General features: G+C 33.7%; 47 protein-coding genes and 4 tRNA genes (2 of these 51 cut by a window edge). 38 read left to right on the forward strand and 13 right to left on the reverse strand.

Going from position 1 to position 57,671, the window contains the following annotated elements; translation table 11 throughout:
- From L0669_RS09965 to L0669_RS09985, 5 genes are all read left to right on the forward strand, one after another.
- On the forward strand, positions 1-349 hold the 3' end of the coding sequence (locus L0669_RS09965) for a hypothetical protein (protein WP_263763157.1). It extends 470 nt beyond the left edge of the window; the window shows 349 of its 819 coding nt (coding positions 471-819); its start codon lies beyond the left edge, outside the window; the stop codon is at positions 347-349.
- A 96-nt stretch (positions 350-445) separates the two neighbouring features.
- Positions 446-1,402 carry a GSCFA domain-containing protein gene (locus L0669_RS09970; protein ID WP_263763159.1) on the forward strand — a complete coding sequence of 319 codons (957 nt, stop codon included), beginning with the start codon at positions 446-448 and terminating at the stop codon, positions 1,400-1,402.
- A gap of 218 nt (positions 1,403-1,620) precedes the next feature.
- Positions 1,621-6,711, forward strand: coding sequence for a translocation/assembly module TamB domain-containing protein (locus tag L0669_RS09975; RefSeq protein ID WP_263763161.1), 5,091 nt, complete (start codon positions 1,621-1,623; stop codon positions 6,709-6,711).
- Entirely contained in the window at positions 6,695-9,013 is a 2,319-nt protein-coding gene (gene tamL, locus L0669_RS09980) for a translocation and assembly module lipoprotein TamL (RefSeq protein WP_263763163.1), read from the forward strand. The genes L0669_RS09975 and tamL overlap by 17 nt, the downstream gene beginning before the upstream one ends.
- Positions 9,014-9,225: 212 nt before the next feature.
- Positions 9,226-9,855 (forward strand): DUF4230 domain-containing protein, encoded by a 630-nt coding sequence (locus tag L0669_RS09985; RefSeq protein ID WP_263763165.1) that lies wholly within the window; start codon positions 9,226-9,228, stop codon positions 9,853-9,855.
- Between the two features lie 420 nt (positions 9,856-10,275).
- Here the strand turns inward: L0669_RS09985 and L0669_RS09990 are convergent, their stop codons facing one another.
- Both L0669_RS09990 and L0669_RS09995 read right to left on the reverse strand, forming a co-directional pair.
- Positions 10,276-12,033, reverse strand: coding sequence for an aromatic amino acid hydroxylase (locus L0669_RS09990; RefSeq protein ID WP_263763167.1), 1,758 nt, complete (start codon positions 12,031-12,033; stop codon positions 10,276-10,278).
- Positions 12,034-12,373: 340 nt separating this feature from the next.
- Positions 12,374-12,757, reverse strand: coding sequence for a group III truncated hemoglobin (locus tag L0669_RS09995; RefSeq protein ID WP_263763169.1), 384 nt, complete (start codon positions 12,755-12,757; stop codon positions 12,374-12,376).
- Between the two features lie 386 nt (positions 12,758-13,143).
- On the opposite strand from L0669_RS09995, the gene L0669_RS10000 reads away from it, so the two are divergent.
- Positions 13,144-15,294 (forward strand): RICIN domain-containing protein, encoded by a 2,151-nt coding sequence (locus tag L0669_RS10000; RefSeq protein ID WP_263763171.1) that lies wholly within the window; start codon positions 13,144-13,146, stop codon positions 15,292-15,294.
- Positions 15,295-15,376: 82 nt separating this feature from the next.
- Here L0669_RS10000 and ilvA read toward each other — a convergent pair whose 3' ends face one another.
- From ilvA to L0669_RS10020, 4 genes are all read right to left on the reverse strand, one after another.
- Positions 15,377-16,621 carry a threonine ammonia-lyase IlvA gene (ilvA, locus tag L0669_RS10005; protein WP_263763173.1) on the reverse strand — a complete coding sequence of 415 codons (1,245 nt, stop codon included), beginning with the start codon at positions 16,619-16,621 and terminating at the stop codon, positions 15,377-15,379.
- 404 nt (positions 16,622-17,025) lie between these two features.
- On the reverse strand, positions 17,026-17,565 hold the full coding sequence (locus L0669_RS10010; protein ID WP_263763175.1) for a DUF4136 domain-containing protein: 540 nt from the start codon (positions 17,563-17,565) through the stop codon (positions 17,026-17,028).
- 104 nt (positions 17,566-17,669) lie between these two features.
- Complete coding sequence (locus tag L0669_RS10015; protein WP_263763177.1) at positions 17,670-19,646, reverse strand: urocanate hydratase; 1,977 nt, start codon at positions 19,644-19,646, stop codon at positions 17,670-17,672.
- Positions 19,647-20,162: 516 nt separating this feature from the next.
- A complete protein-coding gene (locus L0669_RS10020) occupies positions 20,163-20,345 on the reverse strand; it encodes a C1orf53 family protein (protein WP_083694411.1) in 183 nt (60 codons plus the stop codon).
- A 113-nt stretch (positions 20,346-20,458) separates the two neighbouring features.
- Between L0669_RS10020 and L0669_RS10025 the strand changes: the two genes are divergently transcribed.
- The 5 genes from L0669_RS10025 to L0669_RS10045 all read left to right on the forward strand — a co-directional run bounded on the left by L0669_RS10025 (position 20,459) and on the right by L0669_RS10045 (position 26,640).
- Positions 20,459-20,794, forward strand: a complete 336-nt coding sequence (locus L0669_RS10025) for a hypothetical protein (RefSeq protein WP_263763179.1) — start codon at positions 20,459-20,461, stop codon at positions 20,792-20,794.
- A gap of 8 nt (positions 20,795-20,802) precedes the next feature.
- A complete protein-coding gene (locus tag L0669_RS10030) occupies positions 20,803-21,699 on the forward strand; it encodes a 1-aminocyclopropane-1-carboxylate deaminase/D-cysteine desulfhydrase (RefSeq protein ID WP_263763181.1) in 897 nt (298 codons plus the stop codon).
- The gene (locus L0669_RS10035) at positions 21,692-22,588 is read left to right on the forward strand and encodes a glucosaminidase domain-containing protein (RefSeq protein WP_173970186.1); all 897 of its coding nucleotides are present in this window, start codon (positions 21,692-21,694) and stop codon (positions 22,586-22,588) included. Before L0669_RS10030 ends, L0669_RS10035 begins: the two co-directional genes overlap by 8 nt.
- 113 nt (positions 22,589-22,701) lie before the next feature.
- Entirely contained in the window at positions 22,702-23,988 is a 1,287-nt protein-coding gene (gene hemL / locus L0669_RS10040; RefSeq protein WP_263763183.1) for a glutamate-1-semialdehyde 2,1-aminomutase, read from the forward strand.
- A 177-nt stretch (positions 23,989-24,165) separates the two neighbouring features.
- Complete coding sequence (locus tag L0669_RS10045; RefSeq protein ID WP_263763185.1) at positions 24,166-26,640, forward strand: zinc-dependent metalloprotease; 2,475 nt, start codon at positions 24,166-24,168, stop codon at positions 26,638-26,640.
- Between the two features lie 58 nt (positions 26,641-26,698).
- Here the strand turns inward: L0669_RS10045 and L0669_RS10050 are convergent, their stop codons facing one another.
- Together L0669_RS10050 and L0669_RS10055 are read right to left on the reverse strand one after the other, a co-directional pair.
- Positions 26,699-27,439, reverse strand: coding sequence for a hypothetical protein (locus L0669_RS10050; RefSeq protein ID WP_263763187.1), 741 nt, complete (start codon positions 27,437-27,439; stop codon positions 26,699-26,701).
- A 165-nt stretch (positions 27,440-27,604) separates the two neighbouring features.
- Complete coding sequence (locus L0669_RS10055; protein ID WP_263763189.1) at positions 27,605-28,045, reverse strand: SPFH domain-containing protein; 441 nt, start codon at positions 28,043-28,045, stop codon at positions 27,605-27,607.
- A 227-nt stretch (positions 28,046-28,272) separates the two neighbouring features.
- Here L0669_RS10055 and L0669_RS10060 point away from each other — a divergent pair, with 227 nt between their 5' ends.
- The 4 genes from L0669_RS10060 (at position 28,273) to L0669_RS10075 (ending at position 31,361) form a co-directional block, all read left to right on the forward strand.
- Positions 28,273-29,196, forward strand: coding sequence for a DUF4274 domain-containing protein (locus tag L0669_RS10060; RefSeq protein WP_263763191.1), 924 nt, complete (start codon positions 28,273-28,275; stop codon positions 29,194-29,196).
- Between the two features lie 6 nt (positions 29,197-29,202).
- Complete coding sequence (locus tag L0669_RS10065) at positions 29,203-29,619, forward strand: hypothetical protein (RefSeq protein WP_263763193.1); 417 nt, start codon at positions 29,203-29,205, stop codon at positions 29,617-29,619.
- A gap of 85 nt (positions 29,620-29,704) precedes the next feature.
- Positions 29,705-30,730 (forward strand): 2-hydroxyacid dehydrogenase, encoded by a 1,026-nt coding sequence (locus tag L0669_RS10070; RefSeq protein ID WP_263763195.1) that lies wholly within the window; start codon positions 29,705-29,707, stop codon positions 30,728-30,730.
- 28 nt (positions 30,731-30,758) lie between these two features.
- On the forward strand, positions 30,759-31,361 hold the full coding sequence (locus tag L0669_RS10075; protein ID WP_263763196.1) for a hypothetical protein: 603 nt from the start codon (positions 30,759-30,761) through the stop codon (positions 31,359-31,361).
- Positions 31,362-31,761: 400 nt separating this feature from the next.
- Here the strand turns inward: L0669_RS10075 and L0669_RS10080 are convergent, their stop codons facing one another.
- The 3 genes from L0669_RS10080 to lysS form a co-directional block, all read right to left on the reverse strand.
- Entirely contained in the window at positions 31,762-34,557 is a 2,796-nt protein-coding gene (locus L0669_RS10080) for a VIT domain-containing protein (protein ID WP_263763197.1), read from the reverse strand.
- Between the two features lie 85 nt (positions 34,558-34,642).
- Positions 34,643-35,785 carry a S1 family peptidase gene (locus tag L0669_RS10085; RefSeq protein ID WP_263763198.1) on the reverse strand — a complete coding sequence of 381 codons (1,143 nt, stop codon included), beginning with the start codon at positions 35,783-35,785 and terminating at the stop codon, positions 34,643-34,645.
- A gap of 393 nt (positions 35,786-36,178) precedes the next feature.
- The gene (lysS, locus tag L0669_RS10090) at positions 36,179-37,882 is read right to left on the reverse strand and encodes a lysine--tRNA ligase (RefSeq protein WP_263763199.1); all 1,704 of its coding nucleotides are present in this window, start codon (positions 37,880-37,882) and stop codon (positions 36,179-36,181) included.
- Positions 37,883-38,266: 384 nt separating this feature from the next.
- Between lysS and L0669_RS10095 the strand changes: the two genes are divergently transcribed.
- The 6 genes from L0669_RS10095 to L0669_RS10120 all read left to right on the forward strand — a co-directional run bounded on the left by L0669_RS10095 (position 38,267) and on the right by L0669_RS10120 (position 43,147).
- On the forward strand, positions 38,267-38,995 hold the full coding sequence (locus tag L0669_RS10095; RefSeq protein ID WP_263763200.1) for a hypothetical protein: 729 nt from the start codon (positions 38,267-38,269) through the stop codon (positions 38,993-38,995).
- A 97-nt stretch (positions 38,996-39,092) separates the two neighbouring features.
- Positions 39,093-39,836 carry a hypothetical protein gene (locus L0669_RS10100; protein WP_173969928.1) on the forward strand — a complete coding sequence of 248 codons (744 nt, stop codon included), beginning with the start codon at positions 39,093-39,095 and terminating at the stop codon, positions 39,834-39,836.
- Between the two features lie 5 nt (positions 39,837-39,841).
- Positions 39,842-40,543 carry a lipoyl(octanoyl) transferase LipB gene (gene lipB, locus L0669_RS10105; RefSeq protein ID WP_263763201.1) on the forward strand — a complete coding sequence of 234 codons (702 nt, stop codon included), beginning with the start codon at positions 39,842-39,844 and terminating at the stop codon, positions 40,541-40,543.
- An 81-nt stretch (positions 40,544-40,624) separates the two neighbouring features.
- Positions 40,625-41,443 (forward strand): AraC family transcriptional regulator, encoded by an 819-nt coding sequence (locus tag L0669_RS10110; protein WP_263763203.1) that lies wholly within the window; start codon positions 40,625-40,627, stop codon positions 41,441-41,443.
- A gap of 80 nt (positions 41,444-41,523) precedes the next feature.
- Positions 41,524-42,123, forward strand: a complete 600-nt coding sequence (locus L0669_RS10115) for an NAD(P)H-dependent oxidoreductase (protein ID WP_263763205.1) — start codon at positions 41,524-41,526, stop codon at positions 42,121-42,123.
- 172 nt (positions 42,124-42,295) lie between these two features.
- Positions 42,296-43,147, forward strand: a complete 852-nt coding sequence (locus L0669_RS10120) for a nuclear transport factor 2 family protein (protein WP_173969924.1) — start codon at positions 42,296-42,298, stop codon at positions 43,145-43,147.
- A 60-nt stretch (positions 43,148-43,207) separates the two neighbouring features.
- Here the strand turns inward: L0669_RS10120 and L0669_RS10125 are convergent, their stop codons facing one another.
- Complete coding sequence (locus tag L0669_RS10125) at positions 43,208-43,870, reverse strand: ribonuclease HII (RefSeq protein ID WP_173969923.1); 663 nt, start codon at positions 43,868-43,870, stop codon at positions 43,208-43,210.
- Between the two features lie 173 nt (positions 43,871-44,043).
- Here L0669_RS10125 and L0669_RS10130 point away from each other — a divergent pair, with 173 nt between their 5' ends.
- The 5 genes from L0669_RS10130 to L0669_RS10150 all read left to right on the forward strand — a co-directional run bounded on the left by L0669_RS10130 (position 44,044) and on the right by L0669_RS10150 (position 49,710).
- Positions 44,044-46,011: a putative porin gene (locus L0669_RS10130; RefSeq protein ID WP_263763207.1), complete on the forward strand. Its 1,968-nt coding sequence runs from the start codon at positions 44,044-44,046 to the stop codon at positions 46,009-46,011.
- A gap of 45 nt (positions 46,012-46,056) precedes the next feature.
- Positions 46,057-47,418, forward strand: a complete 1,362-nt coding sequence (locus L0669_RS10135) for a pyridoxal-phosphate dependent enzyme (protein ID WP_173969921.1) — start codon at positions 46,057-46,059, stop codon at positions 47,416-47,418.
- A gap of 82 nt (positions 47,419-47,500) precedes the next feature.
- A complete protein-coding gene (locus L0669_RS10140; RefSeq protein ID WP_263763209.1) occupies positions 47,501-47,983 on the forward strand; it encodes a 3'-5' exonuclease in 483 nt (160 codons plus the stop codon).
- Positions 47,984-48,060: 77 nt separating this feature from the next.
- Positions 48,061-49,338, forward strand: a complete 1,278-nt coding sequence (locus tag L0669_RS10145) for a DUF2851 family protein (protein ID WP_263763211.1) — start codon at positions 48,061-48,063, stop codon at positions 49,336-49,338.
- A 144-nt stretch (positions 49,339-49,482) separates the two neighbouring features.
- Positions 49,483-49,710, forward strand: a complete 228-nt coding sequence (locus tag L0669_RS10150; protein ID WP_007810860.1) for a PspC family transcriptional regulator — start codon at positions 49,483-49,485, stop codon at positions 49,708-49,710.
- A 71-nt stretch (positions 49,711-49,781) separates the two neighbouring features.
- Here the strand turns inward: L0669_RS10150 and L0669_RS10155 are convergent, their stop codons facing one another.
- Positions 49,782-51,233 (reverse strand): amino acid permease, encoded by a 1,452-nt coding sequence (locus L0669_RS10155; protein WP_173969919.1) that lies wholly within the window; start codon positions 51,231-51,233, stop codon positions 49,782-49,784.
- Between the two features lie 274 nt (positions 51,234-51,507).
- Here L0669_RS10155 and L0669_RS10160 point away from each other — a divergent pair, with 274 nt between their 5' ends.
- The 12 genes from L0669_RS10160 to nusG all read left to right on the forward strand — a co-directional run.
- Complete coding sequence (locus tag L0669_RS10160; protein WP_263763213.1) at positions 51,508-52,410, forward strand: ComEA family DNA-binding protein; 903 nt, start codon at positions 51,508-51,510, stop codon at positions 52,408-52,410.
- Between the two features lie 17 nt (positions 52,411-52,427).
- Positions 52,428-53,567, forward strand: coding sequence for an acyl-CoA dehydrogenase family protein (locus tag L0669_RS10165; protein WP_263763215.1), 1,140 nt, complete (start codon positions 52,428-52,430; stop codon positions 53,565-53,567).
- A 318-nt stretch (positions 53,568-53,885) separates the two neighbouring features.
- Positions 53,886-54,080: a 30S ribosomal protein S21 gene (gene rpsU, locus L0669_RS10170; RefSeq protein WP_026985791.1), complete on the forward strand. Its 195-nt coding sequence runs from the start codon at positions 53,886-53,888 to the stop codon at positions 54,078-54,080.
- A gap of 139 nt (positions 54,081-54,219) precedes the next feature.
- Entirely contained in the window at positions 54,220-55,113 is an 894-nt protein-coding gene (locus L0669_RS10175) for a tyrosine-type recombinase/integrase (RefSeq protein WP_263763216.1), read from the forward strand.
- 34 nt (positions 55,114-55,147) lie between these two features.
- Positions 55,148-55,450 (forward strand): ribosome hibernation-promoting factor, HPF/YfiA family, encoded by a 303-nt coding sequence (hpf, locus tag L0669_RS10180; RefSeq protein WP_056245753.1) that lies wholly within the window; start codon positions 55,148-55,150, stop codon positions 55,448-55,450.
- 91 nt (positions 55,451-55,541) lie between these two features.
- Positions 55,542-55,615, forward strand: a tRNA-Thr gene (locus L0669_RS10185).
- Positions 55,616-55,669: 54 nt separating this feature from the next.
- Positions 55,670-55,750: transfer RNA gene (locus tag L0669_RS10190), tRNA-Tyr, on the forward strand.
- 83 nt (positions 55,751-55,833) lie between these two features.
- Positions 55,834-55,905: transfer RNA gene (locus tag L0669_RS10195), tRNA-Thr, on the forward strand.
- 55 nt (positions 55,906-55,960) lie between these two features.
- Complete coding sequence (gene tuf / locus L0669_RS10200; protein WP_017496723.1) at positions 55,961-57,148, forward strand: elongation factor Tu; 1,188 nt, start codon at positions 55,961-55,963, stop codon at positions 57,146-57,148.
- 59 nt (positions 57,149-57,207) lie between these two features.
- Positions 57,208-57,278 (forward strand) — tRNA-Trp (locus tag L0669_RS10205).
- Positions 57,279-57,296: 18 nt separating this feature from the next.
- The gene (gene secE / locus L0669_RS10210; RefSeq protein ID WP_041517377.1) at positions 57,297-57,494 is read left to right on the forward strand and encodes a preprotein translocase subunit SecE; all 198 of its coding nucleotides are present in this window, start codon (positions 57,297-57,299) and stop codon (positions 57,492-57,494) included.
- Positions 57,495-57,504: 10 nt separating this feature from the next.
- On the forward strand, positions 57,505-57,671 hold the beginning of the coding sequence (nusG, locus tag L0669_RS10215) for a transcription termination/antitermination protein NusG (RefSeq protein ID WP_029273444.1). 385 nt of this gene lie beyond the right edge of the window; only the first 167 of its 552 coding nucleotides appear in the window; its start codon is at positions 57,505-57,507; its stop codon lies off the right edge, out of view.

The raw sequence follows: 57,671 nt of genomic DNA on the forward strand, positions 1-57,671 counted from the left end.
AAGCAACTATGTTGAAGTACTTACTTTTGCCAACGGTAATTTAGTTAAAAGTGTAGAAACAAACACAGAATTTAATACTTCTTTTACTGCTGTTTATGAGTATGATACTAAAAATAATCCTTTAAAAAACATTTTAGGTTTCAGCTTATTAAAAGATCATAGCGAAGGCGAGGGATCATTAAGTTCAGTAAATAACGTTGTAAAGTATACTGCTTCATATAGTGTTAATAATGAATCAAGTGTTTACAAAAGAGAATTGACTTATAATGAAAAAGGTTATCCTGTAAAAAATACAGCTTATAAAAATGACGGAATTACAATTGCAAGAACTAATGAGTATACTTATTAGTTTTAAAATTTAAAAAATCTACCAAAACCAAATACTTCTGTATTTGGTTTTTTTATTGGTGAAAATTGGTGAAATTCGTATTTAAAATAAAAAGCCATGCAATTCAGAACCCAAATACCAATTTCTAAATCGAATAATCCGATCGATTATAATTCGAAAGTAATTTCTCTTGGTTCTTGTTTTGCCGAAAATATGGCAGAGAAATTCGATTATTTTAAATTTCAGAATGTTACCAATCCGTTTGGGATTATTTTTAATCCTGTTTCGATCGAGAAAATAATTAACCGAATAGTTAGGGAGGAATTTTATACAGAGAAAGATGTTTTCTTTTATAACGAACGCTGGCACAGTTACGAAGTGCATTCTGATTTAAGCAATTCAGATCGACAGGAATTACTGGAAACTTTGAATAAAGCCATTTCAGAAACCAATAAAAAATTAAAAGAAGCCACACATATTATCATTACTTACGGAACTTCCTGGATTTACCGAAATTTAGAAAGTGATGATATCGTGGCCAATTGCCATAAAGTACCTCAAAAACAATTCTCTAAAGAATTATTACCGATTGAAGTAATCCAGAAAAGCATTCAAAATACCATTGAGTTAATTCAGGTTTTAAATCCGGACATCAATTTTATTTTTACCGTTTCTCCCGTACGCCATATCAAAGATGGTTTTGCAGAAAATCAACTGAGTAAATCGCATTTGTTTGCGGCGGTTCATTTCAATCTAAAATCTAATATCAACAATCTAAAATTAGAATATTTCCCTTCATATGAAATCATGATGGACGAACTTCGCGATTATCGTTTTTATGCCGAAGATATGCTGCATCCCAATCAGGTGGCAATTGATTATATCTGGCACAAATTCAGTGAAAACTATATTTCAGAAGAAAGTATTTCAACCCTGCAGGAAGTTTCAGAAATTCAAAAAAGTCTGCGTCATAGAAGCTTTAATCCTGAATCAGACCAACATCAGAAATTCTTAGCTAAACTTCAGCAAAAAATAAGTGCGATACAAGAAAAATGGACACACATTAAATTTTAGTTATATTGTTTAATACAGAGTTCAGTAATTGAAAAACTGAGTGTCTTTGTGCCTTCACAGTAAATTAAAAGTAAGAAAATAATTATTTGTCAGTAAAATTCTAGAATAATTGCGCGTAATTATGTAAATTGTTAAAGTTTAAAATTCCCAATTTTGTAAACTGTATAAATACAGCTTTATAATAACGCAACTTTAATCTAATCGTGTTTTATTGACTTATGAATAAGAAACCCATTCATTTTCTTAAAAAAACACTACGTATACTACTATGGTGCGTGGTTTCTATCATTGCACTTTTATTGCTTTTAATTGTTTTAATTCAGGTTCCGTCTATTCAGAATTTTGCCAAGGACAAAGCCATTACTTACCTGCAGGGGAAAATAAAAACCAAAGTTTCATTAGATCATATTTCGATCAAATTTCCTAAAGATGTAGTGCTGGAAGGTTTCTATTTTGAAGATCAAAAAAAAGATACTTTGTTGGCAGGTAAACGTTTAGAAGTCGATGTAGACTTGTTTAAATTAGTAAGCAGTGAATTAGAAATCAACTCCGTTTCGCTGGAAAATGTTACGGCAAATATTTCCAGAAATAAAAACGGCGCATTCAATTTTGATTATATCATAAAAGCTTTTGAATCAAAAGAACCAAAAGTTAAAGATCCAAATGCGAAACCATTTACAATTTCAGTTGTAAAAGTAAATCTGGATAATGTCAAATTCAACTTCAAAGATGATTTTTCTAAGAATGACATCAAAGTAAACCTTACGCATTTCGATACCAAATTCAAAGAATTCGATTTGGATAAAATGAAATTCGACATTCCAAATATCAATCTAAACGGATTGAAATTAGTTTTAGATCAGGATGTTGTCGAAAAAATTGCCGAAGTATCTGTAAAAACCGTTGACACCATTTCGAAAAGAAACGATTTCAACTTGAACTTAGGCAAAATCAGTTTGTCTAAAATTGATATTGCTTATGATAATAAAGATTCCAAACTTGATTCAGGAATTAAATTAGGCAATCTTAATTTATCGGTAAACAAAATAGATCTGAACAATCAGTTGTTGGATTTCGATTCTTTCGAACTAAAAAATCTAAGCGGAAATTTACGATTAGGCGCAAAAGACAAAGAAATTAAAACCCCTAATTTAGATTCAACCGCAATTAAACAAGCCGGTTGGAAAGTAAAATTAAACGATGTCGATATACAAGATGTCGCTTTCAAATTTGATGATATGCAATCGAAACCCGTTTTAAAAGGAATTGATTACAGTCATCTTGATTTGAATAAATTCAATTTTAAAGCAGAGCAACTATATTACGGAAATGATACGATTTCTGGAAACATAAAAACATTAACCGCAAACGAAAAAAGCGGATTAGAGATTCAGTCTCTAAAAACTAATTTCTTTTACGGACCAAAAAATGCCTATCTGAACGATTTGTATTTAAAAACACCGCAAACTTTATTGCAAAACAAAGTAAAAGTAAGCTACAATTCGATCGCAACAATTTCTAAAGAATTAGGAAACCTTTCTTTAGATGCAAATCTAAATCAGTCAAAAATTGGCTTTAAAGACATTTTGCTTTTTGTTCCGGATTTGCAAAAAACGAATCCATTTAAAAGCAACCCAAATGCGATTTTGTATGTGAATACGCGCTTGAGCGGAAAAATAAAAGACCTGAACATTCCGCAATTCGAAATGAGCGGAATAGGAACTACAAAAGTTTCCCTTTCGGGGAAAATAACTGGTTTGCCGGATGCTCAAAAAGCTTATTATGATCTTGATATTAAGAAAGTTTCAAGTACATCAAAAGATATATATTCGTTTGTGCCAACAGAAACAATCCCAAAGAATATTCAGTTGCCTTCTCAATTAAACTTACAAGGAAAATTTAAAGGTTCTGTTCAGAATTTCAAAACCAATCTGGCTTTAAACAGTAGTTTCGGAAATGCCAAAGTTGATGGTTTATTTGATCAGCGCGTTAAGAAAAAAGAGAAATACGATGCAACCGTTTATTTGCTTGATTTTGATTTAGGTCGATTAATCAAAAACGATTCAATCGGAAAAATTACGCTTAAAGCGAAAGTAAAAGGAAATGGTTTAGACCCAAAAACAGCTCGCGCTCAATTTGACGGATTGGTTCAGAAAGCCGTTTTTAATCGATATACTTATAAAGATTTAGCCTTAAAAGGAAATATCGCAAACGGTTCATTCGATGTCAAATCAGGAATGAACGATCCAAATTTAAATTTTGATTTGGTGGCAAGCGGAAATACACAAGAAAAGTATCCATCCATAAAATTAAAATTAAACCTGGATATTGCCGATCTAGAAAAACTGAATCTTCATGCCGGACCAATGAAATTACGCGGAAATATCGATGCAGATGTTGCCAATAGTAATCCTGATTTTTTAAACGGAAAAGTATTTCTTTCGAACATTCAGATTTTGCAAGCGGCAGAACCAATCGTTTTAGATTCGGTAAGAGTTATCGCTTTCGCGGATAATAACCGAAATAATATCAAAATTTCGTCTCAGTTTTTAAAAGCAGAAGTTGACGGAAAATACAAACTAACAACCTTAACTGCAGCGATTAAAAAATCATTATCAAAATATATCGATCTGAAAAATCCGAAAGTAAATGGAGAATCAGACGAACAACGTTTGGCTTTTACATTAAAGATCGACAATGATCCGATACTTTTTAAATTGGTTCCAAAATTAACCGGTTTAGAGCCTATTAATATTACCGGAAAATACAATAACGTTGCAGATTCTTTGGAAATAAAAGGAACAATTCCGCGAATCGTTTATGCTGAGAATACTATTTCTGACGGAAAAATTAATATTGAAGGCAAAGAAAATGCTTTAGAATATAGTGTTTCTGTGGCAACGATTGAAAGCGGTTCTTTAAAAATTCCGTTTACGAGTCTATCCGGAAAAGTCGAGAATAATCTTTTGACGTATGCACTTGAAGTGAAAGATGTAAAAGACAAACAGCAATATTTTATTGCCGGAGAATTTAAAACAGAAGATTCTAAAAACATCTTTAAAATTGATGCAGAAAACTTTGTGCTGAATTATGATAAATGGGATATTGATCCTGAAAATGCAATCGAATTTGGAGGAAAAAGATTGTACATCAATAAATTTTATTTGGCCAATTCCGGAAACGAATTAAAAATTCAGTCACAAGGAGATCAGGATAATGCGCCATTACGAGTTGATTTTGTCAACTTCAAAATCGAGACGATTATGAACATCGTTAAAAAAGACCAGCTTTTGATGCAAGGTTTGATTAACGGAAATGCGGTTGCCGAAAATGTAATGACGAAACCTACTTTTACCTCTGATTTAAAAATAGAGCAATTTGCTTTTCAGGGACAAGCGGTAGGAGATATAGAAATAAAAGTTGATAATAAAACCGATAATTTACTGAATGCAAATGTAGCATTGACGGGAGAAGGAAACGAAGTAAATCTGACCGGAAATTATAAAATTGATGATGGAAATCTTGATTTCAATTTAGATTTGAGTAAGTTGTACATCAAAAGTATTCAGGGATTTACAATGGGCAACGTAACGGATGGAACGGGGTATTTATCTGGAAATTTCAAAATTGTAGGCAATGCGTCAAGTCCAAAAGTTTCAGGCGAATTAAATTTTAATGATACAGGATTTAGAATCACGCAACTGAATTCATTTTTCAAGACAGATCAGGAAAAAATCACTTTTAATAATGATGTAATCACTTTTGATAAGTTTACGCTTCATGACGAAAATGACAACGAATTATCTGTAGATGGAACCATTCAATCTCCGGATTTCAAAGCCTATAATTTTGGTTTAGTAATTACAGCTGATGATTTTAGAGCCATTCATTCTAAAGAAGTCGATAATGATTTGTTTTATGGCGATATGTTCCTGGATACAAAACTAAATATCAAAGGAAATCTGGATAGTCCGGTTGTCGACGGAACTATTAAAATAAATAAAGAAACCAAATTTACGGTTGTATTACCACAGTCAGATCCTTCGATTGCAGATCGTGAGGGTATTGTAGAGTTTGTCGACGAAGATAATATGTATTTGAAACAAACTGTTGATTTGCAAAATAAACTCGATCAGTCTGAAGTAAAAGGAATGGATGTAAATGTGGCCATTTCGATTGATAAAGAAGCTGAGTTGACATTGATTATTGACAAAGGAAACGGTGATTATCTAAAACTAAAAGGTGAAGCCGAATTGGTTGGAGGAATCGATAAATCAGGAAAAACAACTTTAACAGGTAAATACGAGTTCTCTGATGGTGCTTATGAAATGAACTTTAACGGAATCAAAAGAAAATTCGATATCCAGAAAGGAAGTTTTATTACCTGGAATGGCGAACCAACAATGGCAAATTTAAATATTACGGCAATTTATAAAGTAAATGCTGCGCCAATTGATTTATTGGGGAATCAGCTTCCAAGCGACAATTCAGCCGTACGAAATACATACAAACAAAAACTTCCGTTTCAGACTTTATTGAAAATGAACGGAGAATTAATGAAACCGGATATTTCTTTCGGAATTGTGCTTCCGGATGGTAATTACGATGTTTCTTCGGATGTTGTGACTTTAACGCAAACGAAACTGAAACAATTAGAACAAGATCCGGCAGAATTAAACAAACAGGTTTTTGCCCTTTTATTATTAAACCGATTTGTAGGCGAGAATCCGTTTGCTAGTGAAAGCGGCGGTACAAATGCAGAATCTATCGCCAGACAAAGTGTGAGTAAAATTCTTTCGCAGCAATTAAACAATCTTGCCGGAGAATTAATCACCGGATTTGAAGTTAATTTTGATTTAGAATCGACAGAGGATTACACTTCCGGAACCATGCAAAACAGAACCGATTTGAATGTTGCTGTTTCTAAAAAACTGCTTGATGACAGATTGAAAGTAACCGTAGGAAGCAGCTTTGGCGTTGAAGGAGCAGAACGCGCCAACGAAGAAAGTACCAATATTGCCGGAGACGTAGCGCTGGATTATCAGCTTACAAAAGACGGCCGTTATATGGTTCGTGCCTACAGAAAAAATCAATATCAGGTAGCAGTTGAAGGTCAGGTGGTAGAAACGGGTGTTGCTTTTATCATTACCATGAGTTACAACAAATTCAGAGAGCTTTTTCATCGTTCAGAACAGGAAAAGGAAATGATAAGAGAAGAAAAAATCCGTAAAGAAAAAAGAAAGCAAAAAGAGAAAGAAGAAAAAGAATTAAAAGAGAATCAAATTGAAGGCAATGAACAAAAAACATAAGTATATAGAAAATTGGTATATAAAGTATTTTGTACTGTTTTGCCTGTTTTTTGTTTTAGGCTGCAGTAATACGAAGTACTTGCCGGAAGGCGATTTGCTTTACACAGGAGGTTCTGTAACAGTGAAAGATTCTTTGATTAAGAAAAAAGAAAGAAAAGCACTCGAAACAGAATTAGAAGGTTTATTACGTCCAAAACCCAACAAACAAATTTTAGGATTACGCCCTAAATTATGGATTTACAATTTGGCCGGCGAACCTAAAAAACAAAAAGGAACCCGATATTGGCTTCGCAATAAAGTAGGTGAACCGCCTGTACTTTTTAGTAAAGTCGATTTAGATTATAATGCTTCTGTACTGCGCAATTTTACCGAAAACCGAGGTTACTTTAAAACCCGTGTCAGCGCTGATTCTACTGTTCGAAATAAACGAGTTACAGCAGAATATACCGTTATACCCAAAAAACAATACATCATTAAAAGCGTGACTTTTCCTGATGATTCATTGGCCATGTCCAGAATCATTGGAAGATCAAGCCGAAGAAGTTTATTGAAAGTGGGAAAACCGTATGATCTGGATATTATAAAAGCCGAAAGAGAACGAATTGACGCAAGGCTTAAAGAGAAAGGCTATTTTTACTTTAATCCGGATTATCTTTTGGCTCAGGTAGACAGTAGTAAAGGCGATCATGAAGTAAAAATCAGGTTGGTAATAAAACCCGATACACCGCCAAAAGCGCTTACAGCCTATAAGATTAACAAAATTTTTGTTTATCCTAATTATTCTCTTTCAAATGATAGTGCCGTTTACAGGCAAAAAAATATAACGCAATACAAAGATTTCACGATTATAGATACAACAGAGACATTTAAACCAAGAGTTTACGATCGAACGATCTATTTTAAGAAAGGAGATTTGTATAACAGAAAAGACCATAACTTAACCTTAAATCGTTTCGTAAATCTGGGGACTTTTAGTTTTGTAAAAAATGAATTTAAACCGTCGGATAGTATTCCAAAGACTTTAGATTCGTATTACTATCTTACGCTTTTACCTAAAAAGTTTATTCGTGTTGAAGTTTTAGGGAAAACAAATTCAGCCAGTTATACCGGAACAGAATTGAACTTAAATTGGAATAATCGAAACTTACTAAAAGGCGCAGAATTATTTACTGTGTCAATTTTTGGCGGTGCCGATTTCCAGCTTGGCGGAGTAAATAAAGGAAAGAACATTTATAAACTAGGAGCAGAAACAAGTTTAACCTGGCCGAGATTTGTAACGCCGTTTAATATTGAAGGAAATAGCGAATATGTGCCAAGAACAAAAGTAGCTTTGCGATACGAGTATCAAAAAAGAACACAGTTGTATGCGCTTAATTCCTTTAATACCTCTTTTGGATATTTGTGGAAAGAAAACATCAGGAAAGAACATCAGCTAAACGTGATAGATGTAACCTACGTAAGTCCTAATCATGTTACGCCGGAATATTTAGCAGACATTAAAGATGATCCTGCGCTGGGAAAAGTAATTGAAAAACAATTGATTTTTGGTCCAACGTATAGCTATACTTATACAAATACGATGCAAAAACGCCGAAAAAATACTTTCTATTTTAATGGTGAATTAGATTTGGCGGGAAATATTACAGGATTGGTTACAGGTGCAAGTTATAAGAAAGACGATGTAAAAACGATATTCGATGTTCCGTTTAGTCAATATGTGAAAATCAGATCTGATTTCAGGCATTATTTAAAACTCGGTAAAGAAAGTGAATTGGCCAGCAGATTAATTGTAGGAGCAGGATTGGCTTATGGAAATTCAAGAACACTGCCTACATCAAAACAATTTGTAGTGGGAGGAACCAATAGTATCCGAGCTTTTAGAGCCAGAACTCTGGGGCCCGGAAGTTATGTCATTCCGCTAACTGTAAACAACAATTATACACCAGATCAATCAGCAGATTTAAAACTGGAATTTAATACAGAATATAGAGCAAAATTATTTAGTATTGTAAGAGGAGCCGTGTTTGTAGATGCCGGAAATATTTGGCTTTTACATGCCGATCCCGATAAACCCGGAGCCGAAATCTCAAAAGATTTTATGAAAGAAATTGCCATAGGCGCCGGAGCAGGTTTACGTTTCGATTTGTCATTTTTAGTTTTAAGAACCGATTTTGCTTTCCCGCTTAGAAATCCATCTCTTCCGGATGGTCAACGCTGGGTAATCGATGATATTAATTTCGGAAGCGGATCATGGCGAAAAGACAACCTGATATTAAATATCGCGATTGGATATCCGTTTTAAAAAGTTTTTTTGCCACGAATTTCACGAATTTCACCAATTTTTTAAAATGTCTGAATTTTATTTTTCGAATTTTTAATTCGTGAAATTGTTAAAAAGCACAAAGTAGAGATTAGTGTAATTCGTGAAATTCGTGGCAGAAAAAAAATAATTCGTAGCGAAAAAACTTTTAACCTCTTGAAAAAAGAAGTAAATTGGTCTAATAAAATAATAGAATGCAAAATTTAATAAAGAGAATAATAGTTTTAGCTGCGCTTGTACTTGTGATAGTTCTGGCTTTCAAATATTGCGAGTTTAAGAAAGAAAGCGAATCAGATATTCAATATAATACCAATTTAATTCAGCAACAAATCCTTAACGTTGGGAAATTGGTGGTAACCGAAGGACATTTCTCCGAAGTCATTACGTATAAAAACCAACAGAAATACCTAATGGATATGGTTTCTTTTGAAAAGAAAGCCCTTGTTGTTGTAAATGCAAATGTTACCGTTGCCTACGATTTGCATAAAATGAAATACGACATCGACGAAAAAAACAAAACCATCACCATTCTAAATATCCCAAAAGAAGAAATCACAATCAATCCCGATATCCAGTTTTACGATGTAGAACAAAGCAAACTGAATCCGTTTACAGGAGAAGATTATAATAAAATCAACAAATCGGTAAAAGCTAATCTGGCCAAGAAAATCGAAAAATCGACCCTAAAAACCAACGCACAAAATCGTTTAATTAGCGAATTATCGAAGATTTTAATTCTAACCAATTCAATGGGCTGGAAATTACAATACGAAGGAAAAACAATCGAATCTGATAAAGATTTTAATGAGGATTTGAAATTGTGATTTGAGGTTCAAAGGTTCATAGCGGCAAAGGTTCAAAGGTTTTTTGCCACAGATTAAAAGGATTAAAAAGATTTTATAATTTGGATTTGAAAAATAATCTGATAAAGATTCCCATAATCTTGTCATTTCGACGAAGGAGAAATCTTCGCAAGTAACTCCGCAACGAGAATCTAATCTTTGTAGAGCTTCTCGCGAAGATTTCTCCTTTGTCGAAAGACAAAAAATGAGAGAAAAAATTTTGCGTCTCCGCTCCCGATAGCTATCGGGATTGCGAGATTAAAAAATCTGCATATATCAGCTTCAATCAGTAAAATCTGCGTGAAATATTTTATTAACATTAGAAAAATCTCAACATCTTCACAAGATTAAAATAAAACCCGTGTTCCCCAGTTTAAATCCGTAAAATCCGTGGGCAATACTTTAAACGGCTTTTTTATCAAAAATCAAATCCAAACCACCGGCAATTAAATGCGCAACTTCAGGACGTTTTATTTTCAATTGATCAAGATAAACCAAAACCTCCTGCAAAAGTTGTTCTTCATTCGAATCCTTTAAAAGCTCTGCAATTTCAACAGAAAGCAGCCAATCATTAGCATGATTTTTTTGTAGTTTTTCAAATACAGATTTTAGTTCAGCTTTAGAATCTTTATTTTCTCTAATCATACGAACCGTCTGATAAAGAACTTCAAGATCATCACGTTCGTCAGTATGTTTAGCTTTTATAGTAGTGGTTTTCGGAACATTATTAATCAGGTCAAAACTATTGACATCGGCTGGACCGGAAAAAGCAGAAACTACTTTTTTACCAATTGCCATATCATAATTTCCCCATTCAGGCTGAAACAAAATCGTTTCGCCATGCGTCACTGTACAATTTCTAAAACTTATCAGAATAATTTCTCCGTGCAGGTTTCTTGATCCCGTAATAATTTCACCTTCCACAATAATATTGCCTTCAAACTCTAGTTTTACAGTTTCATTTTCAACAATGCTGTAAGCCTGTAAATCCTTCGGACTCATGTCTTCAATCGCTAAATTAAAACCTTTCAGTTTCCCAATCGGACTTCCAAATCCTTCCGGATGTGTCAAAGTTCCGTGACCCACCAATTCTTTTTCACGGTACGATAAAGCCGTTTTTCCTGTGGTTTGTATGTAAACAGGTTTTCCTTCTTCTTCGATAACATTCGTGAAAACGCCCGAAATTTGTAAACCTGTACTCAACTCAATTGTTCCTAAAGCATTCGAATGAATCAGTTTCTGAATCCCCGAAAGTCCTCCCGTACGTAAAGCCATTTTATTAGCAAATTCCTCCAGAATCAAACTTAAATAAGAGAAATTTGGCGTAACATAGAGTTGAGGTTGTAATTGTGTAATATCAAAATTTTGGTTTGCAGCCGAGATATCATAAGGGATTTTCTTCACGTTATCCGTCATACACCACGCACTTTCACCAATCGACGAAAGTAATCCGGCACCATATATTTTAGGATTTTCAACCGTTCCAATCAAGCCATATTCAACTGTCCACCAATGCAGGTTTCGAATCTGGGCCATTTCAGACAATTCGCCCATATTATTTTGTAAATCTGCAACCGCTTTTTCGGCTTCGTCTATTTTTTCCTGAGGCGTATCTTCGGCTTCCTTTAAAATCGAAAGCAGACGAATCGCTTCATACATCTGATAATCTTTATGAGAAGAAATCGCTTTGCAGCCAATTTCTCCAAAACGACGCAAATATTCCGCATATTCCGGATTCGCAATAATAGGAGCATGGCCGGCACCTTCGTGAATAATATCCGGAGCAGGCGTATATTCAATATGTTCTAACTGGCGAATGTCTGATGCGATAACCAAAACATTATACGCCTGAAATTCCATAAACGCATTTGGCGGAATAAACCCGTCAACCGCAACTGCAGCCCAGCCAATTTCAGTTAGAATACGATTCATTCCGTACATGCTCGGGATAGCATCAATTTCGATTCCCGTTTTGCGCAATCCTTCTAAATACGAACTATGTGCAACTTTCGATAAATAATCTACATTTTTACGCATGACATAACGCCAAACCGCTTGATTTATAGGAGTGTAATCGCTATAATCCTGAGGTTTAATAAATTGCTTCAAATGTTTAGGCAATCGCTCTAATAACGGGTTTGTTTCAATACTTGCATTCATTTCGAAAACGTTGTAGATTAGAATGTAAAATTACGAATTAAGACCGCTATTTTTTGCTATTCCTTATAATTTTTTTGTTCGAAACGAATTTTTATTGCGTTTTTCGTGAAGTTTGTCTTGAGGGCTTGTTTAAGTTTTAGGAGCTGTTTCCTGCTATCCGCTATATCTTTTCCTGGCTAAAGAAGCCAGAAAAAGGATGCCGCTTCTATCAGGGCTAGGACTCCAGTTTTCAAAAGAAGATTTTTGTTGTAATTCCCGTGATATAAAAATAATTCGTTCAATTCAAATTTATTGGTTCCAAAAAATTAGTGTAATTCGTGCAATTCGTGGCAACTTTCTTTTAATGATTCTCAGGATTTCTAAAATATTCAATCTTATAATTAAACATATACGCCATATTAGCAGCGCGAACCTTAGCTTCTTCAGCTAATTTGCCCACAAACAAGCTATCAACAACTGTAGTAAAAATTTCCATCCAGCGATCAAAATGCGATTGATTTACCGGTAAATGTTTGTGTGGCGGAAATGGACTTCCGGAATACGTATGTTCTTCTAAAAGAAGAGTTTGCCAAAAACGATACATTTTTTCTAAATGCTCCGGCCATCTTCCTAACATTTTTTCGTTGAAGATCGGACCAATCAAATCGTCTTTTTGAACTTTATCATAAAAAGTATTTACTAAAAGTTTAATATCATCGAGGTTAGAAATATCCTGAAGTGCCATTTTTTTTAAGTTTTAAATCAATTACAAAAATACAACTTAAAGCCCTTTTTATTTATTGATATTTATCATTTTCAATTTCTCATTTTATACAAAGTAAGCATCAGGAATATGATTTTTATGATTATTCTGATGATTTACAAGATCATTATAAATAGACAGAAAAATAAAGTAAGATTTTTATTAGATTATTTGTTTTTAATATTCTGATTTTTAAGTATTTATTAATTTGTTAGATAAGTTTTTGTAAAGGTTAAATTTTAAAATGATGTGTATTTGTAAAGTTTAAAAATTATCAATTCAGGAAAAATTAACATAATATTGAGCTGAATTAGTAAAATTAATCTTAAAAAATAAGAAAAATTTAATTATCAAAAACTCACAAAAACATGAAGAAAACTACCCAAAATCGAACAACTTCAGTAAACCTTAAAATAATGATGTATGTCATTATAATGATTTCGTTTACTATTAAGGTCAATGCACAAACCGTAACACCGTGGATTACCAGCGGAGATCAAACCAGATTATTACAACAACAAGGCACCGTTAATTTCGGTACCAATTCAGGAACCAACCCTTCGACTGTAACCATTAATGCAGGAACAACCTACCAAACCATGGACGGATTTGGTTACACTCTTACCGAAGGAAGTTGCGAAGTAATTAGCGCAATGGCAGCTACTCAGCAAAATCAGTTATTAAATGATTTGTATAATCCTGTTACAGGCTTGAATGCCAGCGTAGTTCGTATTAGTATAGCTGCTTCAGATTTAAGCAGTTCATCTTATAGTTATAACGAAACTTCAGGAGATGTAAATATGAACAACTTTAGTCTTAACGGACCCGATTTGACATATTTAATTCCCATTATCAAAAAAATTCAGCAAATTAATCCCAACATAAAAATATTAGCAACGCCGTGGTCAGCACCAAGATGGATGAAAACCAATAATTCATGGGTGGGCGGAAGCTTACAAACACAATATTACGCAGCCTACGCGAGATATTTTGTAAAATATATTGCTGCTATGCAAGCACAAGGAATTCCGATTTGGGGAATCACGCCTCAAAACGAACCTGAGAATCCGCATAACGAGCCAAGTATGCTAATGAATTCTACAGAACAAAAAAACTTTATCAATCAACAACTTGGGCCGCAAATGGCAGCAGCAGGTTATGGAGGCGTTAAAATTATAGCTTTTGATCATAATTGCGATAACACCGCTTATCCTATAGATGTTTTAAACAATAGCAGTTATGTTGATGGTGCAGCGTTTCATTTGTATTTAGGAAACATTTCGGCCATGTCAACCGTAAAAAATGCAACCAATAAAAACGTTTATTTTACAGAACAATATACAGGATCAGGCGGAAACTTTGGCGGAGATTTTGGCTGGCACATGCAAAACGTAGTAATAGGCAGTACGAATAACTGGTCTAAAACGGTTTTAGAATGGAATGCTGCAAATAACCCAAGTTTAGGACCGCGTACTCCTGGCGGATGTAATACTTGTTTAGGCGCGATTACAGTAAATAATAGTACCAGTTATACTAGAAATGTGGCGTATTATATTATTGGTCAAATCTCAAAATTTGTAAAACCCGGTGCAGTAAGAATTGGTTCTTCAAGTACCAGTGGTACAATTCAAACCGTTAGTTTTAGAAACCCTGACGGATCGATCGCACTTGTAGTTTATAATTCAGGATCGGCCAATACCATAAAAGTAGTTTCAGGATCGTCAGCATTTAATTATTCAGTTCCGGCATCATCAGCAGTTACTTTTAACTGGTCAGCAGGAGCGCCACCATCAACTTCTTTTCCGGGTTATTACAATATCATTTCAAGAAACAGTAATAAAGGATTAGATGTTGCTGATAATTCTACGACAAGTGGAGGACGCATTCAGCAATATGATATTACTGGTGGAGGAGGAAGTAACCAACGCTGGAAGTTTGTTCCGGACGGAAGTGGCAATTATTACATCATTGTAAAATCGACAGGATTGTATTTGGCACCAGAAAGCAATAGTACAGCTGACGGAATAAAAGTACAGCAAAGAGCATTCTCATCTTCAAACGAATTCAAATGGACAGTTAACAGTCTTGGTGGAGGTTATTATCAAATTATTAATGTAAATAGTGGAAAATCGCTCGATGTAGAAAGTGTTTCTACAGCAAACGGTGCCAATATTCAGGTTTGGGCGTATAGCGGAGGATTAAATCAGCAATGGCAATTGGTACAGGTCGAAGCTTCCGCGGCTAAGAAAGTTGCTGTACAAGAAGAGGTTAATACTGTATCTGATTTTTCTCTTTATGTCAATTCTACAAATAACTATTTAAATATTAATACTCCAAATTCAGGTTCCGGGCAAGTTGAAGTTTATAATGCTTCCGGACAAAATGTTTTAAAAAGAAACGTTGAATTTACCACTGGGAATGAAGCCGAAATAGAGATTTCGCAATTACCAAAAGGAATTTATGTAGTTAAAGTGAATGATAGTAAAAGCACCTATTCTAAAAAAGTAATAAAGAAATAATTACCAATTTTTAAATTTTAATTAGTGATTTTATTTTGGTTTGAAAAGGCTGTCTGATTTAAAACTCAGACAGCCTTTTGTTTTATCCTATCAATTGTGTGAATAAATCCTGATTGTCATTTAAGTATTGAAATTCGAAACCATTTTGGGTCATATTCAATTTAATAGCCATAATGTCGTTTTTGTTTTTTAGTTCTAAACCAACCACTACAGAACCAACTTCACGACTGTTTTTCTTAGCAAATTGAAAATAAGTGATGTCATCATCCGGTCCTAAAATGTTGTTTACAAATTCTTTTAAAGCGCCCGGACGTTGCGGAAACTGAATCATAAAATAATGCATCAAACCTTCGTATAATAAAGAACGTTCTTTTATTTCGGCAGTTCTTTCGATATCATTATTGCTTCCGCTAACCACGCAAACGACGTTTTTGCCCTTAATTTTATCGGCATAAAAATCCAGAGCAGCAATTGTCAAAGCTCCTGCCGGTTCTACAACCATGGCTTCTTCGTTATACAAACGTAAAATTGTAGTACATACTTTTCCTTCGGGAACCAGAATAATATCTTCAAGATTGTATCTGCAAACTTCAAAAGTTTTATCTCCAACTTGTTTTACAGCGGCACCGTCTACAAATTTGTCAATCGTTTTTAAGGCCGTATTTTTATTTTCTTCAATAGAAGTTTTCATTGATGGTGCGCCTTTTGGTTCAACGCCAATGATTTTAGTATTCGGACTCAAATGCTTAAAAACTTCAGATAATCCGGAAGCCAGTCCTCCGCCGCCAATCGGAACAAAAACATAATCAATTGGTTCTTTAAAACTTTCCAGAATTTCTAAACCTACAGTTCCCTGACCTGCAATTACTTTTTCGTCATCAAAAGGATGAATAAATATTTTATGGTTTTGAATAGCATCTGCTGTAGCCGAAGCATAAGCATCATCAAAAGTATCTCCCGTTAATACAATTTCTACAAATGATTTACCAAACAACTGAACTTGTTTTACCTTTTGTTTTGGAGTTGTTTTAGGCATATAGATTTTGCCTTGTATTTGCAGAAGATGACAAGAATAAGCTACACCTTGCGCGTGATTTCCGGCACTTGCGCAAACAATTCCGATTGCTTTTTCTTTTTCGTTCAACGAAGAAATCTTGTTGTAAGCGCCTCTAATTTTGTATGACCGTACAATTTGTAAATCTTCCCGTTTCAATAAAATAGTCGATTGAAACTCTTCTGAAAGATTTAAATTTTGTGTGAGTGGAGTAGCGGCAACTACATTTTCGAGTTGCTTTTTTGCAGCAAGTACTTCGTTAAATAGATTCATAATTTTTGTTTATTATTTTTTGCCACAGATTAAATGATTTAAAAAGATTTTTAATCTGTCGTAAAATCGATGTTTTTTTTTGCCACGAATTACACTAATTTTCGCTAATTTTTTTCTCAGGGATTGAAATATAATTCGTGTAAATTCGTGTAATTCGTGGCTGTTTTTTTAGCATTATAAATAAAAAAAACCTCCCGTTTGGGAGGTTTTATAAAATTGTATTTTGTTTACTTATTTATATAATACCTCACCATTATTGCTGAATAGCAATAATATTAATAGAGATAATAATGATATTTAAGTTTTTCATTTCAGATATTTGAAAGACAAATGTATTAATTTTTTGCGAAGTATTCATCAGGGTTATTTAGTTTTTTGTAAAACTGAAAACTGCGACTAAAAACTTACTTCTTAACCGGAGGGTATTGCGCTAAAACTTTAGATACAATTTCTTTTACTCTTGCGTCTTTTTTATCGACGTTTTTAGTTAAGCTTGCAACTCCTTCACCTTGCCAGATCATTTCTTTCTTTTTAGCATCGATTAAATCAATGAATAAAGTTCCTTCTGTAGAAGTTGATACAGTAGTTTGGTTTCCTCCGTACATCATGTAAGGATTCCATCCCCAACCCCAACCGTAGCCCCAACCGGCGCTAAATTGGTTTACGTTTACTTGTTCTCTTGATTTTGTAAAAATATTTACTAATAAATCAGGATTTTCGCTTTTTGTAAAACCTTTGGCTTGCATTTCTTCGTCTATGGCATGTAGAATACGTCTTTTATCCAAATCAGAGATTTCAACCTTATCAATTCCGGGCTTAAAAAAAGCATACGTCTTATAAGGCGCAAAATCTACGTTTTTATCGTAATCAAAATATACGCTTACCGTGCTGCATGAGGCTAATAGTAAAAGCAAAAAAACGGGCACTAATTTGAATGTTTTCATATGTTTAAAAATTTTAATGTTCTTATTCTTTGTCAGGCTGAGCAGAGTCGAAGCCCTTTTTCCCCGATAGTCTTTCGACTTCGCTCAAGGTGAAATTATTTTCCCTAAAATAGATTTTCATCTACAATATTAGGTAAAGTAACTTTTAATAATGGCTCAACTTCCATTGCTCTTTTTATGGCAAAAATAGCTTCGTCATTTCGAGCCCAGCTTCGTCTTGAAATTCCGTTGTTAACATCCCAAAAAAGCATTGACGCTAAACGTTTTGAAGCCTCTTTAGAACCATCAAGAACCATACCAAAGCCACCATTTATAACCTCTCCCCAGCCAACTCCGCCACCATTATGAATCGAAACCCAGGTTGCTCCTCTAAAGCTGTCTCCAATCACGTTTTGTATTGCCATATCGGCTGTAAAACGAGATCCGTCATAGATGTTAGAAGTCTCTCTGTAAGGCGAATCAGTTCCGGAAACATCATGATGATCACGACCCAAAACCACCGTTCCGATTTCGCCTTTTGCAATAGCCTGATTAAACGCTTCGGCAATTTTAATTCGACCTTCGGCATCAGCATATAAAATACGTGCCTGAGAACCTACAACCAGTTTGTTTTCCTGCGCACCTTTGATCCATTTAATGTTATCCTGCATTTGCTGCTGAATTTCATTAGGAGAAGTCTTTGCCAATTCTTCTAAAACCTGACTGGCGATAGTATCTGTTTTTTGTAAATCTTCCGGTTTTCCTGAAGTACAAACCCATCTAAAAGGACCAAAACCGTAATCAAAACACATTGGTCCCATAATATCCTGTACATAACTCGGATATTTGAAATCGATATTATTCTCTGCCATTACATCTGCTCCGGCACGCGAAGCTTCAAGTAAAAAGGCATTTCCGTAATCAAAAAAGTAAGTTCCTTTTGCGGTATGTTTGTTTATTGCTTTCGCTTGACGACGTAACGATTCCTGTACTTTTTCTTTGAATAATTCAGGATTGTTTGCCATCATTTCGTTTGCTTCTTCAAAAGAAATTCCAACCGGATAATAACCTCCAGCCCAAGGATTATGAAGCGAAGTCTGATCAGAACCCAAATCAATTTTGATGTTTTCCTGATCGAAACATTCCCAAACATCAACTACATTTCCTAAATAAGCAATCGAAACTACTTCTTTATTGGCTTTCGCCAAAGTGACTCTTTTTACCAATTCTTCAGTCGAAGTAACAATCTCATTAATCCATCCTTGTTCGTGACGAATTTTGGTGATTTTCGGGTTTACTTCGGCGCAGACCGTAATACAACCTGCAATATTTCCGGCTTTTGGTTGTGCGCCAGACATTCCGCCAAGTCCAGAAGTAACAAATAAATTACCTTCAGGATTTAGTTTTATTTTTCTAAAACCGTTCAAAACCGTAATAGTAGTTCCGTGTACAATTCCCTGTGGGCCAATATACATATAACTTCCCGCTGTCATTTGCCCGTATTGCGAAACGCCTAAAGCATTCATTTTTTCCCAATCGTCAGGTTTAGAATAGTTTGGAATAACCATTCCGTTGGTAACCACAACTCTTGGCGCTTCTTTGTGCGAAGGAAATAATCCCATCGGATGACCTGAATACATTGTCAAGGTTTGCTCATCTGTCATTTCAGACAAATATTGCATCGTCAATAAATATTGCGCCCAGTTCTGAAAAACAGCTCCGTTTCCGCCATACGTAATTAATTCATGCGGATGTTGCGCCACAGCATAATCCAGATTGTTCTGAATCATGTGCATAATCGCTTTCGCCTGTATTGATTTTCCAGGATATTCGTCAATTGGTCTTGCGTACATTCTGTAATCAGGACGCAGACGATACATATAGATACGACCGTAAGTTTCTAGTTCTTCTGAGAATTCTTTAATTAATTCAGCGTGATGTTTCGCTTCAAAATAACGTAATGCATTTTTTAGCGCTAGTTTTTTCTCTTCTGCCGAAAGAATTTCTTTTCGTTTTGGCGCGTGGTTAATGGCCAAATCGTAAGTTGCTTTTGGAGGTAATATTGACGGAATTCCTTGTTTTATTTGTTCTTGAAAAGTCATATTCTTTTTTAGGTACTTAGTTGCTAAGGTTCTAAGTTGCTAAGGTAATTTAGCAAGATTAACAACAGATTAATTTTTTGTTTTTTTTGATTGTTTTGTCCCGCTGGGAATTAAATGTGACTATCTGGCTTATTAAATGTAAATTACCAAATAGATATAAAGCCTTGGAAAGGCGACATATTTATAGAAAATAATAATCACCCAATACAACAGCTCCAGCGGAGCGAAATATTAATTGATGCAATTGGAATTTGGAATTTCAAAATTAGAATTTATTCAAATTATCTAATTTTCAAATTGACTCATTGGCACATTAATACATTTTCAAATTAAAACTAAGGATAACGAATATCCGACCTGTGATAGGATTTGTGGATGGTAATCCTAAATTTTCGCAAGAGAATATCCATTTACAATTTTAGATTTTAGATTATTGATTTTAGATTGTTGAATTATCTAATTGATATATTTTTACATTAACAAATTATCTCATTATCAAATTGGCACATTATCTAATTAGACTTTTTTTCTAATTTGACCTGTGTTTTTATCAAATCCATACGGACAATGACGGCAACCGCTTTTGCAGCAATAACCACGTTTTAGATGATGTTTTTCAGTAAAGCATTTATAACCTTCGGGAGTATAGTAAAAATCTTCGCCTTCGATTAGTTTATTTTCATTACTTTGCTCTTTCATAAATCTGTTATGGGTTGATGTTCTTCTTTATTTAAAATCAAATAAACGAATTTGATTGTGATTTTAATGAAATCGAACATTTTTTATCTACAAATTTATAAATTTTACAGCTAATGTTTCTAATTGTTGCTAAATATTTAATTCCGAAAGGATATCGGGGAATGGCTGTGTTTCCGTTTATAATTTTAAAATACCACTTAGATAAAGAAAATCCTGTTTTTGTGAATCACGAAAAAATTCACCTTCGTCAACAATTAGAATTACTCGTTTTACCATTTTATATTTTTTACGTTTTAGAATATATAATTAGGTTAATACAATACAAAAACAAAGATTTAGCGTACAGAAATATAAGTTTTGAAAGAGAAGCTTATGCAAATGAAACGGATTTAAAATATTTGAAAAACCGATCTTTTTTTGATTTTTTGAATTACATAACTTTAAAATAAAATAGATTTTGAATCAGGAAATTCATATCAACTTTCCTAATCATATTTCATTGACTATAAAACGTGACGATCTCAATCATCCGTTTATTTCAGGGAATAAATTAAGAAAACTAAAATACAATTTACTTCAGGCGAAAACCGAAAAGAAAGATACATTGGTGACTTTTGGCGGCGCTTTTTCGAACCATATTGCAGCAGTAGCTTATGCCGGAAAAGAGCAGGGTTTTAAAACCATAGGCGTTATTCGCGGTGATGAACTTTTTGATAAAATAAAAGAAAATCCGACGTTGAAATTTGCTCAGGAAAACGGAATGCAATTTGAGTTTGTAACGAGAGAAGAGTACCGACATAAAAGTGATATTTCGTTTATCGAAAAATTAAAAGAGAAGTTTGGCGATTTTTATTTAGTGCCCGAAGGCGGAACAAATGAACTGGCGGTAAAAGGCTGCGAAGAGATTTTAACAGCTGAAGATGCTGTTTTTAATTTCGTTTGTTGTGCGGTAGGAACTGGCGGAACAATTTCCGGATTGATCAATAGTGCGTTGCCAAATCAGAAAATTTTAGGGTTTCCGGCGTTAAAAGGTGACTTTTTAACCGATGAAATTCGTATTTTTGCAAAACAAGATAACTGGAATTTGATTTCTGACTATCATTTTGGAGGTTATGGGAAGATAAATTTAGAATTAATTGAATTTATCAACACTTTTTTTGAAGAAACAAAAGTGCCTTTAGATCCAATTTATACAGGAAAGATGGTTTTTGGCGTTATAGATTTAATCCATAAAAACTATTTTCCTGAAAATTCAAAAATATTGCTCCTTCATACCGGCGGATTGCAGGGAATAGACGGAATGAATATAAAATTGAAACAGAAAAAATTACCAATACTTAAAAGCAATGGTTAAAAAAATAATAACATTCTTAATTCTTGCCACTTTAGTAAGTTGTTCGTCGAGTAAACCTACGATTGCGACGACCAAAAAAGCAGCAGCGGTTCAGAGGCCAAGAGTAGCAACGACTAAAAAACAGGCTCCTGTTAAACCAATTGGAAAAAATTACCCTTCTACAAATAATACAACTGAGGTTATTCAATCTACTTCAAAAACAGTTGTAACCAGCGATTTAATTACGAATTACGTTTTGCAATATAAAGATATTGCAATGGGAAACATGCAGAAATATGGTATTCCAGCCAGTATTATTTTGGCGCAGGGAATCTTAGAATCTGGTGCAGGAAGAGGTGATTTGGCATTAGAAGCAAACAATCATTTTGGGATAAAATGCCATAAAGACTGGTTGGGAGAAAGTGTTCGTCATGACGATGATTCAGCTCAGGAATGTTTTAGAAAATATCCCGAAGCGGCAGAATCGTATAGAGATCACGCTTTGTTTTTGGTGGGTAAAAAACGATATGAAACGTTATTTACTTACGAGAAAGACGATTATAAATCCTGGGCAAAAGGTTTGAGAGCAGCTGGTTATGCGACAGATCCTAATTATCCGGACAAATTAATAAGTTATATCGAAAGGTATAATCTGCACCAATACGATTGTCAGGTTACGGGAAGAAATTACAAACCTTTCGAGAAAACTACCCCGACTAAAAGTGTATCGACTCCAACAAAAAGTGCATCAAATTCGAATGCGAACGATCCTAATTCATACGAAGTTCAAAAAGGAGATACCTTATATTCTATTTCAAAAAAATTCAACGTATTGGTTGATGACTTAAAACAAAAAAATAATCTTTCAGACAATGCCATTTCTATCGGGCAACGATTGAAGGTAAAGTAAGTTTTTAGTTTTCAGTCTCAGTTTTCAGTTTTGAAATCAATCTAAAATTAAAATTTTAAATAAAGTTCTCAGTTTATAATCTAAAATCAGAACTCTAAAATCTAAAATAAAAAATGTTATATAAAAGAAGTAGTCAGCTTTTTGCTGAAGCAGAAAAAGTAATTCCGGGAGGAGTAAATTCGCCAGTAAGAGCCTTTAAAGCAGTAGGAGGAACTCCAATTTTTGTAAAAAGTGCCCAAGGTGCTTATTTGTATGATGAGGACGGAAATAAATTAATAGATTATATCAACTCTTGGGGACCAATGGTTTTGGGTCATGCTTATCAGCCGGTTGTTGATGCTGTAATCGAAAAAGCAAAACTTGGAACTTCTTTTGGAATGCCAACAGAATTAGAAACTCAAATCGCTGCTTTGGCGGTTTCTATGGTTCCGAATATTGATAAAATAAGATTTGTAAATTCAGGTACAGAAGCTTGTATGAGTGCCATTCGTTTGGCTCGCGGATTTACAAAAAGAGATAAAATTGTAAAATTTGCCGGTTGTTACCACGGACATTCTGATTCATTTTTGATTCAGGCCGGAAGTGGAGCCGTAACTTTTGGTTCGCCAAATAGCCCGGGAGTTACAGAAGGAACTGCAAAAGATACTTTGTTGGCAAAATACAATGATCTAGAGAATGTAAAAACTCTTGTAGAAGCGAATAAAGGCGAAATTGCAGCGATTATTATCGAAGCAGTTGCCGGAAATATGGGTTGTATTCCGCCAGCAAAAGGTTTCTTAGAAGGATTAAGAGAATTGTGTACAGCAAACGGAATCTTATTAATTTTTGATGAGGTTATGACTGGTTTCCGTTTGGCTCGCGGAGGAGTTCAGGAATTGTATAATATCAATGCTGATATTGTAACTTTCGGGAAAGTAATTGGCGGAGGTTTACCGGTTGGTGCTTTTGCTGCCCGCGAAGAAATCATGAATTATCTGGCACCACTTGGTCCGGTTTATCAGGCAGGAACATTATCAGGAAATCCGTTAGCTATGGCTGCAGGATTGGCAATGTTGCAGGCACTTGATAATGATCGTGAAATTTTTACCCGTTTAGAAGAAAAAACAGCTTATTTAGAAGCGGGAATCGATAGAGTTTTAAAAGCAAATAATGTTGTTTTTACGATCAATAGAGTAGGTTCTATGATTTCGGTACATTTTGATGCTAATCCGGTTACAGATTTTCAAACCGCGGCAAAAGGAGATAACGAAACGTTTAAGAAATTCTTTCACGGTTTATTACAGGAAGGAATTTATATCGCACCATCTGCTTACGAAACATGGTTTATTACAGATGCTTTAACTTATGAAGATTTAGATTTCACAATTAATGCGATTGATAAAGTTTCAAAGACATTTTAAAACTTAAGAATTATATATTTCAATTTCAGGCCCAGCTTTTTAATAAAGTTGGGCTTTTTTTTAGCCATTAAATTTTAATTTGAAGTAGTTAATAAAAAGTTAATGAGAATGTTTGTTCTTATATATTTAGAATAAAAATTATTTTTGTTTAACAAATAATCATTAAACTTACCATAAATGAAGAAATTTTTCATTTTTATTACAATGACAGTTTTTATGCTGTTTTCTACCAAACAAAATGCACAATCTAAAAAGAAAGAAACAAAAAAAGGAGAAACTGTAGTTGCTCCACCGGTGAAAAAATCCGAATCGACGATAAAAGAATACAGTAAAGTAATTACGAAAGATGCTGTTTCTGATGAAGGACTTTTCACCGTGCATAAAGTTGATAAAAAATACTACTTCGAGATTCCCAATAAATATTTAGATAAGGATATGCTTTTAGTAAGCAGACTTTCTAAATTACCAGCAAATTTAGGCGGAGGATATGTAAACGCCGGTTCTGAAACTAATGAACAATTAATAGTTTGGCAACGTTTTCAGGATAAAATTCTCATCAAATCAAAATCATATAATGCGGTGGCAAACGATACTTTGCCTATTAGTATTTCGGTAAAAGCCAACAATTATGAGCCTACATTATTTGCTTTTGATATTGTCGCTTTAAGCAAAGACTCGGCAAATACAGTAATTGATGTTACTAAATTTTACAGCACAGATGTAAAAGCGATTAGCGGAATATCAGCAGAAATGCGTGAAACTTATAAAGTAAAAGGATTGGATGATTCGAGAAGTTTTATCAATACGATTAAAAGTTTTCCGATGAATATCGAGGTAATTCAGGATATGACTTATAATGCCTCTAAGCCATCTATGTTAGAAGATACAGAAGCAATTAGCATTCAGATGAATCAATCGATGGTTTTATTGCCAGAAGTGCCTATGAAACCTCGATTAGCAGATCCAAGAGTTGGATGGTTTACAGTAAGTCAATACGATTACGGAAGCAGTGAATTAAAATCAGACCTTAAAACATACATTCGCAGATGGAGATTAGAACCTAAAGATCCTGAAGCGTATCAAAGAGGAGAATTGGTAGAACCCATAAAACCAATTGTATATTATTTAGATCCTGCAACACCAGAAAAATTAAGAAAATATATTAAACAAGGAATTGAAGAATGGCAAAAGCCTTTTGAAGCTGCAGGTTTTAAGAATGCAATTATTGCTAAAGATGCGCCAACAAAAGAGGAAGATCCTGATTTTAGTCCTGAAGATATTCGTTATTCGGTTATTCGTTATGTAGCAAGTACAACCCGTAATGCGGTTGGACCAAGTGTTTCTGATCCCCGAACCGGAGAAATTATCGAAAGCGATGTGATCTGGTACCACAATCATTTGCGTTCGTACAGAAACCGATATTTGTTAGAAACCGGAGCAGCAAATCCTTCGGCAAGAACGTTGCAAACCAGCGATGAAGAAATGGGAGAGATGATGCGAATGGTTATTGCTCATGAGGTAGGCCATGCTTTAGGATTTCCGCACAATATGGCAGCAAGCTGTGCTTATGATGTAGAGAGTTACAGAAACGGTGATTTTACGCAACAAAACGGAATCTCGGCCAGTATTATGGATTATGCCCGTTTTAATTATATCGCTCAGCCGGGAGATAAAAATATTCGTTTTGTTCGAAAAATGGGTGCTTATGATCAATATGCAGTAAATTGGGGATACAGAGTGATTCCGAATGTGAAATCTCCAAAAGATGAAGTTTCAACTTTAGACAAATGGATTTTAGAGAAAGCCGGAAATCCGATGTATAAATTCGGAAAACAAAGCAGTGCATTTGATCCTACAACCCAAACAGAAGATATTGGAAATAATTCGATGAAAGCAAGTTCATACGGACTTAAAAATCTTGAATATGTAGCAAATCATTTAAATGAATGGACGAGTAATGTGACGAATGACTACGGAGATTTAGATGAATTGTATAAAGAAATGCTGGATGCGTGGAGCAGATATGTTGGTCACGTAGTAACCAATGTTGGCGGAGTTTACGAAAACACCAAAAAACCAAATCAGACCGGAAACATTTATGAAGTGGTGCCAAAAGCGAAACAAATAGAAGCAATGAACTGGCTTCAGGCAAATGCTTTTGCATCGCCAACCTGGATTGTAAATCTAAATACTTTAAAAAATACGGATGTTGCAGGTTATACAGAAAGGTTTAGAGCTTTGCAGGTGCGACATTTAAATAATTTATTAAGTATTGGTCGTATTGGTCGTTTGATGGACAATGAAATTCTAGGTGCAGATACTTATAAAGCATTAGATTTATTAAAAGATACCCGAAAAGGAATCTGGAAAGAAACTGCAACGCCGGCGAATGTAACGATATACAGAAGAAATTTACAAAGAGGTTATCTGGACAGAATGGGCGCTTTAATGACAGAAGAAATCAAACCAGCAGACCGATCTGTAATTTATTATAATGTAGCACAATCTGATGTAAGGGCTTTGGTTCGCGGAGAATTAACTGCTTTAAGAAGTACTCTTTTAGCAGCAAAAGCAAAACCGGTAAACACAGAAACAAAATACCATTATGAAGATTGTATCAAAAGAATCGATTTGATTCTGAATCCGAAATAGGAAATGTATAGAAATAAAAAAAGAGGCTTTCGAGCCTCTTTTTTTGTTTGGAAAAAGATTATTTTTTATCTTTTCTATGTTGTTTCATTTTGTCTTTGCGCTCTTTCTGCATCGCTGTCCATTTTGTGTATTGATCTGCATTCAGAATAGATTTCATTTTGGCATCTGTTGCTTTGTGATCTTCTTCCATTTGTTTTCTCATGGCTTTTTTCTCAGCATCAGTTGGCGCTACACCAGTATCTTTGCGGCTTTTTCTAAGCGTTTCCATTTTTGCACTTCTGTCAGATAAAAGCTGGCTTACTTGTTTTTGCTGGTCTGCATTTAAGTTAAGATCAGTAGTTAATTTTTGTAAATGTGCCTGATCGCGTTCTTGTGGAGATTTCATATCTCTTCTGCCTCTGTGATCTCCTTTTCTTTCGTGATCTTTTTTAAGAGCCGTCCATTTAGTATACTGATCCGCATTTAAAATAGCTTTCATTTTAGCGTCATTTGCTGCTCTTTCAGTTTCCATTTGCTTTTTAAAAGCATCTCTTTCTGCTGCAGTAGGTTTTGTTTTGCGATCTTTATTAGCATCTCTAAATTTTTCTCCTTTGGCACTTCGGTCGGCTAATAATTGTTTTACTTGTTCTTGTTGTTTTTTATCCAAATTCAATTCAGAAGTTAGCTTTTGTAAATGTTTCTCGTTACGTTGTTCAGGAGTTAATTTTTCTCTTTGATCACGTGTAGCTTTCTGATTGATGTCTTGTGCAAAACTTACCATTCCAACGAACAATAAAGCTGCGATAAATAATTTTTTCATAATTCGTTTTTTTTAAAAGGTTTATATCCATTAGACTTCAAGAAGTTTGCTAAGTTTAATCGTGTTGTAAGATTTATCTTTTAATTAACAGAAACTATTAATGAAAACATAAAAAGTATCTCAAATAAAAAAGAGGCCATTTAAGCCTCTTTTTTGTAACTATAATTAGTTGTTTTCTTTTCTGTATTCTTTCATTTTCTCTTTCGCCTGCTTTCTTTTTTCTTCCTGAATAGAAGTCCATTTTTTGTATTGATCGGCATTTAGAATGGCTTTCATTTTAGCATCGTTAGCCTCTTTTTCATCCATTATTTGTTTTTTTAAAGCTTCTCTTTCTGCTGCAGTAGGTTTTACATTATTATCCTTTTTAGCCTGGCGCGCTTCTCTTAATTGTTCTGCTTTAGCACTTCTGTCAGCTAAAAGTTGTTTCACCTGAGCTTGCTGATTAGCATCTAAATTCAATTCGGATGTTATTTTTTTCAATTGTTTCTCATTACGTTGCTCCGGAGTTAATCTTTCTCTCGGTTCGCGTGTAGGTTTTTGATCTGCTTCTTGTGCAAAACTTGCTATTCCAACGAATAGCAAAGCCGCGATTAATAGTTTTTTCATGATGTACGTTTTTTAATTGTTATAGTAATTAGACTTTATCAAATTGAATAGGTTTAATCTGATAATCAGAATTGTAGTTTATTTAACAAAACGAAAAAATGTTCCGCGATATTATATAATAAAGGATAATTGATTTTTATTACCAATAATCATGATGTTTTACCAAAATAGGTTTTTAAATTTGTTAGTACGTTGACACTTTCTAAACAGAATTATCAGAAAAAAATATGGAGCACATATTCAATAAAAAAAATAAAAACAGAGTTCTTAAAGCCTTAAATAACGAGATGTCGTATCAAAAGTTAACTACTGCCGAATTGCATCAATTTGTACAGCATTGGAATTACGATGACGGGATCGAACCTTTTAATTGGATCATCAAACAAAAATATCTTGATAAAGGAACAGCGCTTTGTTTGTATTGGATGTTGCAGCCGGATTATTTCTGTAAATTCAAAAGCGTAGAGGAAATAAAAGATGATTTAAATGTTGAAACGTATCAGCTGATAAAAGAAATTGAACAAAGATATATTTCAGGTTTCTATGAAGAAGAGAATTTTGCATTTGATCCGAAGGAAGAGTTTCTCGATGAAAATTCTAATACCCAATGCATTCCTGCAGAAATGCTTTTAAAATCGCCGGGAACTATTTTTGAACGACAAGATATTGAGTTTGCTTTTTTAAGAAATCCTAATGAAAAAGAAGTAAAAACAATTAGTACAAAGATTGCAGATGCTGTAAAAATTATTCAGATTTCTAATCCTGATTTTGTTTATGATCAAACAGATGATGCAATACAAGCCATAATAGAAAGTGTAGAATATTGGAAAGAGAAAGATTTAGGAAAGATAAAAATTAAAAATCTCTCTTATTTATGGATGGATTGTATGCATAAAAAACACAACTGGAATTGGATTATTTGGGATTGGGAAACGGGAAATAATATAGGAGTGACCAATAGTACAAAAGAATTAACCTGTTTGGCAGATACTATTATAAACCATACCATAGATGGATTTCAGCAATCTTCGATAATTTCAGATTTATACAAAGATCTCGACGGAGTAAATAATTTCTATGATTTGAAAAAAGATCCTTACAGTGGAATTGGTTTGCTTTTTAGTACAGATCATTTAAAATTTAGATCATAATAAATCATGGCATTAAGAAAAATCACGGTGGAAGATAAGATCTATTTATATAAATCGGTTACTGGATTTGGAGGCAGCACAGCTATAGCAACATTTGAAATAACAATATTTTTAGAGCACTATAAACTAACGCCACTGAAAATTAATTTCATTACCTGGGAAGATGCGTATGCCGGAAATCCATTAAGTACAGGGATAAAATTAACCAGGTTATCGACTAGGGAAGAAGAAGTTGTCAATTTGAACCGGCCTAAATATATTAGAGAATTTATTTTGTACGGTTTAAAATTGGGTTGGAATGGTCAAAATAAAGTAGAGCTTATAGATGGTTTAAAGATATTGACAAGTTTAGATTATGATGTTTTTTCGCTGCATCCCAAAGAGGCAGTTATTATTGCGCATGGTAAAGAATACTTGAGATAAGTTGATTTTTTAAGATCAGAAATTTACTTCAGAATTAATTGCTTACTTTAGTAAGACCAGAATTTAAAACCCAAAACAAATTATTATGAGTTTAAATGCCACACCAAACAATAATAAAATTGCCTTTTTTTCGACCCAGCCTTACGACAAATCTTTCTTTAATAAGTATAATGAAGGTTTTGGTTTTGAGTTGGATTTTTTTGAAACGCAACTTAATCCTCAGACCGTTATCCTTATTGAAAGTGCAACTATAGTTTGTGTTTTTGTAAATGATATTGTCAATGAAGCCGTAATTAAGCAATTGGCAGAAAAAGGAGTAAAGATTATTGCTTTGCGTTGTGCGGGTTTTAATAATGTCGATTTAGAAGCTGCAAAAAAATATAATATAAAGGTATGTCGTGTTCCGGCATATTCGCCTCAGGCAGTTGCAGAACATGCGATTGCGATGATTTTAACTTTAAACAGAAAAACACATAAAGCCTATAATAGAGTTCGTGAGCAAAACTTTTCGCTAAACGGATTATTAGGTTTTGACCTATTTGGTAAAACAATCGGAATTATAGGAACGGGAAATATAGGCAAAGCTTTTGCTAAAATCGCTTTAGGTTTTGGCTGTAAAGTTCTAGCGTACGATATTGTTACAAATGACGAAATGGTAAAAGACGGAGTGAAATTCGTATCTCTTGACGAAATTTTTAAAGAGAGTGATATTATTTCGCTGCATTGCCCTTTAAACGAACAAACCAAGCATATTATAAACAGCAAGTCTATTGATGAGATGAAAGACAGCGTTATGATTATCAATACAAGTCGTGGGGCATTAATAGAAACAGCTTCTGTAATTGAAGGATTAAAAGAAGGTAAAATTGGTTATCTCGGAATCGATGTTTATGAACAGGAGGAAAAACTATTCTTCAGGGATCTTTCTGCTGATATTATTCAGGATGATGCAATTCAGCGTCTAATGAGTTTTCCGAATGTTTTGGTTACGGCACATCAGGCCTTTTTTACCAATGAAGCGTTAACGCAGATTGCGTTGGTTACTTTTAATAATATAAAGTCTTTGCTGACCCATAATGATATAGAAAATAAAGCAGCTTTGCTGGTTTAAATTAGATGTTAAACTTAAAATAGAAATTATGAAAAGTAAAATCGCAGTGATATTTATGATTCTGGGAATCATTTCTTGTCAGAATAAAGAAAAAACCGAAGACAAAAGCATAATCAAAACAATTGCCGAAGATACTTTATCTAAAACCGTTGCAGGAACTGCAGATGTTAGCTATGCTCCTGCAAAAGATGATAAAGCAGTCGAATTGATTCGTACACAATTGAATATTTTATTAAAGAATGATTTACCGGCAATGACAAAAGAGGATCGGTTTTTTTATTACGAAGCTTTCGATCTTAACAATGATAAAAAAGACGAATATTTTGTTGGTTTCTCAAATCCGTATTTCTGCGGAAGCGGAGGTTGTTCTGGATATATCTTAAATAATGACGGAAGTTTAATTAATAAATTTTCGGTAACTGATTTTCCTATTTTGGTAACGACTTCAGCATCTGAAAAGTTTTATGATCTTATATTTGAGACAGGAGGAAAATTTCATGTCGTAAAAATGAAAAACGGAAAATATCCGTCGAATCCATCTGTTCAGGAAATTTGGAGAGGTGATGTTCCTAAAGAAAACACCAAGGTTTTGGATATTCAGGGGAAAAAATTAGAGAAGTATTCGTTTTAGAATACTTAGTAACTTCAAATATTAAACCCGATAGATTTTTAAAATCTATCGGGTTTTGTATTTCAAAAAGAATCATTCCATAGGAATGTCTGCTCGGTAGAATAAAATTCGAATTGCAATTATACGTTCCGTAGGAACGTTTGATTATGATGAAAATATTTTATTTCCGTAAAAGAAAGCAGATGTCCTTACAGGACACAATGCAAAACAATATCTTATTTCCTACCAATGAGATATTCCGATGGAATATCATTTTAAGAGAGAATTAATAAAGTTAAAAAATGTGATAATCGCTGAAAAAAATATTCTGCGTATTTTTTTAAACAGTTATTGTCTTTATAAAACAAAGAAAGGAATTCTATTATGAATTCCTTTCTTTGTTCTTAAACCCGACAGATTTTTAAAATTCAAATTCTCCAATAAGAATTTTACTGTCGCTTTCACGCTTGTTTTCTTTCTGACTCTGGAAAACAGCAATTTTACGCTCTTGTCTTCCATCAGAATAGTACAAATATACTTCTGCCATTACTGTCGTTGGTCCGGAAAGAATATTTTGTCTCTCACCGAAAAAATTGGTTTTAATTTTATATTTCCCTTTGATTGCTTTTTTTAGTAAAAATTGTTCAGGCCCAAAACCCTGAGTAAAATCATTGCTTAATCTTCCTCCAATTTCCGTCGACCTGTGTGAGTACGAACAATCTTCTCCTCTCGGATCAGTAACCCAAAGATCGATATCGGTATTGTCTTTATTCCAATTAATCACAATGCGAATGTCTACTGGAAGATTTGCTTTTAAACGATCATCTACTTTGCTTGCATCGACATTTTTGTTTTGGCTCAAAATATTATTGATTTCCATAATCAAAATCTCTTCAATGCCAGTATCTCTTACAGAAATCTCATCTGTATATTCCTGATAAAGCATAGATTTATAAACATTAAGAGCTTCTTGAGGCTTTTTATTATCTACCAAAGCCAATGCATAATCTCTGTGACTTTGCGGATCAAACGGTCTCCATTCCAGAATTTTTTGTGTAATCCACAATTCTTTTTCGTAATTACCTCTTTGTTTCAATAGATAAGAGATCGTTTTGTATAATTCTTCATTTTCTAAATCAAGCTCTGCTAATGTGCTTAAAACTTTTAGAGAAAGTGCTTTATCTCCTTTTTTAAACAACAGTTTAGAAACATCGAAATAATAGGTTACCTGTTTTTCGTATTTAGGACGATTTTCAAGATATTTCTGGTAAATCAATTCAGCAGATTGTAAAGTCTGAAAATCTTTCATATACTCTTGATTACTTTCTACATCTACCAAAATTATTTTTCCTGTAGATTTTGTTTTATCGCCAATAGAATAGTTTTCTTCTGCATTACTTGAATAGCCATCTTGAGAGGATACTTTTTGCGACTGCTTAGAAATTGTAGGATACTGTTTTTTTTCTGAAGGCTTAAATTCGCTATTCCACCAGGTTGCCAGTTCACGTGTTTTATCAAAAGCTTTCGATAGAAGGCTTTTTCTTTTTTCTAAAATTTGCTTTTTGTTTTGCGAAACGATTTTATTGTATTCCGGTAATAATTCCTGTGGAGGAGTGATGCCAAAACGTACATAATCATCAATATCATCTAATACTATAAGGCTGGTATTTTTACTTACCACTCCAAATTGTTCACTCAGATTTCTAATTTCGTCGCTGTTTTGGGTTGAATTGAGTTCAAGATCATTAATTTTTCGTTGTGCCCAAAATTGTGCAATTGGCCATTTGTCTGCTTGTACCGCGTTATTAAAATCTACAGGAATTTCAAATTTCTTATTCCCTACAGAAAAAAGAGCTGTAAGCTTGCCCAAATTTGGAGATGCAATTCCAAATATATTAACAGGTTCATTGACAGCAGTCCCTATATTAGGAAACAATTCCTGAATAGTATTACTTTCCTTAAATCCTAAAAATATAATAGGAAGTCTATTAAAAGTTTTTAAAGAAGATTGCGTATCTAATTCGTTAAGATTGATAAAATTTCCTCCTGATTGTAATGCCAAAAGTTTAAGCAAATTAAAATCAGAAGTTGGTGTGCTTGCGATACTGTTAACCGGTTTTTTGAATTTTAAAGTTAAGTCACCAAAATTTGAAATTCCGTCAGAAAATAACAGATACTCGTCTGTTTGCGGAATTTCTTTTAAAGCACCAAAGTCAGTTCCTCCATCATATTTCAGGGTAAGAATTCTGTTTTTTAAGGCACTCCAGTTTCCTCCTGAAACCGTAAATTCTTCTGTTTTCTCAAGAGTATTATTTAAAAGAACAAAAGACACTCCAATATCCTTATTCTCTAAAAAATAAGCATTAAGAAAGTCAAGCTCTTTTTTATGGTCTCTTTTTGATCCGCTGAATGAATTGTCCCAAATGATAGCAATTTTTTGAGATTTTGCTTTTTCTTTTACAGGGAAATTCATCGCAACACTTGCTGCAAAATAAGATTTATTGTCAGAAGCTTTTTGAACCAATACGTTTGAAGACTCGTTTACTTTTGGAATAGTAATTTTAAGACTTTCATTTGGCGTAAAATTCGTTTTGTTTATTTCAGCAATCCATTGATTTCCCTTTTTTTGAAAAGTAAAACTTCCATCCGGATTTTCAGTAATATTAGGAGTTGTCAGACTTTCATCGACCAATACTTTCAGATTAAATTTTGGAATATTAACTGCGTTGGCAAAACTTAAAAAATACTGATAATCGGTGGCCGAATTTTTTAATTCCTGATTGTATGTAATCCTGATAAATCTGGTGCCTCTGGCCGTAATGGGATAAATTCTGGTTCTGAAATTATTTCCGGCTACTTTTTCAATAATACCGGGATCTACATTTCTTTTTTCAATACTTTCAAATACTTCTTTAGCTCGTTCTTTTGGAACAGGAACTGCGTCTCTCAGACTTCCGTTGATGTCTAAAGCATAGCCACTTATAGTTACTCCTTCCGGCAACGGAAGTGTAAATTTTCCTTCTAAAATTCTGTCACCAGGATTGTAAAATATATAAGTTGCTGTAGTTGAGGCAAGATTTCCTAAAATTTTGGTTTCAATTTTTACTTCCTGCAGGATTACTGAATTTTTTTTCTGATTTTCGACATCCAGCGTTGGAATCTGTGAAAAAACGGCACTAAAGAATAATAGTGCACAGATATTAAAAATTTTATTCATAATTAATAAGTGTGATTTTTAATTTGATTTGAAATAAGAAAAAACAATTCGTTTTAAAAGTTTTTATTTTTTGGAATGTTTCAGACTAGAGAGCGTGAAGATGTTTCGCTACAATTCCAAAATTAATACCCTGAACCTGATCAACTCCACTGAAATTAACCGCAATCAGCTGACCGCATTCATTAAAAACCGGTGCGCCACTAGCACCATGTGTAGAAGTTATACTGTATTGAATTTTATTACCGTCCGATTCTTTACTTATTTGACCATTATAAAGCTGCACTTTTATCCCTGAATTTGTTTGTGCCAAATCCATTCCCATTGGATAGCCAACCATTATCGCTTTTTGGCCGGGAGCCAATGATTTATCATCATCGATTGCATTATCAAGATTGATTATATTGGTAACACTTGCAGGAGTTTTATGATCAGCTAACTGTAAAATTCCTAAATCAATATTATTGTCTTCTGAAACTTTATTAATCTCGCAAGTAATCCACGTATCATTAGAATCATGAAGAGCTACTTCGATATCTAAGGTTTTTACATATACCTCGATATCATCTATCGCAACATAATCTTTTACAGGAATAGAGGCTGCAATATCATTTGATACTGCCGATGTATCTGTTGTTGTTTCATTAGAATTAACAAATTCTTCGCCCGCAGGTTCGCTGGTTTCTTCGCTAGTTTCCTCATAATCTCCCTCTCCGTCACCTTCATCATACGACACTGATGCGTGGCTCCAGTTTCTGTCGATAAAACTTTCATATTCATTTTCAGGAACATCTTTAGTAAGAATAGAAGCAATCTTCATTCTTAGATTTCGTGTAGTAGTATTTACTTTTTCGCTCTCTTCATCGGATGAATTCCATGGCTGTAAAACATGTTTATTAGTTACCATGTTTCCGTTTGTATCTATAAAAAAACCAGTTCCGTAAATTGTTTCTTCCTTAGCGTCCTCAACATTAAGTTGAAATTCTTTTCCATTAATTTTAGCAAAATAGCCATATCGATGTTTTATAAGTACAACTGCGTCTTTGTAAGCATCATAAATTTTAGTATCTGTGCCTAAACAAATGGTTTTACTTTCAGTTTTAAAATATTGATATCCAAAAAAAGATGCAGTCGAAAGAACGATAATAGCAATGGCAGCAATTTTGTAGCGATTTCTGTTGTTGTTTGTTGAAGTTAGGTCTCCGTTAGGTTGTATTTTTCTAATTTTCATTTATAATACTGGTTGAAATATGATGATTGAATGGGTTTTGGTTAAAAAAAAATAGACTTTATATAAGCCTATTTTTTTTTCAAATGTAGTAATTTGTTTGCTAAAAAAAATGTCAAAATTGAACCAATTCTGTATTCAATATTAACTCACTATTATTTTATTTGTTTAGATTCTATAAGTATTTGTCAATATATTTTACTGTGAAATAACTTCGATGAATTAAGTTGTTGTATTTGAGTTGTTTAGTTCCGATGCTTGAGTCTTATCTTAATTTTTTAATCAGGATAAGTATTTTTTTAAAATAAAAAACCCAACAGGTTTTTAAAACCTGTCGGGTTTGCTGTATAATTTAATTTTGGAATTTGGATTTTCCAAAATTGGATTTTTAAAAAATTACTCCACCAATTCCACAAACTTAAAGTCACCTTCAACAGCAACTTTAGTCAAACCGTGTTTCGATAAGTTTTTTATGGACGCATCCCATTTTTTACCGCTTAAATTTGCAGTAATTTTTAGTTGCTGAAGATCCATTTTATTTTCATTTCCTTTCAATAAATCTACGATAAACTTTTCTTCATCAGATAATTCAATCTGAGCTTGTTTTTTCTCCGGACGCATTTGCGGGAACAATAAAACTTCCTGAATCGAAGCATTGTTTGTTAAATACATAATCAAACGATCCATACCAATTCCCATTCCGGAAGTTGGCGGCATTCCGTATTCAAGCGCTCTTAAGAAATCTTCATCGATAACTCCGTTTGCTTCATCGTCACCTTTTTCAGCCAAACGCATTTGGTCTTCAAAACGCTCACGCTGATCAATTGGGTCATTCAATTCAGAATATGCATTTGCAATTTCTTTACCGCAAACCATCAATTCAAAACGTTCTGTAAGTTCAGGATTGTCACGGTGCTCTTTACATAAAGGCGACATTTCTTTAGGATAATCAGTAATGAAAGTTGGCTGAATATAATTTCCTTCGCATTTCGCTCCAAAAATCTCATCAATCAATTTTCCTTTACCCATTGTTTTATCCACGTCAATTCCCATTCCTCTTGCAGCGTCAAACAATTCTTCTTCCGTTTTACCAGAGATATCAAAACCAGTAAAATGTTTGATAGAATCTGTCATCGTTACACGGGCATAGGGCGCTTTAAAGTTAATTTGGTGTTCACCAAAAGTAACTTCGCTCGTTCCGTTTACCGCAATAGCACAATGCTCAAGCAAACCTTCAGCAAATTCCATCATCCAGTTGTAGTCTTTGTAAGCTACATATATTTCCATAGCCGTAAATTCAGGATTATGAGTTCTGTCCATACCTTCATTTCTGAAGTTTTTCGAGAATTCATAAACACCTTCAAAACCACCAACAATTAATCTTTTCAAATACAATTCGTTTGCAATACGCATGTAAAGCGGAATATCAAGCGAATTATGGTGTGTGATAAAAGGTCTTGCCGCAGCTCCACCAGGAATCGATTGTAAAACCGGAGTTTCAACCTCAAGATAACCTGCATCGTTAAAATAACCACGCATTGCAGTATACAACTTGGTACGTTTAATGAAGTTTTCTTTAACTTGCGGATTCACTGTTAAATCTACATAACGCATTCTGTAACGTAATTCTGGATCGTTAAAAGCATCGTGTACGTTTCCGTCTTCGTCTACTTTTGGTAAAGGCAACGGACGTAAAGTTTTACTCAAAAAAGTAAAACCGTCAACACGAATACATTGCGCGCCTACTTTTGTAGTAAACAATTCACCTTCAATACCAATAAAGTCACCTAAATCAGTTAGTTTTTTAAATACCGTATTGTATAAAGTTTTATCATCACCTTCACACAAAACATCACGGTTCACGTACAATTGTATACGTCCTTCGCTATCCTGCAATTCAGCAAAACAAGCTTTTCCCTGATCTCTAACACTCATTAAACGTCCGGCAACGATCACCTTCTTACCCTCTTCAAAAGATTCCTTTACCTGTTTCGAAGTATGATTTACAGGAAAAAGATTAGCCGGATAAGGATTGATTCCTAAGTTGCGTAAGTTTTGAAGTTTTTCTCTTCGGATGATTTCTTGTTCTGATAATGCCATTTTGTGCTCTTTTTTAAGTGTGCAAAGATAAAGAAAAGAATGTAGATTTTAGAATGCAGATTTTAGATTTTTTGTAGCACTAATTTTCGGGTTTTCAATAACCTTTTGTCCCGCTATTCACTTGTATCTTTTTTGCAGAAAAAGCAAAAAAGGATACCGCTGCTATCGGGGCTAGAATAGAGGTTTCAGTTTTTAAAAGAAGTTTTAGGTTGGAGTGTTTTGTCTTTGCGAGGAACGAAGCAATCTCACATGCTGGATCCACAAAATTTCTTTTAAGTAGAGAGTGATTGCCTCTTTGCTTGCAAATACCACTTAAAGAAAATGTAGAATCAAATAAAAAACCTCAGTATCTTAGCATCCAGAACCTCAGAACCTTCAAAAAAAATGAACTACATAAAAGCCTTTTTACTATTACTCTTAATTTCAAGCTGCCAAATTACCGAAACCATCAATATCAATCCGGACGGAAGCGGAACTATTGAAGTTTTTCAATTACGCGACGAAAATAGTTATATGCAATTAGGACGTCCGTATGCTGATTCAGAAAAATTTGTTGATACAATATTCGTTTTTCAGGATTATATCACAAAGTATGCAGCAACGTTTGCGAAATTCAATAAATCGGATCAGGCATTATTTCAGGAACATGCCAACGTAAAAATGCACATTAAAGTTGATCCCGTTCAAATGGAAAATTTTAATATAATTTCTTCCGACTTTAAAAAAATAGAAGAAATACCTAATGTTTATGAAAGCCTTAGTTTGTCAAATTCGTTAAAAGAAAACTATCCGATTTCAAAAGAATCTTTTAAAATAAAATATACTTTCGATGGCATTACCTTCAAAAGAAATTTGTTAATTGTTGATCAGCAAAAGTTTGATAAGGATAAAAAAATGCTGGAAGAAAGAAAAAAAATGTATGCTAAGTATAAATTAGCGCAATCTTATAGTTTAAAATATCATTTTCCAAGAGAAATAAAATCAGTTTCAAACGAAAAGGCAGTTATCAGTCCAGATAAAAAAACAATGACATTAGAATTTCAACTTTCAGATTGTTTGCAAAATCCGGAAATAACAAATCTCGAAATTGTTTTGGAGTCAGGCAGTAATTAAACAAAAAACGATAAAAGCTCAGTATCTTAGAATCTCAGAAACTCAGAGTCTTTAAAAATAAAATAGTCTTCGTATCTTTGATAAAAAATCAGCCATTATGAAATTATACAAATTACTTAGTTTTTGTTTTGTATTAGCAACATTAACAAGTTGCACCTTAACCGAAAATATTTATGTAAACGATAACGGAACCGGAAAATTCTCTGTAGATATGGATGGTTCTTCTTTAATGGCAATGGCAGGCGAGCAATTGGGACCTGATGCTAAGAAAAATATAGATTCTACTTTTACCTTCAAACAATTATTTGAAGAGAAAAAAGACAGCATCGCAAAATTATCTCCAGAAGCTCAAAAAGAGCTTAAAAAACTGGAAAATTTTGTTGTAAACACCAAAATGAATGGTGAAAAGAAAGAGTTTTTAATGACGCTTTCGACTGATTTTAAAAATGTAAACGAATTGCAAGATGCATTGCAATCTTTGAGCGCGCTTCAGAAATTAGAAGGTGGAGCAAATAGCTCAACGCCTTTTGCAAAAGGATTAGGAGACAATAACAGCAAACTAAGCTATACATACGACGGAAAGAAATTTACGCGTAAAGCAGTAATCGATAAAGCAAAATTGGCAGCAAAAGCAAAAGATTCTGTGCAAGATATGTCCAAGATGATTTTTGCTTCGTCTACCTATACTATAAAATATCATTTTCCTAAACGAATCAAAAAAGTATCAAATCCAAATGCTTTGTTTAGCGAAGATCGAAAATCAATTACAATTCAATACCCTTTTACGGATTATATGGAGAATCCTGACAAACTCAACTTTGATGTAGAGTTTGAAAAATAATTAAAATGAATAAAAAAATTCAACTTCAGGATTTAGGAAGTAAAGATTATAAATCGACCTGGGAATATCAGGAAGAAATTTTCAAGGATATAGTCGACTTAAAAATCAAAAACCGAAGAGAAGAACTCGATTTACCAACACCCAATTATTTACTTTTTGTAGAACATCCGCATGTGTATACATTAGGTAAAAGTGGTGATCTTGAAAATCTTTTATTAAACGAAAAACAGCTGGAAGCCAAAGGAGCAACTTTCTATAAAATTAATCGTGGTGGCGATATTACGTACCACGGACCAGGACAAATTGTAGGTTATCCTATTCTGGACTTAGAAAATTTCTTTACCGATATTCATAAATATTTGCGTTTTCTGGAAGAAGCTATAATACTGACTTTAGAAGAATACGGTTTGAAATGCGGAAGAAGCGAAGGCGAAACTGGCGTTTGGCTCGATGCAGGAACTCCGTTTGCACGCAAAATTTGTGCGCTTGGTGTACGCGCTTCACGCTGGGTAACCATGCACGGATTTGCTTTGAATGTAAATGTAGATTTAGGATATTTTGATAACATTATTCCGTGTGGCATTCGCGGAAAAGGCGTGACTTCATTACAAGTAGAACTTGGCGTAGAAAAAGTAGATGAAACCGAAGTAAAAGCCAAAATCGTCAAACATTTGACGCAATTGTTTGAAGCAGAATTTGTTTCATAAATTTTAATTAACCGCAAAGTTCGCAAAGCTTTGTGCTCTTTGTGTTAATAATTACACCCTGGCTTTTTAAATATAAATAGTATGAAAAATGCTGAAGAAAATAACAATTATAGAATTGCCGTTCCTTCAGCATTTGAAACTGTTTTTTCTCATTTTTACTTTGCCGAAAATAAAACGGCGTTTCCCATAACAAAAACTTTATTGCCAAGCTTTCAGACCATATTGGTTTTTAACTTTGGAACAAAATCCTCTCTAAAATCACAGCAAAATACTTTTCTGGAAGTTGAAAAATGTATTGTTCTTGGTCCTATTAAACAAGCCTTTGATTATACTTTAGAACCTAATTCTGAAATTCTGGTAGCTAATTTTAAAGAAGATGCTTTTTACAGATTCTTTGGCAACGCACTTTTTGATTCCTTGCCTACTCATCCTGATGATTTAATCGATGAAAATTGTTTTACGCTTTTATGGGAAGAACTACAAAAACTTTCTGATACAAAAGAACGTGTCGATTATATTTTAGATTTCTGTAAACCTTATTTGCGGGAACAAAATGAGATGACAACACTTTTATCTGATTTTCAAAATCAAAATCTGAATCCAATAAAAGCCATTGCTTCGCAGATTAATCAAACCGAAAGAAATGTGCAGCTCAATCAGAAGAAACTCTTTGGTTATACCATTAAAGAAGCCAATCGTTATGAAAGGTTTTTAAAAGCGGTTAATAAAATTCAGGAAAATATAGTAAAAGAATCTAAAACAGATTGGTTAACTATTGTTGACGAATGCGGTTATTATGATCAAAGTCAGCTCATTCATGACTTTAAATATTATATGAATATTTCGCCCACAAAGTTTTTAAAATTTCAAAACGATATCTGCAGTTCTAAACTGTCGTAAAACCTCTTTTCGTTTTCTTACAATTGTACCCAAGTCTTGCGTTTTACATTTGTCATGTTCAATCTTTAAAAATAGAAAACATGAAAAATTTAATTGTTTATGCGCATCCCAATTCAGGTAGTTTAAATCATTTCTTCAAACAGACAGTTTTAGAAAGTCTTCAGAAATCAGGAGAAGAAATTGAAGTTCGCGATTTGAATCAAATCAATTTTAATCCGGTTTTATCCCTTGAAGATATGAACGGGCAAAGAATGGGGAAAGTCGCTGATGATGTAAAAACAGAACAGGATTTTATTACCTGGGCAGATCATATTATTTTTATTTATCCAATTTGGTGGACAGGAATGCCGGCGATTATGAAAGGTTATATCGATCGTGTGTTTAGTTACGGATTTGCGTACCGATACGATCAGGGAATTCAAAAAGGATTACTGACCGGAAAGAAAACAATCATCATTAATTCGCACGGAAAATCAAATGCAGAATATGAAGCAATGGGAATGGATAAAGCTTTGACATTAACCTCAGATACTGGAATTTTTACGTATTCAGGATTAGAAATTCAAGAGCATTTTTATTTTGATAAGGCAGACAGAGCTTCTCAGGAAAATGTTTCGGACTGGGAAAATCAGCTTAAAGCTTCATTTGAGATTAGGGATAAAGAATCTCTTTTGAAATAAAAAACGGATTTAAAAATCAAGATAATTGTAAAAAATATAAAAAAGGGCCTTTAATAAGAGAGATTTTGAATGGATCGCAAATTATGGAAATGTAGTACTACTATGGGTTTTTTATACTAAATTTGGTCGTATACTTTTAATAAAAGCTTTAGCTAACCTAATTTGATGACTTATGAGAAAAATCTACTTTATCTGTTTTATTTTTATGATTAATGGCCTTTTTGCTCAAAAGAAAGATAAATTAAATCCAATCGAGGTTTATGAAAAAGCATGGTCAGAACGCAAGAGCGAGGCAAGGTTAAAAATAATTAAAACAATTTGGCTGGAGGAAAGTACTTTCGAAGATCCTTCTGCATCCATAAAGGGAACCGCTGCGCTAAACAATGTTATAAATGAATTTTATAAAAAGAATCCGGATGCAGTATTTACATCAGGCCCGAAAGTTGTAAAAGACAATTATGTAAGCTGGGACTGGAAAATTTTAGATTCAAAAAACAAACTTATAATGGCCGGACGTGATTTTGCACGACTCAACGGAAAAGGTCAGGTGAGTAAAATTATTGGTTTTTGGAATCCGGAAGTCACTTTGTCTGAGTCTGAAATTTTGAATAATCTGGAAATTGAAAATTTTAAGATCGTAGCCCAATATTACGAGAGCCTGTTTAAGACCAGAGACTTTACTACAATGGCACATTTGATCGAAGAAGGCGCTGTCTATTATCAGGCTGAAGGATTGCCTTATGGAGGAAAATATGTAGGTTTTAATGAATGGACTAAAATGTATGCAAAATCAGCTGAATTTTTTGATCTAGAAATAGAGAAAGAACCGGTTTATTTTAGTGATTCGACCAAAAATGAAGTCATTATTTATTTTACCATAAAAACAAAAGCAAAAAAATCGGGTAAAACTCTTTTAATGCCAATTTCAGAACATTTTGATATAAAAGACGGAAAAATTACAGCAATCAGACCTTTCTATTTTGATACCAAACAATTTGCTGAATTCTTGAAAAGTAAAAAATAACAGAAAGCGAAAATACTTTACAAACAAAAAAGACTTATCTGTTTAGATAAGTCTTTTTTGTTATTCAAAATTCAATTCGAGTTGATCCGGCAAGAGCCTAAAACTCATTCGGTGGTATTTTGTAGTTCCGTATTTTTTGATGGCTTCCCGATGTTCTTTGGTCGGATAACCTTTGTTTTGTTTCCAGTTGTACATGGGAAATTCTTCATGAATTTGATCCATGTATTCGTCACGATACGTTTTTGCCAGCACAGAAGCTGCGGCAATGCTTAAAAATTTTCCATCACCTTTTATAATACTTTGATTAGGGATTGATTTTAGTAACTCAATTTCGGTGATAGAAAACTGTTTGCCAAAAGTATTCTTTAAGCCCAATTTAGCATTCAGAGAACGATTTCCGTCTACAATAATAAACTCAGGAACCTGATTTAATTTCAGGATACATTCCTGCATTCCTTTCATTGAAGCGTTTAAAATATTAATCTCGTCAATTTCGTTGGGATGCAAATGAGTGACGGAAAAACAAAGTGCATGTTGTTCGATGATGGGTTTTAAAAATACCCTCATTTTTTCTGTCAATTGTTTACTGTCGTTTAAAAGTTCGTGCTCAAAGTGGGTTGGTAAAATTACTGCAGCTGCCGTTACGGGACCAGCCAGACAACCACGGCCAGCTTCGTCAGTTCCGGTTTCCAGATTAAATCCTGAGAAATTCTTTTCGAGCATTTTCTTTTTTTTATTTGATTCGCAAATATTATAAAATTTTCTTTAAAAACATTCGTTCTCTTACTATTTGCTAAAGCAATGGTATAAATTGAAGTGTTTTTTTATTTATACGTTTTTATCTTTTACCTTTGCCAGACAAATTTTGCCAAAATAATTCCATATAAAGCGATCAAATGAGAATATTCTTTTTTCTATACCTATTAGTTGTACCCACTTTATTGTTTTCTCAGGAAAAAAATACTTCTAAAAATAGTTTAGATATGAATACAAAATATTCAAGTATAACTGATACTATTAAAAAGAAAAAGGCAAAAATTGCTACAATAGATCAATATCAGATTATTACGCTGGAGCACGATACGACTTATGTCGATACTTCCCTAACCTTAAAAAGTGCGTACAAACAAAACAATCTTCGCAAGGATGATTTCGGACTTTTGTCTTTTGCAAATATCGGACAGACATATAATACTTTGCAATACAGCTTAACGAGTTTTTCTCCTTATCCGGAAATAGGATTTAACGGAAAACACTTTAATTATATACAGGCAGATCAAATCAATTACTACTCAGCAGCAACACCGCTGACCGAATTGTTTTTTAATACAACCATAAATAAAGGTCAGAACGTAGATTCGTTTATTACTTTAAATACTTCAAAGAATCTGAATTTTTCTATTGCGTACAGAGGTTTACGTTCAGAAGGAGATTATATAAACCAATTGGTTAGTTCGGGAAATTTTAGATTTACAACAAGTTATTTTACAACTGACAGAAGATACGCGATCAACGGGCATTATACTTATCAGGATGTTCTAAATGAAGAAAACGGAGGAATTACTACGCCTTCTGACTTTGAAAGTGATAATCCGGATTATAAAAACCGTCAAAGATTGCAAGTGTATCTTACAGATGCTGAGTCGTTCTTAAAAGGCCGACGTTTGTTTTTTGATCATGCTTTTAGAATTAATCCAACTGAAGGAAATAATAATTTATATGTAACGCACCAGTTTAATTACGAGAACAAATTTTTTGAATACAATCAGGCAACAGTTCTTTCTACAGTTGGTACCAGATCTGTAAGACGATTTGGAGATTCGTACGTAACAAGTGGCATCAACGATCAGACACATTACGAAAGATTGTATAATAAAGTAGGAGTAGCGTATGAAAACTCTCTTTTAGGGAAATTTAATTTTTTCGTAGACGATTACAGATCTAATTATAAATATGGTAGAGTTTTAGTTGATGCTGCGGGAAATGTGATTCCGGATAATTTATTTTTACAAATTAACAATGTAGGCGGACAATTTGAATATCAAAAAAACAAATGGAACGGACGTTTTTTATATTCAAGATCGATTACAAACCAGTCGTTATCTGATTTAGATGCTAAACTGAAATATGATTTTAGTGATAAAATCCAGTTTGATTTTAGATATCGTAACATCAATAAATTACCAAATAATAACTACAATTTGTACCAAAGTAGTTATGTACAATACAACTGGTCGAACAATTTTAAAAATGAGAAAATTAATTCCCTTAGTGCCGCAGTTCGTACACCTTGGTTAAACGGAGAAGTTCAGTATACGGTTTTAAACGATCATTTGTACTTTGCAGATGTTTCCAACCCAGCTCAAAAAGCTGTTAATACACAAATTATAAATCCGGCTCAGTACGGAAATGCGATTAACTATCTGGAAATAAAAGCAAGTCGTGAATTTAAATTTGGCGCTTTTGCTCTTGATAATACACTTTTATATCAAAAAGTAGATCAGTCAGATTTAATCTTAAATGTACCGGATTTCGTAACAAGAAATACGTTTTATTATTCAGGTCACTTTTTTAAGAAAGCCTTGTTTATGCAAACCGGAATCGTTTTTAATTACTTTACAAAGTACTACGGAAATGGTTACAACCCTGTTGTTGGAGAATTTTATGTTCAGAAAGATAAAGAAATTGGCGGTTATCCGTTATTCGATGTTTTCGTAAATGCCAGAATTAGACAAACAAGATTCTACCTGAAGGCAGAACACATAAATGCTTTATTTTCTAAAAGCGACTATTATTCGGCGCCAAATAATCCTTATCGTGATTTTGTCATTCGATTTGGTTTAGTTTGGAATTTCTTCCAATAAAAACAGGCATATTATATTAAAAATCAAATATTAAATTAAATAGAAATGGACTTTTCAAATAACATTTTAGAAACAATTGGTAATACACCATTGGTAAAACTCAACAAAATTGTTGCTGAAATTGATGCGTTAGTATTGGCAAAAGTCGAAACTTTTAATCCGGGAAATTCTGTAAAAGACAGAATGGCCGTAAAAATGATTGAAGATGCAGAGGCAGATGGCCGATTAAAACCAGGAGGAACTATTATTGAAGGAACCTCTGGAAATACCGGAATGGGATTAGCGCTTGTAGCTATCATTAAAGGATATAAACTGATTTGTGTGATATCAGACAAACAGTCTAAAGAAAAAATGGATATTTTGCGTGCAGTAGGTGCCAAAGTTGTAGTTTGTCCTACAGATGTTGAACCAACAGATCCAAGATCATATTATTCTGTTTCAAAACGTCTGGCCGAGGAAACACCAAATTCATGGTATGTAAACCAATACGATAATATGTCAAACTCATTGGCACATTACGAACAAACAGGACCGGAAATCTGGAAACAAACAGATGGAAAAATTACTCATTTTGTAGTTGGAGTAGGAACAGGCGGAACTATTTCTGGTGTTGGGAGATATTTAAAAGAAAAAAATCCAAACATTAAAATTTGGGGAATCGATACTTATGGTTCTGTTTTTAAAAAGTACCACGAAACCGGTATTTTCGACGAAAACGAAATTTACTCGTATATCACCGAAGGAATTGGAGAAGATATTTTACCTAAAAACGTAGACTTCTCTTTAATCGACGGATTTACAAAAGTAACAGATAAAGATGCAGCGGTTTACACCAGAAAAATTGCACTTGAAGAAGCTATTTTTGTAGGTAACTCTGCCGGAGCTTGTATAAAAGGCTTGTTACAGCTTAAAGAACATTTTAAGCCAGAAGATGTAGTTGTGGTATTATTTCATGATTCAGGAAGCCGTTACGTAGGTAAAATGTTTAATGATGACTGGATGCGTGAGCGTGGTTTCTTAGAAGAAAACATTACAAAGGCTGAAGATGTTATCAAAGATCATATCGATAAACAATTGATCGTTGTTCGTACAGAAGAATTGGTTTCGCACGCTATCGAGCGTATGCGTAAATATAAAATCTCGCAAATTCCGGTTGTAGATATTAACGGATTTGTAGGTTCTGTGGATGAAACAGATTTATTTAGAAGTTATGTTGCGGATAAAAACGTAGCCGAAAAACCAATTAAAGAAGTAATGGGCAAACCATTCCCAATTGTAAAATTAGGAACTCCAATCGAAGAAGTTTCTAAATTGTTTACCAAAGAAAATGATGCTGTTTTAGTTGATCTTGGAAACGGAAATCATCATATTATAACCAAATATGATATCATTGGAGCAATAAAATAAAATAGTTTTAATAAAATTTAAATCCATAAATCTAATAGGAACAAATTAGATTTATGGATTTTTTAGCTTAATACATTCGAAAATGACTTTTACCGCGATAGATTTTGAAACTGCTACAGGACATCATCCGTGCTCTGTTGGAATTGTTACTGTAGAGAACGGAATAATTGTTGATGAGTTTGTTACTTTAATAAAACCGCCTAAAAACGAGTACAATCCTTTTACGATACGTGTACACGGAATCTATCCAAAAGATACCATTAATGCCAAAAATTTTGTGCAGGTCTATCCTGAAATCGAAAAGAGATTAAAGAACAGAGTGGTAGTGGCACATAACGAAAGCTTTGATCGTAATGTTTTAATGAAATCGATGATGCTTTACGGTTTGCAATATGAAGATTTGAATATAGCTGAAAAATGGGAATGTACCGTTAAGATATACAAGGCAAAAGGTTTTAAACCAACTAAATTAAGTGATTGCTGTCGTGAAATGAAAATTCAGCTAAATCATCACGAAGCCTTATCTGATGCAAGAGCTTGTGCTAAATTGTATATGTTGAGATAATAATGTAATATTTTGTAAGATTAATATTATTTTATTTAATTTTAGACTTTTTATAAACCAAAGTAAAAGTCTAAAAAATGAAAGAAGATTTTCTTCATTATCTCTGGAAATTCAAAAAGTTCGAAACCCTGAATTTAAAAACTACTCAGGGCGAGCAAATCACGATTATTAAAACTGGAGATTATTTAGAACTTGCCGGCCCCGACTTTTTTAATGCCCAAATTGTGATAGAAAATCAAAAATGGGCGGGAAATGTCGAGATTCATTTAAAGTCTTCGGATTGGTATGTTCATGGTCATGAAAAAGATGTGGCTTACGAAAATGTAATTCTGCATGTAGTGTGGGAACATGACACCGAAATATTTGGAAAAAATAATAGAGAAATTCCTGTTTTGATTCTGAAAGACTATGTTCCTTCAGAAATTTTATCCAATTATAATTCTTTAGTGTCGCCTAAGTCCTGGATCTTTTGCGAAAAAAGCATCGGGAAAATTGACGATTTTACATTTAACAACTGGCAGGAAAGATTATTTTTTGATCGCTTAGAACGCAAATCAAAATTTATTTATGAGTTGCTGGAAGAAACAAATCAGGATTGGGAAGGAGTTTTATTTTCCCTGTTAGCAAAGAATTTTGGTTTAAATACAAATGGAAATTCGTTTTTGCAAATCGCTAAATCTATTCCATTTTCTATTATCAGAAAAGAAAGTTTCGAAGTCGAAAATCTCGAAGCACTACTTTTAGGTGCATCAGGATTATTAGACGATGATAAGGAAGATATCTACTTTACAGATCTAAAACTGAGGTATTATTATCTTCTTACCAAATATCAATTAGAGAAACGACATATAGATGCTGTACAATTTTTTAAACACCGTCCGGATAATTTCCCAACCATTCGTCTTTCGCAATTGGCTAATTTATATCACAAACATCAAAATTTATTTTCAAAAATAATAGAACTCAGGTCAGTTAAAAGTGTTTATAATCTGTTGGGTGTGTCGGCTAGTTTATATTGGCAAAACCATTATCAGTTTGATAAAGAAAGTATAACGAAACCAAAATCATTATCTAAATCCTTTCTGGATCTTATCATTATAAATACTATAATTCCTATTCAGTTTGCTTATTCTAATATAAGAGGGGAATCTATTGCCGAGGAATTAATCACGTTTATGAATGAAGTTACCCCCGAGAAAAATGCTATTATAGATAAATTTCAATCCTTCGGAATTGCTTCAAAAAATGCTTTTGAAACCCAAACACTATTAGAACTTAAAAATGAATACTGCAATCATAAAGCATGTTTAAAATGCGCACTTGGTATGGAGTTACTGAAGAATAACCAGAATTAGAGAATTAGAAAATGAGTCAATGAGATAATTTTGTACTTTTGTTTTTCGTAGAAAATAATAAAATCCTGAGCGAATGCGAAGGATAAAATCTAAAATCTAAAATCTAAAATCTAAAATCTAAAATCTAAAATCTAAAATCTACCTATGTCAGCTATTTTAAAACTCAAATTCTTTTTCGAAAAATATGGTTTTCATGTTTCTTCAAGATTGGCCGATAAATTAGGTATGCGTGTAACAAGTGTACGATTATTTTTTATTTACATTTCGTTTGTTACTGCAGGTTTAGGATTTGGAGTTTATCTGACTTTAGCTTTTTGGATTAGACTAAAAGATTTAATTCGTGCTAAACGAACATCAGTTTTCGATTTATAAGATTAAAAACATAAAAAAAGGATCATAAAGTTATTTACTCTATGATCCTTTTTTTATATCTCTTTAGAAAATTATTTCTCCGGATTATTCAGTTTACTGTTTTTCTTACCATAAACAAAGTAAATTGCTACTCCTAATGCCATCCAGACTACAAGTCTTACCCAGCTTTCGTTAGGTAATGAATACATCAAAGCCAAACAAATTACGATACCTGCAATAGGCACAAATGGTACTAAAGGTGTTCTGAAAGATCTTGGAGCATCTGGCATTCTTTTACGCATTACCATTACACCAATACAAACAAGTACAAAGGCCAATAATGTTCCAATACTTACCATGTGTCCTAAATCGCTTACCGGAACCAATCCAGCAAATAAACTTACGAATACTAAGAAGAAAAGGTTAGTTTTCCACGGAGTACGAAATTTAGAGTGAATAGAACTGAAGAATGGAGGTAATAAACCATCTTTACTCATAGTATAAAACACACGGCTTTGACCTAAAAGCATTACCAATATTACAGAAGTATAACCCGCTAAAATAGCTACAATTAAACCAGTTTGTAAAAAGTCGTAACCTGTTTTTGCAAAAGCAGTTGCAGCAGGTTTGGCATCTCCGGCAAATTCTTTATAATTAACAAGACCTGTCATTACGTGAGCAAAAAACACATATAATAAGGTACATATAATAAGCGATCCTAAAATACCAATTGGCATTCCTTTTTGAGGGTTTTTAGCCTCCTGAGCAGCTGTAGATACAGCATCAAAACCAATAAAGGCAAAGAATACAGTTCCAGCACCAGCAGCAATTCCTGACCATCCAAACTCACCAAAAACACCTGTGTTTTCAGGAATATAAGGAGTATAGTTTGCCGTGTCAATAAAGCTCCATCCTAAAATGATGAAAACAAGTACTACAGCAACCTTTACAACAACTAAAAAGTTGTTTAATGATGCAGATTCTTTTGTTCCTCTAATCAATAATAAAGATAACATCGATACAATAAAAATCGCAGGTAGGTTAACAATACCGCCTTCGATTACTGTACCGTCACTAAGTTTAAGAGTTTCCCAGGGCGAACATATAAAATCGTGAGGGAGGTGAATTCCGTATTTGTTTAGTAATTCTAATAAGTAGCGGGACCAACTTACACCAACTGTGGCGGCTCCCAAAGCATATTCTAAAACTAAATCCCAGCCAATAATCCAAGCCATAAATTCTCCCATTGTAGCATAAGAGTAGGTATATGCACTACCCGCAACCGGAATCATAGAAGCAAATTCTGCATAACAAAGTCCGGCAAAAGCACATCCAACGGCTGCTAAAACAAAAGAAAGAGTAACTGCTGGTCCTGCATGTTCTGCAGCAGCAATTCCTGTTAACGAGAATAATCCGGCTCCAATAATGGCTCCAACTCCAAGTGCAACGAGCGACCGTGAAGATAGAGTTCTTTTCAAGCCTTTTTCAGATTCGGAAGCTTCGTCAAGCAATACCGAAAGTGGTTTAGTTTTCCAAATTGACATATTATAATATTGGTTTATTGTTATTAAGCTCCAAATGTATCGTTTTTTGTAAAAAATAAAAACAATTATCTCTTTTTAAGTTATAAAATATTAAATTTTTTGCTAAAACCTCCGTTGATTATTCTTTAACTGCTGGGATTCATTAAATTAATTGGCCTTTATTAGCGAAAAATGCAATTTTAAAAACAATAACATATTTAGTATATTTCTTGTTAAATTAATCATTTTTCCCTTAATTTACAGGATTTATTAGAAAACAATAATTTTAATTGTAATGAATTTTAGCCCGTTTGCAAAATATTTGAAGTTTACAAAACAACAACGTACAGGAATTTTTTTACTTTTTATTTTTATAATGATATTACAGACAATTTATTTTTTTGTCGACTTTAGCTCACCCGAAAAATCTTTTCAGGAAAAAGACGAATGGATGTCTTTGCAATCAGAAATTGATGCTATGAAACTTGCCAAACTTAGTGAGAAACCAAAAGTCTATTCTTTCAATCCCAATTTTATTACAGACTATAAAGGCTATAAATTAGGAATGTCAGTTCAGGAAATCGATCGTTTGTTGGCTTTTCGCAAAGAGAACAAATATGTAAATTCAGCAAAAGAGTTTCAGGATGTAACAAAAGTTTCAGATTCTTTATTAAATACAATCGCACCACTATTTAAATTTCCAGATTGGACTAAGAATAAAACTGATTTTAAAACAGAAAGAAAAGAATTCGCAACAAAGGAGAATTTTAAAAAAGACAATTTCAAAAAGGAAAAAATTATAGTTCTGGATATCAATCAGGCGACGCAAGAAGATTTGATTAAAATTTATGGCATTGGCGAAGCATTATCAGCAAGAATTCTAAAACAAAAAGAAATTTTAGGATGTTTTGTTTCTATGGAACAAATGAATGATGTATGGGGGCTTTCGCCAGAAGTTATCAGTGAACTCAATACTCATTTTAAAGTCGTATTACCTTCTTCATTTAAAAAAATAGCCATAAACGATGCGTCTTTAAAAGAATTATCGCAGTTCACTTATTTCAAATATGCCTTGGCAAAACAAATTGTAACGTATAGAAGTATGAACGGAAATATTAATAATATTGAGGATTTATCAAAAATTAAAGGTTTTCCTGTTGAAAAAGCAAAAATAATTAGTTTATATTTGGAGTTCTAAAACAAAAGCAACTTATAATGAATTTTGAATATAACGAAACGCAGTCGATGATTGCTCAATCTATAAAAGATTTTGCCGAAAAAAATATCAGACCTAATATTATGGAATGGGACGAGGCTCAAATTTTTCCAGTTGACCTATTTAAAAAATTAGGCGAAATGGGATATATGGGAGTTTTAGTGCCTGAAGAATATGGAGGATCAGGATTGGGGTATCATGAATACATTACAGTTGTAGAAGAAATTTCAAAAGTAGATCCTTCAATTGGTTTATCAGTTGCAGCGCATAATTCATTATGTATCAATCATATTCTAACTTTTGGAAACGAAGAACAAAAGAAAAAATGGTTACCTAAATTGGCTACCGCAGAATACATAGGAGCCTGGGGTTTAACAGAACACAATACAGGATCTGATGCTGGCGGAATGAATACTACAGCAGTAAAAGACGGTGATGAATGGATTGTAAACGGAGCTAAAAACTTTATAACACATGCAATTTCTGGAGATATCGCTGTTGTAATTGTGCGTACCGGAGAAAAAGGAGATTCAAAAGGTATGACCGCTTTTGTTTTCGAAAAAGGAATGAAAGGATTTACATCAGGTAAAAAAGAAAATAAATTAGGAATGCGTGCCAGCGAAACTGCAGAACTGGTTTTTGATGGTTGCAGAGTTCCTGATGCTAATAGATTAGGAGAAGTTGGGCAAGGATTTGTTCAGGCAATGAAAATACTTGACGGAGGTCGTATCTCAATCGGTGCCTTATCATTAGGAATCGCAAAAGGAGCGTACGAGGCTGCTCTTAAATATTCTAAAGAAAGACATCAGTTCGGACAGCCTATTAGTAGTTTTCAGGGAATTTCCTTTAAACTCGCCGATATGGCAACCGAGATCGAAGCTTCAGAATTACTGTTGCATAAAGCAGCATTCTTAAAGCAACAACATAAACCAGTTACCACATTGGGTGCAATGGCAAAAATGTATGCTTCAGAAGCTTGTGTCAAAATCGCAAACGAAGCCGTTCAAATTCATGGTGGTTATGGTTACACAAAAGACTTTCCGGTAGAGAAATTCTATCGTGATTCAAAACTATGTACTATAGGAGAAGGAACAACTGAAATTCAAAAATTAGTTATTTCAAGAAATTTATTGAAGTAATATAATATAGAGTAGAATAATTTGGGCGTGCCCATAAAAACAAAAGCCATTTAGCAGCCGCTAAGTGGCTTTTGTTTTTATGGTCGGGCTTTTCATTACAATCTTTTTTGTTTTTAAAGAAAAAACAAAAAAGGATTTCCATTGCAATCCCTCACGCATCTAGTTGTAATTAGAAGTTTTGTAAAATCAAAGACAGTCTAAATTCCTTATTCTTTCCTCTCTTTTTTATATTCTCAAAAAAATAATTCATAATTCATAACTCATAATTCATAATTAATATTTACTTTTGCAGCCTTAACGAGAGGAGGTGTCAATATTATGTTAATTATACCAATTAAAGACGGAGAAAATATCGATAGAGCATTAAAGCGCTATAAAAGAAAATTTGATAAAACAGGAACTGTTCGTCAACTAAGAGCGCGTACTGCTTTTATTAAGCCTTCTGTTATCAAAAGAGCACAAATTCAAAAAGCTGCTTACATCCAAAACATGAGAGATGGTTTAGAGAGTTAGTATTAGCTTTTCAAAAATAATTACCGTTAGTTATCAAATTTTGATACTAACGGTTTTTTTATGCTTAATTTTGAAATAAATAATATTCTTTTTAATGACAGGATATGAGTTTATGTGAAATGAAAAAGTATATATTCTTATGAAATCAAATAAAGAAGCATTTCGTGATTACCTTCAATTAGAAAAAAAATATTCCCCACATACAGTCAATGCTTATTTAAATGATATTTTATTTTTTGAAGCATTCAATAAAGCTCAATTCGAGCAGGTAAATATCGAGCAGGTAAATTACGGTCAAATCAGAAGTTGGATTGTTTCGCTTGTCGATGATGGTATTTCTAATGTATCAGTAAATAGAAAAATGTCTTCATTAAAAGCATTCTATAAATTCCTTTTAAAAACAAAGCAAATAGAGGTGAGTCCAATGCTGAAGCATAAAGCATTAAAAACGCCTAAAATTGTTCAGATTCCGTTTTCTGAAAAAGAATTATCGGATTTAATGCAGGAAGTTGGAAATCCATCCGGATTCGAGGAAGTCAGGGATAAACTAATCGTAGACCTTTTTTATACTACAGGAATGCGTAGGGCAGAGTTGATACATTTAATGAAGTATAATGTTGATTTGTCTTCAAGTGTAATTAAGGTTTTAGGAAAACGAAATAAAGAACGTATTATTCCGATACTGCCAATAATTACAGAGCAGTTTAATTTGTATTTGCAGGAAAGAGCTATGGTTGAGAAGATCGTCGATCATGAATATTTTTTTATTTCGGTAAAAGGGTTAAAATTGAGTGAATCTTTTGTGTATCGTTTAATAAATTCATACTTTAGTAAAGTCTCTGAAAAGGTAAAAAAGAGTCCGCATGTGCTTCGGCATACTTTTGCAACTCACTTGCTAAATAACGGAGCAGATTTAAATTCAGTTAAAGAATTATTAGGACATTCGAGTTTGGCGTCTACACAAGTTTATACTCATAATAGTTTAGCAGAGCTTAAAAAGGTGTATGGTGACGCTCATCCCAGAAATAAATAATAATTCTTAAATGTTTAACCCTAAAATTTGTATTATGAAGGTAGATGTTCATGCAGTTAACTTTACTGTTGACAGAAAATTAGTGGATTTTATTCAGGAAAGAATGGATAAATTAGAAAAATACTACGATCGAGTTGTTTCGGCAGACATTTTTTTAAAAGTTGAAAGAACAAGTGATAAGGAGAATAAGGCAGTAGAGATTAAGATTAATGTCCCGGGAGATGATTTTTTGGTTAAAAAACAATGCAAAACATTCGAAGAAGCAGTTGAGCTTTCGGCTGAATCTTTAGAGCGTGTATTGGTAAAAAGGAAAGAAAAAATAAGAGCACACATATAATTGAAAAATTTTTTCAAAAAATGTTTTGATACAAAGATAAAATAGCTACATTTGCAGTCCGTTAGAAATAGCGGACTTTTTTATTGATATTGCCAGCGTAGCTCAGTTGGCTAGAGCAGCTGATTTGTAATCAGCAGGTCGTGGGTTCGAGTCCCTCCGCCGGCTCTAAATATTTCAAATGCGATTTGAAATTGTTCATGCAATTATTGATAAAATAAAGGGGAGATACTCAAGCGGCCAACGAGGGCAGACTGTAAATCTGCTGTGTGAACTTCGCAGGTTCGAATCCTGCTCTCCCCACAAAAAGAAGTTAAGATTTCAGAGCGTAGATTTTAGGTTTTAAATCTTAAATCTATAAAATACAATCTAAATCAGAACTCTCTGCCGACTTAGCTCAGAGGTAGAGTGCTTCCTTGGTAAGGAAGAGGTCACGGGTTCAATTCCCGTAGTTGGCTCAAGTAAGTAGGAAATTGAAAATTAATATATAACTAAGATTAAAAATTAAGTAAAATGGCAAAGGAGAATTTTAATCGTTCCAAACCGCACTTAAACATAGGTACAATTGGACACGTGGATCACGGAAAAACTACATTAACTGCAGCAATTACAAAAGTATTGTCTGATGCTGGTTACTGTCAAGCAAAATCGTTTGATCAAATCGATAACGCTCCAGAGGAGAAAGAAAGAGGTATTACTATTAATACATCACACGTAGAGTATGAAACAGCTAACCGTCACTACGCTCACGTTGACTGTCCAGGTCACGCGGATTACGTAAAGAACATGGTTACTGGTGCTGCTCAAATGGACGGAGCTATCTTAGTAGTTGCTGCTACAGATGGTCCAATGCCACAAACTCGTGAGCACATCCTTTTAGGTCGTCAGGTAGGTATTCCAAGAATCGTTGTTTTCATGAACAAAGTGGATATGGTTGATGATGCTGAATTGTTAGAGCTTGTTGAAATGGAAATTAGAGATTTATTATCTTTCTACGAATATGATGGAGATAATGGTCCTGTAGTTCAAGGTTCTGCTTTAGGAGGATTGAATAACGATCCTGCTTGGGTACCAAAAATCATTGAATTAATGGATGCTGTTGATGCTTGGATCGAAGAGCCAGTGCGTGACGTAGCTAAGCCATTCTTGATGCCGGTTGAAGATGTATTTACAATTACTGGTCGTGGAACTGTTGCTACAGGTCGTATCGAAACAGGTATTGCTAATACAGGAGATCCAGTTGAAATCATTGGTATGGGAGCTGATAAATTAACTTCTACTATTACAGGAGTTGAGATGTTCCGTAAAATCCTTGATAGAGGTGAAGCTGGAGATAACGTAGGTTTATTGTTAAGAGGTATTGATAAAGAATCTATCAAAAGAGGAATGGTTATCATTAAGCCGGGATCAGTAAAACCACACGCTACTTTCAAAGCTGAGGTTTATATCTTGAAAAAAGAAGAAGGTGGACGTCATACTCCATTCCATAATAACTACCGTCCACAGTTCTACGTACGTACAACTGACGTAACAGGAGTTATTACTTTACCAGAAGGAGTAGAGATGGTAATGCCAGGAGATAACTTGACTATCAATGTTGCTTTATTAAGCCCAATCGCGATGAGCGTAGGTTTACGTTTCGCTATCCGTGAAGGTGGTAGAACTGTAGGTGCAGGTCAGGTAACTGAAATCGTAGGATAATCCTATAAAAATTTTTAAAAGCCAGTTGATTTTCTTAACTGAAGTCACTGGCTTTAATTACGGGCGTAGTTCAAGGGTAGAATAGCGGTCTCCAAAACCGTTGATGGGGGTTCGAATCCCTCCGCCCGTGCAATAAAAAATATATCAAATGACAAAAGTTACTAATTATTTATCAGAGGCTTTCGAAGAGTTAAAGTCAAATGTTACTTGGCCTGCTTGGGCTGAGGTTCAAAAATTGACAATTGTTGTGGCTGTATTTTCGGTTTTATTCGCCTTGGCAACTTGGGGAGTAGACGAATTTTTTGCAAAAGCTTTGGCTGGATTTTTTAACTGGTTAAAAGGATAATTTTTTTGTGATGGCAGATAATAATGTGAAAAAATGGTACGTAGTTAGAGCTGTAAGCGGACAAGAGAATAAAGTCAAAGCTTATATCGAAACTGAGATTGCCAGATTAGGTATGGGTGATTATGTTTCCCAAGTTTTAGTACCTACAGAAAAAGTAGTTACTGTAAAAGAAGGAAA

It is taken from the genome of Flavobacterium bizetiae (genome assembly GCF_024271895.1).
In the GTDB taxonomy this organism is placed as follows: Bacteria; Bacteroidota; Bacteroidia; order Flavobacteriales; family Flavobacteriaceae; genus Flavobacterium; species Flavobacterium bizetiae.

Coding starts and splice junctions, on each gene's coding strand:
- L0669_RS10120 (WP_173969924.1), top strand. CDS start 42,296: ATGAGAAAAATCTACTTTATCTGTTTTATTTTTATGATTAATGGCCTT.
- L0669_RS10130 (WP_263763207.1), top strand. CDS start 44,044: ATGAGAATATTCTTTTTTCTATACCTATTAGTTGTACCCACTTTATTG.
- L0669_RS10125 (WP_173969923.1), bottom strand. CDS start 43,870: ATGCTCGAAAAGAATTTCTCAGGATTTAATCTGGAAACCGGAACTGAC.
- lipB (WP_263763201.1), top strand. CDS start 39,842: ATGAATAAAAAAATTCAACTTCAGGATTTAGGAAGTAAAGATTATAAA.
- L0669_RS10135 (WP_173969921.1), top strand. CDS start 46,057: ATGGACTTTTCAAATAACATTTTAGAAACAATTGGTAATACACCATTG.
- L0669_RS10055 (WP_263763189.1), bottom strand. CDS start 28,045: ATGAAAAAACTATTAATCGCGGCTTTGCTATTCGTTGGAATAGCAAGT.
- L0669_RS10000 (WP_263763171.1), top strand. CDS start 13,144: ATGAAGAAAACTACCCAAAATCGAACAACTTCAGTAAACCTTAAAATA.
- L0669_RS10075 (WP_263763196.1), top strand. CDS start 30,759: ATGAAAAGTAAAATCGCAGTGATATTTATGATTCTGGGAATCATTTCT.
- lysS (WP_263763199.1), bottom strand. CDS start 37,882: ATGGCATTATCAGAACAAGAAATCATCCGAAGAGAAAAACTTCAAAAC.
- L0669_RS10095 (WP_263763200.1), top strand. CDS start 38,267: ATGAACTACATAAAAGCCTTTTTACTATTACTCTTAATTTCAAGCTGC.
- tamL (WP_263763163.1), top strand. CDS start 6,695: ATGAACAAAAAACATAAGTATATAGAAAATTGGTATATAAAGTATTTT.
- L0669_RS10060 (WP_263763191.1), top strand. CDS start 28,273: ATGGAGCACATATTCAATAAAAAAAATAAAAACAGAGTTCTTAAAGCC.
- L0669_RS10050 (WP_263763187.1), bottom strand. CDS start 27,439: ATGAAAAAATTATTTATCGCAGCTTTATTGTTCGTTGGAATGGTAAGT.
- L0669_RS10175 (WP_263763216.1), top strand. CDS start 54,220: ATGAAATCAAATAAAGAAGCATTTCGTGATTACCTTCAATTAGAAAAA.
- L0669_RS10085 (WP_263763198.1), bottom strand. CDS start 35,785: ATGAAAATTAGAAAAATACAACCTAACGGAGACCTAACTTCAACAAAC.
- L0669_RS10070 (WP_263763195.1), top strand. CDS start 29,705: ATGAGTTTAAATGCCACACCAAACAATAATAAAATTGCCTTTTTTTCG.
- tuf (WP_017496723.1), top strand. CDS start 55,961: ATGGCAAAGGAGAATTTTAATCGTTCCAAACCGCACTTAAACATAGGT.
- L0669_RS10140 (WP_263763209.1), top strand. CDS start 47,501: ATGACTTTTACCGCGATAGATTTTGAAACTGCTACAGGACATCATCCG.
- hemL (WP_263763183.1), top strand. CDS start 22,702: ATGTTATATAAAAGAAGTAGTCAGCTTTTTGCTGAAGCAGAAAAAGTA.
- rpsU (WP_026985791.1), top strand. CDS start 53,886: ATGTTAATTATACCAATTAAAGACGGAGAAAATATCGATAGAGCATTA.
- L0669_RS10035 (WP_173970186.1), top strand. CDS start 21,692: ATGGTTAAAAAAATAATAACATTCTTAATTCTTGCCACTTTAGTAAGT.
- L0669_RS09985 (WP_263763165.1), top strand. CDS start 9,226: ATGCAAAATTTAATAAAGAGAATAATAGTTTTAGCTGCGCTTGTACTT.
- L0669_RS09990 (WP_263763167.1), bottom strand. CDS start 12,033: ATGAATGCAAGTATTGAAACAAACCCGTTATTAGAGCGATTGCCTAAA.
- L0669_RS10160 (WP_263763213.1), top strand. CDS start 51,508: ATGAATTTTAGCCCGTTTGCAAAATATTTGAAGTTTACAAAACAACAA.
- L0669_RS10100 (WP_173969928.1), top strand. CDS start 39,093: ATGAAATTATACAAATTACTTAGTTTTTGTTTTGTATTAGCAACATTA.
- L0669_RS10150 (WP_007810860.1), top strand. CDS start 49,483: ATGTCAGCTATTTTAAAACTCAAATTCTTTTTCGAAAAATATGGTTTT.
- L0669_RS10115 (WP_263763205.1), top strand. CDS start 41,524: ATGAAAAATTTAATTGTTTATGCGCATCCCAATTCAGGTAGTTTAAAT.
- L0669_RS10165 (WP_263763215.1), top strand. CDS start 52,428: ATGAATTTTGAATATAACGAAACGCAGTCGATGATTGCTCAATCTATA.
- L0669_RS10015 (WP_263763177.1), bottom strand. CDS start 19,646: ATGACTTTTCAAGAACAAATAAAACAAGGAATTCCGTCAATATTACCT.
- ilvA (WP_263763173.1), bottom strand. CDS start 16,621: ATGAATCTATTTAACGAAGTACTTGCTGCAAAAAAGCAACTCGAAAAT.
- secE (WP_041517377.1), top strand. CDS start 57,297: ATGACAAAAGTTACTAATTATTTATCAGAGGCTTTCGAAGAGTTAAAG.
- L0669_RS10145 (WP_263763211.1), top strand. CDS start 48,061: ATGAAAGAAGATTTTCTTCATTATCTCTGGAAATTCAAAAAGTTCGAA.
- L0669_RS10155 (WP_173969919.1), bottom strand. CDS start 51,233: ATGTCAATTTGGAAAACTAAACCACTTTCGGTATTGCTTGACGAAGCT.
- L0669_RS10045 (WP_263763185.1), top strand. CDS start 24,166: ATGAAGAAATTTTTCATTTTTATTACAATGACAGTTTTTATGCTGTTT.
- L0669_RS10110 (WP_263763203.1), top strand. CDS start 40,625: ATGAAAAATGCTGAAGAAAATAACAATTATAGAATTGCCGTTCCTTCA.
- L0669_RS10065 (WP_263763193.1), top strand. CDS start 29,203: ATGGCATTAAGAAAAATCACGGTGGAAGATAAGATCTATTTATATAAA.
- L0669_RS10080 (WP_263763197.1), bottom strand. CDS start 34,557: ATGAATAAAATTTTTAATATCTGTGCACTATTATTCTTTAGTGCCGTT.
- L0669_RS10025 (WP_263763179.1), top strand. CDS start 20,459: ATGTTTCTAATTGTTGCTAAATATTTAATTCCGAAAGGATATCGGGGA.
- L0669_RS09995 (WP_263763169.1), bottom strand. CDS start 12,757: ATGGCACTTCAGGATATTTCTAACCTCGATGATATTAAACTTTTAGTA.
- L0669_RS10010 (WP_263763175.1), bottom strand. CDS start 17,565: ATGAAAACATTCAAATTAGTGCCCGTTTTTTTGCTTTTACTATTAGCC.
- hpf (WP_056245753.1), top strand. CDS start 55,148: ATGAAGGTAGATGTTCATGCAGTTAACTTTACTGTTGACAGAAAATTA.
- L0669_RS09970 (WP_263763159.1), top strand. CDS start 446: ATGCAATTCAGAACCCAAATACCAATTTCTAAATCGAATAATCCGATC.
- L0669_RS09975 (WP_263763161.1), top strand. CDS start 1,621: ATGAATAAGAAACCCATTCATTTTCTTAAAAAAACACTACGTATACTA.
- L0669_RS10020 (WP_083694411.1), bottom strand. CDS start 20,345: ATGAAAGAGCAAAGTAATGAAAATAAACTAATCGAAGGCGAAGATTTT.